Genomic DNA, 57,671 nt, shown 5'->3' with positions numbered 1-57,671 from the left:
TAATTCATCAAAATTTCTTGTAATTTTTATTGGAGAATGGTCTGAACTTTCTTCAGGGTTTATGAACTCGATAATAAAATCATTTACATCTGTGTTATTTGACACAATGCTTGAGAAAAATAAATCTTGTTTCACATTTTGCATGATTATCCCTCCAGTCATTCACATTCACTTACTCTTATTTTAAAGGAAATATAAGGGAAAAGAAGGAAGGAATTTCGACAATTTCATGAAAAGTGGCTATAAAAGAACCATCATGTAGGTTCTTTTATAGCCACTTAATTTTTGGTTCTGTTTTATTGATAATTCTTTTAATATTTGCTCGATGGCGGTAAATGACGAATGATGCCAGAAGGGTTACTGCAATTAATAGTGGGATATCCCATATGATAAGTGCATAAATCACCCCACATAGTCCAGCGATCATAGAAGAAAGGGAAACATATTTGGTTATGTACAGACCTAAGAAAAACACGAGCAGAACAGTAATGAACATAAATGGTGCACAGAGTAATAGAACTCCACCTGAAGTGGCTACAGCTTTCCCCCCTCGGAATCCAGCAAAGATTGGGTATGTGTGCCCAAGTACTGCTAGTACACCTGCGAGTAACGGGTTAATGTCGACAGAAAAAAGATGTGGTAAGGCAGCCGCTAATGTTCCTTTAAGGATATCAGCAAGAGTTACAGCAATGCCTGCTTTTACTCCAAGTGTTCGGAAAGTGTTCGTTCCCCCTAAATTGCCGCTTCCGTGACGACGAATATCGGTTTTATAAAAAACTTTACCGACAATTAAACCAGAGGGGATGGAGCCTAACAAATAGGCTAGGATCAAGACTAAAATAATTTGAACCATTAACATTTTCTCCTTCAATAAAAAGATCCAGTTCTTCTATTTTACCATGTATTGATAAAAAAACACTATTGCTTTCTTGAATTACTGAAATTATTAGTATGAAAGGATAGCTAGTGATCCTAAAAATATCTTCTAAATTGTACCGAGATACCTTAGGATAGAAATAAGGAGGAAGGGAAGATGGCACGTCTAGACTATGCAAAAAATAAAAAACGCTCAACTAAATGGATAATCGGTGGATTAATAGGTTCTTGTCTACTTATTTTTAGTTCTATTTTTTTCATGTTATATCCATTTGCATCAACAGAAAAAAAAGCTTATTTCGAGGGAAAGCATCCCATCCTTTTCAAGGGAAAACAGTTGGGAAATGCCCTGATTGAGGGAAATTCTCTGTATGTTCCACTCACATTTTTTAAGAAGAATATTGATTCTTCAATTCATTATGATGAAAAATCGAAATCCGTCATTATTACTACAACAGATAAAGTAGTACAAATGTCAACTGATTCATTAACTTATTTTGTTAATCAAAAACCAGTAAATCTACAGCTTTCTCCCATTCTAGTAAAAAAGGGTGAAATCTATGTTGCCCTTGATCCAGTTCTTTCGTTTTACTCCATTCAATATAAAACATTACCGGATAGTATGGCTATTTGGATTCAACACGATGATGAGCAATACGATAATGGTAGGTTATTAGAAAAGGACATTAATAACGAAAAGCTTAGACTTCGTACGGAACCATCTTGGCATTCACCGTATGTTGCGGAAATGAGACCAAAGGAAAAGGTTATGATTGAAGGTGTAAAGGACAATTTTTACCTTATCAGGAAAGAAAACGGTATTAGCGGCTATATAAAAAAAGAATATGTGATAAAAGGGGAGCACGTAAAGGTTAGTGTAAAGAAAGAACGAAAAACGTTTCAAATCCCGAAAATAAATGGCCCTATCCAATTAACATGGGAAGCCGTCTACACAAAGAACCCTAATATAACAAAAATTCCGGAAATGACCGGTTTAAACGTGGTTTCTCCAACCTGGTTCTCTCTAGCAAGCAATACTGGAGTTGTTAAAAACCTTGCATCACTTGACTATAGTAAATGGGCACAAGGAAAAGGGTATCAGGTTTGGGGAGTGTTTTCTAATTCATTTGATCCAAAACTCACCCATGAAGCATTCAAAGATTATGAAACGAGAACAGCGATTATCAGGCAGTTGCTTCATTTTAGCCAAATGTATCATCTTCAAGGGATGAACTTTGATATTGAGAATGTTAATCCCGAGGATGGGCCGTTAATTACACAATTTATGCGAGAGGCCGCCCCTTATCTTCACGAGGCAGGTCTGGTGATATCAATGGACATCACCTTCTCCGCTGGTGAAAACAACAATTGGTCTTCTTTTTACGAGAGACCCAAGCTTGCGAATATTGTTGATTATCTTATTGTTATGGCATACGATGAGCATACGAATGCCGCCACTGGAGCAGGAAGTGTAGCAAGTTTGCCATGGGTGGAAGATAATCTTGATAGACTTTTAACAGAGGTGCCCCATGAAAAGTTAATTCTAGGTGTGCCTTTATACGCTAGGCTCTGGAAGGAACAGACGAATGCCGATGGTACGGTTGAAATTACTTCAAAGGCACTAGCAATGGATAAAGTGAAGGCTTGGCTGTCTGAAAAAGGTGTGCAACCTAAATATGATGAGGCAAGCGGACAGAACTACGCTGAATTTTATGCAGCAGAAGAAAGTGCAACCTATAAAATTTGGATTGAAGATGAATTTTCACTAAATAAACGAGTAGAATTGGCTATCAAATATAAACTTGCTGGTATTGGAGCATGGTCCCGACTGTTTGGGGATCAAACGGCATGGACTGCCTTAAATCTACTAGCTGAGAGAACTGTGTCGCAGAAATGAGCAAAGAGGAACATTCCTCTTTGCTTTTTTATTTTCAACCTTTATAGGTAACTAAGAACAATTAGAGTCAATTTTATTACAAAAATATGGAGAATTTTCAAACCATTTGTTAACTCGTTGAAAGCCGTGCATAGAGCCCCTATAATTTAGTTAAAATCAAATAAACAAGCTAAGACCGGCCGAATCATTACTATAAAACGGGCGGTTTTCTTACATACCATTCTTAAATCAAAGAAAGAGGTGATCATTTCATGGCAAAAAATATCAAACAATATTTAAGCAATCAATATCCTGATATCCATGTGTTATTCGTAGAGGAAGAGGGATTTTCAAGGGAAAAGCTTTTCCGGATACTAAAGCGACGATTTTCAACTATTTATGTGGCAAAAGATAGCATGACAGGCTTTCAAATTTTTCAACAGCAGCATCCAGATTTAATTATTGCTGATATTAAACTGGATCAAGGAAAACAGGTAGAAATGATTCAAAAAATACGAGAAATAAATGACAAAGTACAGGTAATTCTAACAACAGTCCATGATGTTAGTAATGATCCCTCTATAAAAAATATGATGCAGAGTGCTAATCATATCATCTTAAAGCCCTTTGATTTAGATATATTATTTAATGCCATTCAATCATCTATATGCCAAATTCAACTGGAAAAAGAAATCAAAACCAGTTTAAATTCCCTTGTTCCGATAACATACAAGATGAATCATTTGAGGTTTTATGACTATTTGAGCCATGTGTTGGAACAAGCCAATCAATTTAGTCAGACACTCTCCCTTATTAAGATTGAAATCGATTTTTTCAATAAGATCTCAGATTGTTTCGGAAAGACGGCGGCTGAAAAGGTGTTAAACACGATCATAACAATTATTCAACAGCGGATAAGTGAAAAAGATATTTATGAACACTGGAAAACGGAAGAATTTCTACTCTTACTCCCTAATACCAATGAACAGGAAGCCACTGAAATTGCTGAATCTCTTCGTAATTTAGTAGAGAACTTTAATTTTGGAGTAATTGGGAAAGTGACATGCAGCATCGCTGTGACAGTTTACGAAAATGGTAAATCAAACATAGACCTGCTGAATGAAGTAGATTTAGCCCTTTCTATGTCAAAATCGAACGGAAGAAACCAAGTAACTACGTACAGCAAAGAAGAATAAGAAGGTGCGCGCATTGTTAGTAATAAATTTAATGTTATTCCTTTCCATTTGCTTTTTTATAATCACCATTTCCTACTTGATCTATAAAAACCGAGAGCTTACGACAAAGCTGAAGTCGAGTGAGGGAAAAAATCGGGACTTAGCAAATAAATATAAATTAGTTAGCCAAGAATTAGATTCACCTACTCATGATGAAGAAACTAGATACAGAAAAAAGGATCTTCTTCAACTCCATCAATCTAAATTTACAGTCTTAAATGAAATCAGTTCTAGTATGGAACAAGAGTGGATACAACATTTAAACAGTCTATCATTATTGGTTCAGGATGTAAGAGAGGCACGTGCTTTCGGAGAAATCGACGACTTGTATATTGACACATTTATCAATGAAAGTATGTCTCAAATAAAACATTTAACACAGTCAGTAAGTGACTTTCGTAAATTTCAACTGGATAATGCCATTAAAGAAGCATTTTCAGTGGGTGATTCGATTGAATACGCCTTAACATTATTTTCCTCGAGTCTTCACAATCATAATATTCATGTGAATTTTGAATATCACGGCCAACAAATGGGTTATGGTTATTTAAATGAGTTCAGTTATATGCTATTGATTATGTTTATAAAAGTCCGAGATGCATTTTTAGCAAACGGCATTCAAAACAAGAAAATATATATTCATTTGAACGAAACAGAAAGTTTTGTAACAGTCGATATTCAGGATAATGCAGGTAAAATCGAATCAGAGGATTTGCTAAGGATAATGGAAGCTGATGTTACCACTGATTTTCCAGGAGGAGAGCTAGAACTATACATGGCAAAAATAATTCTTGAGAGAATGGATGGTAGAATCTCATTTGAAAGTACTAGTGAGGGTACAAGATTCCTCCTAGAATTACCGAAGGCGTGTAAAGTAATAAATCCCGTATCTTCTACAATGTAAGTACTAAAAACTCACTACTCAACGGGTAGCTTTTTATTTTATGAAAGCGTTTTATTATGTTTTTCCCTTGTTTATCGGTAAAATAAAAGAAAACAATGTAGGAGTGAGAGTCATGACAGTTGAGATTCCTAGCCGTGAAGAATTAGGAGCTATTTTAAAAAAAGCAAAAAGAATTGCGGTTGTGGGTTTGAGTAATAACCCTGAACGTACCTCTTATCAAGTTTCAGCAGCGATGCAAAAAGCAGGATATGAGATTATCCCGGTGAATCCTACCATTAATGGAGAGGTATTAGGAGTAAAAGCTGTAGGTTCTTTAAAAGAGATCGAAGGACATGTTGATATCGTAAATGTCTTCCGTCGTTCCGAGCAATTATTTGAAGTTGCGAAAGAGTTTGCTGATATCGATGCAGAAATCTTTTGGGCCCAGCTCGGGCTAATGAATGAAGAAGCCTATGATTATCTAAAAGAAAAGGGCTATACGGTAGTCATGGACCGGTGTATTAAAGTAGAGCATGCATTAACAAGATAACTCACAAAAAACTGCTAATCATTAGCAGTTTTTTCTATTTTTGTTAACAAATAATGAGAAAAATTATATTACAAAATTATGTTGTTTCAAATTACGTATTTGCCAAATCTGAATAAATCGCTACAATTAAGCATAGACGTCACAAGAACATGTGTTAAAATAAAAGTGGCAAACATGGGTTCTCTCCATTTTTTTAAAGGAAAATGAACTCATTTGAGCGAATGATAATTTGTTAGCTATTAAGCAATTAGAAGGTTGTTTCTTTTTGTAGGGTATGAAAGGGGTATTTTAGTGGCAAGAAATCAGCAAGCTTTTGATTATAATGATGATGCCATACAGGTGCTGGAAGGTTTAGAAGCCGTTAGAAAGCGCCCTGGAATGTACATCGGCAGTACGGATGCGCGCGGATTGCACCATCTTGTATACGAGATCGTAGATAACTCTGTTGATGAAGTACTTGCAGGCTATGGTGATCACATTATTGTTAGAATTCACAAAGATAATTCCATCAGCGTTATAGATAAAGGCCGTGGAATGCCCACTGGGATGCACAAAATGGGGAAACCGACACCAGAGGTCATCTTAACCGTCCTTCACGCCGGCGGAAAATTCGGCCAAGGCGGATATAAAACCAGTGGTGGTTTACATGGTGTTGGTGCATCAGTCGTTAACGCATTATCTGAGTGGTTAACCGTTACCATTAAAAGGGACGGATTTATTTATGAGCAGAGATTTGAAAATGGCGGTAAACCAGTTACCACATTAGAAAAAATTGGTAAAACCAATCAGTCGGGAACAACAATTCACTTTAAACCAGATCCATCCATATTCTCAACTACCACATATAATTTTGAAACCTTATGTGAGAGGCTAAGAGAATCTGCATTTTTGCTAAAAGGTCTTAAAATAGAAATTAACGATGATAGAAATGGCTTACATGAAGTTTTTCACTTTGAAAACGGAATTGAAGCCTTCGTTGAATATTTAAACGAAGAAAAAGATACGCTTCACCATGTGGTTAGCTTTGAAGGCATACAAAATGGAATAGAAGTAGAATTTGCTTTCCAATTTAATGATGGATATTCCGAAAATGTTCTTTCGTTTGTAAACAATGTTCGTACGAAGGATGGCGGTACGCACGAAGCAGGCTCCAAAACAGCCATGACTCGAGTGTTTAATGACTATGCAAGAAAGGTCTCTCTTTTAAAAGAGAAAGATAAAAACCTAGATGGAGCAGATATTCGTGAGGGCTTATCAGCTATTATTTCTGTTCGTATTCCAGAAGAACTCCTTCAGTTCGAAGGACAAACAAAGGGCAAACTAGGGACCAGCGAAGCAAGGTCATCTGTGGATGCGGTCGTTTCGGAACATCTCTCTTATTTCTTAGAAGAGAATCCTGATATCAGTTCATTGCTTATTAAAAAATCAATTAAAGCGTACCAAGCGCGGGAAGCAGCAAGAAAAGCCCGTGAGGATGCCAGAAGTGGAAAGAAAAAGAAACGTTCAGAAGCTGTCTTGTCTGGAAAATTGACACCAGCACAATCTAGAAATCCGCAAAAAAATGAGCTTTATCTGGTAGAGGGAGACTCTGCAGGAGGATCTGCAAAGCAAGGACGTGACCGCCGTTTTCAGGCAGTACTTCCGCTACGTGGTAAAGTTATCAATACTGAAAAAGCAAAACTCGCTGATATCTTTAAAAATGAAGAAATCAATACCATCATCCATGCAATCGGCGGCGGTGTGGGATCGGATTTCAATGTTGAAGATATCAATTATGATAAAGTCGTTATCATGACAGATGCAGATACCGATGGAGCACATATTCAAGTACTCTTGCTTACATTCTTTTATCGCTATATGAAGCCTTTACTTGAAGCTGGAAAAGTGTTTATTGCTCTTCCTCCTCTTTATAAAGTAAGTAAAGGGACTGGAAAAAAAGAAATTATTGAATATGCTTGGAACGAAGATGAACTTCAAGATGCCATGAAAAAGGTTGGCCGAGGTTATATTATTCAGCGTTACAAAGGTCTTGGAGAAATGAATGCGGATCAACTTTGGGAAACGACAATGGATCCAGAAACCCGCACGCTAATTCGAGTGAAAATTGATGATGCGGCAAGAGCAGAACGCCGTGTTACGACACTTATGGGCGATAAGGTTGAGCCACGCCGAAAATGGATTGAAAGCAATGTGGCCTTTGGTTTAGAAGAGGATGACACGATTTTGGAAAATGAAAATATAACGGTCTCTGAGGAGGGTTCTGAAGGATGAGTGCAACAGAAAAATTCCGTGACTTACCTCTAGAAGATGTACTTGGCGATCGTTTTGGTCGATATAGTAAATATATAATTCAGGAACGTGCCCTGCCAGATGCAAGGGATGGTCTAAAACCCGTGCAGCGAAGAATTCTTTATGCCATGCATGTGGAAGGAAATACATTTGATAAAGGATTTCGTAAATCAGCTAAAACAGTTGGTAACGTAATTGGTAACTATCATCCACATGGTGATTCTTCTGTGTATGAAGCAATGGTTCGCATGAGTCAAGACTGGAAGGTAAGAAATGTACTAGTCGAAATGCATGGTAATAACGGTAGCGTTGATGGTGACCCGCCAGCGGCTATGCGTTATACTGAAGCCCGCCTATCGGCTATTGCAGCTGAATTACTTCGTGACATCGAAAAACAAACGGTGGAATTTATTCCAAACTTTGACGATACATCGAAGGAACCTACCGTATTACCAGCAATGTTTCCAAATCTCCTTGTAAATGGCTCTACAGGGATATCTGCAGGTTATGCCACAGATATTCCACCACATCACCTTGGAGAAATCATTGATGGTGTAATTATGAGATTGGAACAACCGGATGTTTCGATAGATGAGCTTATGACTATTGTAAAAGGCCCGGACTTCCCAACAGGCGGAATTATCCAAGGGATTGACGGCATTAAAAAAGCCTATGAAACTGGTAAAGGTAAAATTATTGTCCGCGGTAAGGCCGAAATTGAGGAAGTTCGCGGTGGTAAACAACAAATTGTGATCACTGAAATTCCATATGAAGTCAATAAAGCCAACCTCGTCAAAAAAATGGACGAGTTCCGGCTCGATCGAAAGGTTGAAGGAATGTCTGAGGTCCGTGACGAAACAGACCGTACTGGCCTACGCATAGTGATAGAGTTGAAAAAAGATGCTGATGCAGAGGGTGTCTTAAACTATTTATATAAAAATAGTGACCTCCAGGTAACCTACAATTTTAATATGGTTGCTATCCACAACAAGAGACCAAAATTAATGGGTCTTAGAGAATTGCTGGATGCCTATATTGAACATCAAAAAGAAGTAGTTACTAAGAGGACCAAATATGATCTAAACAAAGCAAAGGAACGCCAGCACATCGTTGAAGGTCTGATGAAAGCATTGTCCATCCTGGATGAGGTTATTGCGACCATCCGGGCATCTAAAGATAAACGAGACGCAAAGGACAATTTAATCGCAAAATATGCGTTTACTGAGCTCCAGGCAGAAGCAATTGTATCTTTACAGCTTTATCGTTTAACGAATACGGATATTACTGCACTTAGACAAGAAGCAGAAGAATTAAATAAAAAAATTGAAGAGCTTAGTAGCATTTTAGCTAGTGAGAAAAAGCTATTCTCTGTTATAAAAAAAGAGTTAAAAGATGTAAAAAAACGCTTTGCAGATGAGCGCCGATCAAAGATTGAAGCGGAAATTGAAGAGTTAAAAATTACTCTTGATGTAACCGTTCCAAGTGAAGATGTCATTGTTACGGTCACAAAGGAAGGCTACGTCAAACGGACCAGTCAGCGTTCGTACGCTGCATCTAATGGACAGGATCTGGCAATGAAGGATTCTGACAGATTGCTTGCTCAGCTTGATATGAATACAAAGGATGTTCTTCTTCTTTTCACGAACAAAGGGAATTATTTATTCCTTCCAGTTCATGAATTACCTGATATCCGTTGGAAGGATCTTGGTCAACATGTGGCTAACATTATCCCAATTGAGCGGGACGAGGATATTATTCAGACGATACCAGTCAAGGATTTTGAAACAGATGCATTCTTAATCTTTGTGACAAAAAATGGAATGGTAAAGAAGACAGAACTTAAAGCATACAAGGCACAGCGCTACTCAAAGCCGCTAGTTGCTGTAAATCTTAAAGATGATGACCAAGTAATTGACGTTCACCTCACTGACGGAACGAAGGAAATTTTCATGGTTTCCCATCTCGGATATGCGCTATGGTTCCATGAGGAAGAAATAAGTATTGTCGGACAACGCGCAGCCGGCGTGAAAGGTATTAACTTGAAGGATGGAGACTTTGTTGTTGGCGGTAAAGTCCTTAACCCTGACAGTACTGAATCCATTGTAATTTCTACACAGCGTGGATCTGTAAAAAGGATGAAGTTAAAAGAGTTTGAAAAATCCTCTCGTGCAAAGCGCGGTGTAGTAATATTAAGAGAGTTAAAATCAAACCCACATCGAATCATGGGCTTTGTTGTTGCAAATAATCAGGAATTGATTTTCATTGAAACAGAAAAGGGCTTTGTCGAAACACTTAAAACGGAAGATATCCGCTTTAGTGATCGTTACTCAAACGGTTCGTTTATCCTTGATGAAGGGGAAAACGGAAAGGTTACTACTGTTTGGAAAGAGGATAACCCTCAAAATCCAAGTGAATAGAAAATTTTTAGACTCTCTATAAATTAGAGAGTCTTTTTTCATCATTTTTCCAATTTTGGACATACTAGCTATTATTAAGCTTTGATGGAGGGGAAATGAATGAGAAAAGAGATGTTGCTAGCTATTGTTGCTTGCTTTTTTATATCCCTTACTGCCATTACCGGTGTTTATGCAATTGAAAAAAGTAAGGAAACCGTTACGTTATCAAATGAAGTGCTGGATATAACAGGAGATGGAAAAGATGACGTGATTGAATTAAAGGGTATGCCTAATCAGGAAGAGAATTCTTTTTTGAAGAAAATCTATGTTGAAGTAGCTGCTTCGAACGGAAAAACCTATACGATTTCATTAGAAAGCGGCTCAAAAGCATCCCTTCAACTCATCGATTTAAACAATGATGGGGTAAAGGATCTGTTGTCCAGTGTGTTAGCGGAGGAAAATGAGGGAACTGTGTACAACTTTCTGTACACATTAAAGGATTCAATGGTCACCAAATTAGAGGTACCTGAACCACTTGAAATGGAAAGCCATTTTTTAAACAATTATAAAGCGGAAATTAAGATTGCTCAAACTGGGAAGTCATATTTATTCGATTTAAAAGATCGGAAGGACTATTATAAAAAACTTGGCGTTTATTACAAGGGAAAATTGAATGAACCAACCGAATTAACTGTAAATACATTTAACAGTCTTCAGCCTATTGATTTAGCAGGGGGTAAAAACGGGTTAAAGGGAATTCAGCGTATAACTGGTATTGCGAATGGCGACGGTATTGCTGTTGTAGAATCTACTTGGATGTTTGCCAATGGCAAGTGGAGTCTACTTACTAGTGATGTAAAGAAAGACAAGTCCATATAACAAAGATAGGCATTTGTCACGAAAACGGTGGAATTTCATATACTAAGGTAGCACTTTTTGAGAGGAGGAAGCTTAAGATGAGCGTCTTCATTCCTTCAAAACTATCTGTTACCTATCTAGCTCCCGCTACGCCTTTTCGGCCTGTAGAGGGTAGGAAATACACTCTCACCCATTCAGATACCACAGGACAGCTTTTTCTTTCTATAGGCTGCAATTATAATTATAGTGCGATTAACTACAGTATGCGCGATGAGGTATTAGCTGAATGGGTACCCCAATTAGGGGAATTTTCATTGTGTGCTCGTGTTTATGTAAGTGGTGGAGAATATGATGAAAATTACACAAAAGTTCGTTTTTTGATTTTTCAAAAGGAGTTAAATTTAGCTTTAAAAGCAATAATTAATGGGGATCAAGCGTTATACTCAAACTTCCCATGGTTGTTAGATGCCCCAATCTACGTTCACTTTGAATCAGTTTATCCTCAATATAATCAAGTAGTATATTACGGAACACCGAGGAACTATTTAGTTTGAGCGCAGCGTAAAAATCAACATCAAAGCACAGGAGTACCTGTGTTTTTTTTTGATGTAGCTGATAAATTGGGTTAAATTTGACGTGATTTTTTAAGGGGAATATACTTAATTCACTATATACCAGAAAAACATGGAGGGGAAACAGCTTGTTAAAATTAACAAAATATCTAAAACCGTTTCAATTGCCAATCTACTTAGTTCTTGTACTTGTCCTCCTACAGTCATTGGCTGAGCTTTATCTTCCCACATTAATGTCTGACATTGTTGATAAGGGGGTAATTACAGGGGATACGGACTACATATGGAAAATTGGCGGTTTCATGATGCTTGTGGCAGCTGGCGGAATGATATGTTCCATTGCGGCTAGTTTTTTTTCAGCTAAGGCTGCTTCAGGCTTCGGTAAGTCATTACGTTCGAAATTATTTTCTCACGTGAGTAATTTTTCCTTACATGAATTTGATCAACTAGGAACCGCTTCATTAATTACAAGAACGACTAATGATATTACCCAAATTCAGCAGGTACTCGTAATGATGTTAAGAATGATGGCTATGGCTCCAATGATGTGCATTGGAGGTATCATCATGGCTTATTCAAAGGATTCAAAATTAACATTAGTACTTGCAGTATCATTGCCTGTACTTGTATTGGCTATTGTATTCATAGCCAGTAAAGGTATGCCACTTTTTAAAGCCATGCAGGTTAAGCTCGATAAACTTAACCGTGTATTGCGAGAAAATTTAACAGGAATCCGAGTAATCCGCTCGTTTAATCGAATAGATTACGAGAAGAATCGCTTTAATGAAGCTAACTGGGACTTAACACAGACTGCGATTCAAGTAAATAAACTTATGGCTGCCATGATGCCTATTATGATGCTTGTCCTTAATCTTTCTACTGTGGCTATTATATGGTTCGGTGGTCTTCGTATAAGCAGCGGTCATATGCAAGTCGGAGATATGATGGCATTTATTCAATATGCCATGCAAATTATGTTCTCGTTTATTATGCTTTCCATGATGTTTGTCATGATTCCGCGAGCCTCCGTTTCTGCCGTTAGAATTAACGAGGTTCTTCAAACGGTTGCAGATATTAGCGACCCTCCTGTCACTTCTTTAGAGGAAGGTATACAAGGACAGGTGGAATTTAAAGATGTTACATTTAGCTATCCTGGTGCAGAAATGCCAGCTATTGAGAATATCTCCTTTAAAATGAAACCAGGTGAGGTAACTGCGATCATAGGTGGAACAGGTTCAGGTAAATCAACGCTTATTAATTTAATTCCTCGTTTTTATGACGTGGATAGCGGTGCTGTTTTGATAAATGGTGTGGATGTTCGACAACTGACACAGGAGAAACTACGAAAAAAAATCGGCTTTGTCCCTCAGCAGGCTGTATTGTTTACGGGTTCTATATCTGAAAATATCCGTTATGGAAAAGAAGATGCAACAGATGATGAAGTGCAACATGCAGCCACTATTGCACAAGCGTCTGAATTTATTACAACGATGGAAGACGGGTATAATGCGATGATTGCCCAAGGGGGAACAAATGTTTCGGGAGGTCAAAAACAGCGATTATCCATTGCACGTGCACTAGTTCGTAAACCGGAAATATATATTTTTGATGACAGCTTTTCTGCATTGGACTTTAAAACAGATGCTAAACTTCGTGCTGCATTAAAAGAGGAGACTGGTGATTCAACCTTATTAATTGTTGCTCAGCGTGTTAGTACAATTATGGATGCAGACCAAATTATTGTTCTTGATCATGGACGTATAGCTGGAATAGGTGCACATAAAGAATTATTAGAGACTTGTCCAGTATATCGTGAAATTGTGTTGTCGCAGCTTTCAGAGGAGGAAATCGCATGAGTAATGAATCCAAACAACATGATAAATTACCCGCTGGTGGCCCACGAAGACCAGGTCCTGGCGGAGGATTCGGTCCAATGGGCATGGCAATGCCTGTCCAGAAAGCAAAAGATTTTAAAGGCACATTAAAGAGATTAATAGGATATTTAAAACCATATAAAATGCAGCTATTAGCTGTATTACTTACTGCGATGATCAGTACAGTATTCGCTATCGTTAGTCCTAAAATTATGGGTAAAGCTACTACAAAGCTGTTTGAAGGACTGATGATGAAGCTGAGAGGTGCACCAGGGGCAAAAATAGATTTTGATTATATCGGGCAGATAATTATTTTATTAATTGGCCTTTATTTATTGAGTTCCATATTCGCCTATATTCAGCAGTATATTATGGCCGGTGTGGCCCAAAAAACAGTTTATCATCTCCGCAATGAAGTAGAGGAAAAGCTAAACCGGCTGCCACTTAAATACTTTGATTCCAGGACACATGGCGAGATTCTCAGCCGGGCTGTGAACGATGTAGATAATATTAGTACCACTCTCCAGCAAAGCTTAACCCAATTAATAACTTCCGTTGTTACGCTAATAGGTGTCATTGTGATGATGCTATCTATCAGTCCGTTGATGACACTTATTGTTGTTATAACCTTGCCATTAAGCTTTATTGCAACCGCAAAAATTGCGAAAAAGTCGCAACAGTATTTCAAACGGCAGCAGCAATCCCTTGGCCAGCTCAATGGTCATGTAGAAGAGATGTATACTGGGCATAAAGTAATTAAGGTTTTTGGACATGAAAAAAAGTCGATTGAGACATTTGAAACTGTAAATGACAAACTCTACCAAGCGGGTTGGAAGGCACAATTTGTGTCTGGAATGATAATGCCATTAATGTCATTTATAAATAATATTGGGTATGTTTTAGTATCTGTAGCTGGAGGGATTCTTGTTACAAAAAAAGCAATTGAAATTGGTGATATTCAAGCGTTCATCCAATACGCAAGGCAATTTTCTCAACCAATCGCTCAAACTGCCTCCATTGCAAATGTTTTGCAGTCGACAGTGGCTAGCGCGGAGCGGGTATTCGAGATATTAGATGAAACCGAAGAAGTACCTGAAGCCGCTGATGCTAAAGTGATTGTGGCACCTAAGGGTGACGTTGTGTTTGAACATGTTTCCTTTGGATACAAAGAAACTGAACTATTAATTGAGGACATGAACATCGAAGTGGACCGAGGTCAAAAAGTAGCCATTGTTGGACCAACAGGTGCTGGTAAAACCACTCTTATTAATCTATTGATGCGTTTTTACGAAATTAACGGAGGTAGGATTTTAATAGATGGCATTGATATTAGAGAACTTAAACGAGAGCACCTAAGAAGCTTATTTGGTATGGTGCTGCAGGACACTTGGCTGTTCAATAGCACGATTCGCGATAATATTGCTTACGGTCGAGAGGGGGCAACTGAGGAGGAAATCATTGCAGCAGCTCAAGCGGCAAATGCTGACCATTTTATCAGGACGCTACCTGAGGGGTACGATACGATTTTAAACGAGGAAGCCTCCAACATATCTCAAGGGCAAAAGCAGTTATTAACGATTGCTAGGGCGATTCTAGCTAACCCTTCTATATTAATATTAGATGAAGCGACCAGCAGTGTCGATACTCGCACAGAAGTACAGATTCAAAGGGCCATGGATCATTTGATGAAGGGACGCACCAGCTTTATCATTGCCCATCGGTTATCAACCATTCGGGATGCTGATCTGATTTTGGTGATGAATAATGGTAGTGTCATAGAAAAAGGAACCCATGCTGAGCTACTAGAGCGTGGCGAGTTCTATGCGGACTTATATAATAGTCAGTTTACAGGTAATAGCGGAATCAAGAATGTTGGATAGTGGGGTTTGTGACGTTTAGGGGGTCTAGAGGACTTTCTAGACGTTTTTTTGTAACTTATTGGGTTTTTGGTTCGTAGATTTAATGTGGAGCTACGATATGGAATCATTAGTTATTGAATATCTTGTTAATTTGTAGATAAATAGCAATGTTGTGTAGATATCCTTTGATTTTGTGTAGATAAATCACAAAACTGTGTAGAAAAGTTGCGATTTTGTGTAGATATCACTTCATTTTATGTAGATAAAGGAGAGGAGGTCCTCATTATGGATGAAAAAATCGAAAATACGATAGAAAAACTGGACTATATAGCCGAGGGAGGTCTAAAGATATGCGATTTTACTCAAAAAAGGGAATTATTACAGGGTTTCTCCTATGGGGAACCGTACTTTTTTTAATTGGTTCGTTCCTATTTCTCCCAGGAGGACCAGAGGGGATGGGGGAGACGATAACAGCTATAGTCATTACTACTATGATTAGTGCTTTTATTATTTGGATTTGGTTTGGAACCTATTATGAGATTAAACGAGAACAATTAATCGTAGCCGGCGGACCATTTAGGTGGAAAATTGATATTATGTCAATGAGCAGCATCAGAAAAACGCGCAATCCATTATCAAGCCCAGCATTATCATTAAAACGACTGGAAATACGATATGGTAAATGGAATATAATTTTCATTTCACCACAACATGAAGTGCAATTTTGTCAGTTGATCCAGAAAATTAATCCCAAGGTGATCATTGATATAAATTGAAAAATTTCAATTCCGTCTCAATATCTTAAGTATACTTAGGTACTGAGACGGAATTTTATTATTTTTTATTAGTACCTAGAATATATATTATGTTCGGGGCGTTGATTGAAATATTTTTATTCTTACTCTATCCGATGTTTATAATTACTCTTTTTAGCCTTTTCCACGTTAATATAATTTACACTATATTCAATAACATCATTAATAAATAAATTATGTTGTTTGGCGAAATCTTTTACACATTCTAATAGCTCTATATCATAAGTAGTTTTATATTGAATTCTATCAGAAGGTCTTAAATCTTTATTAAATGTTATAACACCCTTAGATAAAACGCTTTTTAGACCACTTTCAATCAAGTAGTTTATATGAGTATTATTTTTTTCTGCTAATTCATTTAAATTATTAATAATTGATTTACTAATGTTAGTTCTGAATTTCACTCGTGTATGATCTGTTTTTTGTATCAACTTTCCATTTACTGATACCCACATGTAAATCACTCCTAATGGACCAATATTTTATTTAAAGATGTATCATGTATTCCTTTATATAAGATACATAATTATAAACAGTTAAACAAATAAAAAGCCTTTAAATGTCTAACTAGGTAACATATAAAGGCTTAAGATAAAAGTTTATATTTCTTTAATCCTTCGGCATATCCATCTTATCAACCGCGGTTTTCAGATCATCATTCCTGATATGCGTATAAATCATCGTAGTTTGGATTGATGAATGACCCAATTGCCGTCTTAATTTCGGTACATCGTTGATTTCCGCATGGTATCTAGTTGCAAATGAGTGTCTTAGTTTATGTACTGATAACGAAGGTTTACCGAATGCTGCCGCATATTTCTCTATTAGTTTTTCTACTGCGCGTGCTGTAAGTCTTCTAGATTTGCCTTTAGGGCCCATTGGAGCTGAAATAAACAATGCTTTATTGTTCTTATCCACCTGGTACTTAGCAACTCTTACATTTAAATATTCCTGTAAATCAGCCATCGCTACCTGACTGAAATAAACAAATTGCTCTTTATTTCCTTTACGAAGGACTCTTGCTGTGAACTTACTAAAATCAATATCATCCACATCTAAGCCAACAAGCTCGGATAAACGGAGGCCAGAACCTAAAATTAACGATATAATGGCCGTATCACGCTGTTGATTCATTTTGTAAAAGTTATAGATTCTCTTGTTATCCTTGTTTAATTCTCCGAAATCATGTGCAATAAAGGCTCTAAATTTCTCATATTCATCCCCGAGAAGAATTTTGCCTTCCATTTTGTTTGCGATCGTTTCCATAGTCTCTTTAATCTCATTAAATTCAATTTTTGCCATAACATTACGTTGGATATATGGCTGTAAATCGCGTGTTTCAGCGATATTTTGTAGATAATTAAATAAGGATTTTAATGCAGATAACTTCCGATTTACCGTAATTTCTTTATTATTTAATTGATAATGGAGGAAGTTTAGGAAAGAATCCACCTGAATCACGGTCATTTTTTCTAGTTGATCCAATGGAATGTCCTTAACATCGCCAGACCATAAATGTTCGCTGACCATCCAGTTAAAAAAGATCTTAAAATCATGACAGTAATTTAATAGTGATGCTGCCGAAAGCTTACGCTGTTTATGGTTGATATATTCAGCCACGTACCATGGCAATTCATCTAGTAATTGCTGCAGTTTTTTGTAATTTAATTGTTTTGACTGATTACTCATAAATTCACCTCATAATATAGGTATTCGATCTCCCCCATTTAAAATCCTTCTTTTATTACGTCAAATTTATATTTTACGTAATAATAATAAAGTTTGAATTGAAGTAAAGAAAGCCACCCCTTTAGAAATGCGGCTGGCTTTTTCCCTCTTTTAACATCAGAGTTCTTAAGGTATTCCATTATCTTAAGTATTTTTCCTTTAATAGTATTACTCTCTCCACACTTTCATTTATCCTTTCTTCTGAAATAGTACCATCTTTTACAGCTGATTTAATTGAATTGATTACCTTTATAACATTATTAAAATCGTGAGCGACGAGTATAATATCACTACCTGCTTGAAGTGATAGTACTGAAGCCTCTCCTATTCCATAATTATTTATGATGGCTCCCATGGTCATGTCATCTGTTATGATCACACCATTATAATTCATCTGTTTTCTTAAGATAGTGCTGATAATTTCTTTAGACATTGATGAGGGATATCTTCCGTCAAGATTCGGTAGTAATATATGAGCAACCATTACAACGTCTGCCCCATTATTTATGGCTTGTTGAAACGGAATTAGTTCAAGCTGTTGTAGTTGATTAAGGGTTTTATTTACAATAGGTAATTGTAAATGCGAATCAACAGATGTGTCTCCATGCCCAGGAAAATGTTTGATTACCGAAATAATTTGTTTTGATTGAATGCCTTTCATGACTTGAATCCCCATACCAGCCACTATATTTGCATTACTGCCAAAGGACCTATCTCCAATAACAGGATTATTGGGATTACTATTCACATCAAGGACAGGTGCAAAGTCAAGATTGAATCCTAATTTTTTTAACTCTTCTGCTAAGGTCTCTCCAATAGAATAAGCACTTTCCCTGTCATTTTTTATACCGATATCAGCACTTGAAGGTGTCCTGGAAGCCTCTGGAAGTCTAGAAATACGTCCTCCTTCTTGATCTACACTCATAAATAAAGGGAATTTATTTATTTTGTTTGTATTTATAAGAGAATCAACAAATTTAAGTGTTTGTTGTTTTGATAGTAAGTTATTTGAATAGAAAATTAATCCACCGATATGATATTCAGTAATCAATTTTTTATCCGTTGGTAGCAGCGTTGTCCCATCGATTCCTGATATAATCAATTGACCTATTTTCTCGTCTAAACTCATATTTGCAATTAGTTCCCTAATTCGATCTTGAGGATCTTCTACTATAGAAGATGTAAATAATGCCACAATTGAAATATGGTCTACAGATGGATTCTCGTTGGCCTCATTTGGCTTTTTCAAAATCCACTTTAGCCGAAACTGAGAACTAACGTCGTATCCAAGAATTATTTGATTATGATCTGCATCTTTATAGTAACTTACATTATCTGGTTCCCCAAGACTCTTCAATATATCATCGTAACGAACTTTTTGAACGTAGCTATCCTTTGATCTTAAATCAGCAATGATATCATTCTTATAACCAATTGTAGTGTCTTTATTTGGGTAATCATCATATAGTAATTGATTTACCTCTGTCTCTTTTTCAGGCTTCCCCCATACATTAATAACTTCTCTTTGCTTGGTTTTACCGATTACAAATGATGATCCCTTTGCTATTTCACCCTGTTTAGCAAAAAATACAATGTTCTTCACGATTTCTGATGGGGTTTCTAATTCTGTATTATTTGAAGAATTTAATGGGGGGGTTTCTGTTTGTTTTTCTTTCATAAGGGTTCTTTCTTTTAAATAATATCCATAAAAAGCTATTATTGAAGCTATTAATAAAAATATTAGTATTGAAGAGAATACTTTTCTTCTTTTTTTGTTTTTAGTCACATCAAAACCCTCTTTTATGAGCTATTTTTACAAACCTATTTCTCTATAGATCCTCGAAAATCCTTTCAACTATTCTAAATAATAAATGTTTACGTTCAAAATTCGTATGCAATGGAAAAAATTATCTATCCTCTTAGCTTACTTTATGTAAAAATAAAAGAATATACACTTACAAATTATCATTAGAATTATTGAGGTGACTGCTAAGATGATCTTAACAAAAAGAAGACGCGAATTTTTGGATCAAATTTGCCGTCAATATCAAACAACCAAAATTCCTGTCCATTATTCTGAAGTGGCAGAAGCGATTGGTGTAAGTAAATGGACAGCGTACGATGTACTAAAAACCTTAGAAAGCCAAGGTCTTGTAAAAAGAAATTATTCCGCCAATGAAAATGAAACTGGACGTTCAGTTGTCGTATTCTCTCCTACAGAGATGGCAGAATCAATGTTTCAAAGAGAAAGAAGAGAAACATCTGATACTGAGGAATGGGAGACCATTCTTAACCATATGACCGAATTAATTGAAAGTCAGCAAAACCTCCCTCTTATGGAAGCTATTAATCATATTATCATTCGTATGAAGGCAGTCGATGTTAAGCTGGAATTTTGTGCGTACTTCCTAAGTGTTTTAATTTTATATTTAAATAGCTTAGGAAAATCGGTGAAGGGTCTAACGGTCAATATGGTAAATGCCTCACCAGAAGCTAAAGTGCAGCTAACAGTATTTGTTGGCGCAGTTATTGGCATGATTATCCAATCAGTTGGTGATGAATTAAGTCCAGAAATGGTCACATTAGTTCAACAATTCTTCGATAATGTGAATCAATTAAATAGTGTAGAATTACAGTTACTTATTGAATTTATCAAACAAAGTTAACCTGCCCTCCCTCCTCCTTTCTATTCTTTAGTCAGCCAGTACGCTTATGGCTGGCTGACTAATCTATTTATGCCCCTTTCGTTTATTGTAAAAATAATTTTCTTATTCTACTTTATTTATTTTCTGAATATTAATTATATTCATAAGACTCTCTTGACATTTACTTAATAATCACGTTATATATGTTATATACTCGTGTTTTTGGGTTTTTTGGGTGTAGAACCGCTCTCTTTTTGGGTCTTTTGTGTATTCGTGTAATTGCATTTACTTCGTAGATTACTATAAATAGCAAGTCCATTTTTTTGAAAAGCGAGGTAATGCTATGTTTAAAGCTTATTGTAGAGCCTATCAAGGTGTGATGAGAACCACCTCCTACTTTTTACCTTGGAGAGAACCTGAATTGTTAGAGGGAGAAAATAGTATAAAAGAATTACCAAAAAGAATAAAAACACAAAACATTGAAAGCGTTATAATCGTAACCGACCAAGGGATTGTGTCTGTTGGAATAATGAAAGATTTTCTGTTAGGCCTCCGTAATGAAAATATCAATTATGTCGTGTATGACAAAACTGTTCCCAACCCAACAATAGATAATATAGAGGAAGCATTGCAGCTCTACCACTCTAACAATTGTAATGGAATCGTAGCATTTGGCGGTGGTTCTCCAATCGATTGTGCAAAAGGTCTTGCTGCACGGGTGGCAAAACCTAATAAAAGCATCCAGCAGATGAAGGGTGTATTAAAAATTTTGAAAAAGATACCTCCCCTTTTTGCTATTCCTACAACGGCAGGAACTGGCAGTGAAGCTACAATTGCAGCAGTTGTATCAAACAGTGAAACACATGAGAAATATGCCTTAATGGACCCATCACTTCTCCCACATGTAGCCGTGTTAGATCCTATTCTAACTATTAACCTCCCGCCACATATTACTGCAGCAACAGGCATTGATGCTTTGACACATGCGGTTGAAGCTTATATAGGGATAGGGAACACGAAGGAAACAAAGCAGCAGAGTATTAAGGCTGTAAAATTGATTTTTGATAATTTATTTGAAGCCTATTCTAATGGAACAAATATTACAGCACGAAAAAATATGCAAAAAGCCGCCTACTTGGCCGGTTTGGCATTTACAAGAGCATATGTAGGATATGTACATGCAATTGCACATACACTCGGGGGCTTTTATTCTGTCCCACACGGACTAGCAAATGCCATTATTTTGCCTTATGTATTAGAGTATTATGGAGATTCAATCTATCAGCCGCTCTCAGAGCTAGCTGATTTAGTCGGAATTAGCGAACAGGAAGACACCATTGAACAAAAAGCACGTAAATTTATTGATGCCATCAAGGAACTAAACGAGAAATTGGCCATTCCTAAAAAAGTGAGTGGGATTATCGAAAATGACATTTCTGTTATGGTGGAAAGAGCTTTTAAAGAAGCCAATCCCCTCTACCCTGTTCCAAAAATACTTTTCAAAGAAGATTTAAACACACTTTATCGACAAATTAAGGCATAACGTGATCTCGAGGGCTCCTAAAATGTCAATTAAAGCAAGGTGGTTAACGAAATGGAAAACTATAGCACTCTAGTTGCAAAGCAGCAATCTTACTTTCGGTCGGAAATAACAAAAGATCTCGCTTTCCGTCTTGAAGCACTTCAAAAGTTACGAACAGCAATAAAAAACAACGAACAAAACCTAATGGATGCTTTAAAGGCAGACTTAAACAAATCAGAATTCGACGCTTATTCTTCTGAAATCGGATTTGTTCTTGAAGAATTACGTTTTACAATCAAACACTTACGATCATGGATGAAGCCTAAAAGAGTGAAAACACCGCTGACCCATATTGGTTCTGCCAGCTATATATATTCCGAACCATACGGAGTTACGTTAATTATTGCTCCATGGAATTATCCGTTTCAATTAGCGGTTGCACCATTAATCGGCGCAATCGCAGCGGGAAACTGTGCTGTCATTAAACCTTCAGAATTAACACCTAAAACCTCTGAGCTGCTTGGAAAAATAATTAGTGAATTATTCTCAGAAGAATATATTACTGTAGTTCAAGGTGGTGTTCAAACCAGCCATGCATTGCTAGGTGAATCGTTCGATTATATCTTTTTCACCGGCAGTGTCCCAGTTGGTAAGGTGATCATGGAAGCAGCAGCAAAGAATCTGACCCCTGTTACATTAGAACTTGGTGGAAAAAGTCCATGTATCGTACATGAAGATGCAAATATCAAACTGGCTGCAAAACGAATAGCATGGGGAAAATTCACAAATGCAGGCCAGACATGTATTGCACCTGATTACTTGTATATTCATAAAAACATAAAAGATCAATTCCTGCAGCAATTCAGAGAGTCAACTATAGAATTGTATGGGCAGCAGGCGCTAAACAATCCGAATTTTACCCGTATTGTTAGCCAACGGCATTTTGATCGTTTAACCAAATTTTTAAATGATGGAAAACTATTTATGGGTGGAAAAACAAATGAGAATAAACTTACAATTGAACCCACTGTTCTTACGAATATTACTTGGGAAGACCCAATCATGCAAGACGAAATATTTGGACCAATCCTTCCCGTTCTTGAGTACAACAACTTAGATGACGTAATAGAAGGAATACATCGACATCCGAAACCGCTCGCCCTTTATATCTTTACTGAGAATAATAACATTCAACAAGAGGTATTAAACAGTGTTTCTTTCGGAGGCGGATGTGTGAACGATACCGTTTACCACTTTGCTTCTCCTTACCTTCCATTTGGCGGTGTTGGAAATAGCGGAATAGGCGCCTATCACGGGAAAGGTAATTTTGATACGTTTTCCCATAATAAGAGTGTTCTTAAGCAAACGACCCTATTTGATATCCCTTTCCGATATCCAAATGTCAAAAATGGACTTAAAAAAATCAAGTTATTTATGAAATAAAACAACTCGGCCTCTACTAGAGTGCCGAGTTGTTTTATTATTATGATTCACTTACTACCTGCTTCTTCCCTTTTCTCTTTAACTTCATCAAGGTTTCATAAACAATTGGAACGATTAACAGGGTAAGAAGTGTCGAACTTGTTAGGCCTCCGATTACAGTGACTCCAAGACCTTTCGTGATTAATCCACTTCCCTCAATACCAACAGCAAGAGGAATTAGGGCACCGATTGTAGCAATTGCCGTCATCAGGATCGGACGAACACGCGTTCCAGCAGCTTCTATAAGTGCATCTCTTGTGCTCATACCTTCGTTTTCTTTATGAATGACACGGTCAATGAGAACAATTGCATTTGTTACTACGATACCTATTAACATCAATGCGCCAATTAATGCGGACACGCTTAAGGTCTCCCCAGCAATCAGTAATCCTAGCAATCCACCGATAATTGTGAATGGTAAGGAGAACAAAATAGCAAATGGAGCTAATCCGCCACCGAACGTAATGACAAGAACTAAGTAAACAATGGCAATGGCAGCAAGCATTGCAAGACCAAGTTGTTTGAAGGAATCATTAATATCTTCCGTTACACCGCCCATGGATACATCTACATTTGCAGGAATAGTAAGCTTATCAACTTCTTTTTGAACTGCCGATGATACTTTTGCTACGTCTTTTGTTTTAATTTCTGCTGTTACGTTTGTATAAATACGACCATCTCTTCTTTTAATAGTATCTGATGTATTTCCTTCTTTAATTTCAACAACATCTTTTATTGGTACGGTAACTCCAAGTGGTGACGTAAGTGTTTTATCAGTAAGTTCATGAATATCGGAGTAACCCTTCTGTTCTACATCAACATAGACATTCATTTCCTTACCATCTTTTTTAATAGTTGTTAGGACTTGACGTTGCCCATTCCCAGAAAGCTCCATGCCAATTTGGGCTGCAGTCAGACCAAGTTTGCTAAGCTTTTCTTGATTTGCGACTAACGTATATTCATCATACGTAGCAGAAATACCTGTTTTTACGTTGTTAAGTGAGTTATTGTCCTTCATGATCTTTTCAATTCTCTTAACAATTGGCTTAATGTCATCGATCGTATCACCATAAACATTGAGTGCCAGTTGATTACTCGAGCCCATACCAGAAAAGTCCTGTTTACCCCATTCACCTTTATCGTTTCTATCCTTTAGTGCCTTAATAACATTTTCTGTCTCTTTATCAAAATTCTTTGTGTCTTTATCGTAACCAACGAAAAACATAGCAGAATTACTTTCCCCTGGATTCATGGGATTCTCTCCGCCAACTGAAAACTGAATATCTTTTACGTTCTTTCTTTTACTTAGAAATTCATTTGCTTCAGTGGCAATTCGCTCTACTTCCTCGATTGTTTGTCCTGGAGCTGGCTTGTATGTCGCCACAATCATTTTCTGTTCATCTGAAGGTAAAAAGCTCACTCCAATGACAGGAACAAGAAATAAACTTCCCACTAACATCAATATTGCCAAACCAGAAGTGATTAGTTTATGATTTAACGCCCATTTCAAGACCTTTCTATAACTAGATGCTAATTTATTGGGCTTCTCTTCATCGTGTATATGTTTTGAGGTCACACCCTTCTTAAAGAGAGAATGAGCCATCATAGGAACGACGGTTATCGCTACTAATAAGGAAGCGAGTAATGAGAAAACGATTGTTAACGCAAATGGCAAAAACATTTCCCCGATTGGTCCCTTCACTAACCCTAGTGGAAGGAAAACTGCAATGGTAACAATAGTAGAAGACATAATTGGCATAAACATTTCTCTTGTCGCTTCTACAATCAGTTCTTTACCTGTTAACTTTTCATTTTGTAATGACATTCTTCTAAAAATATTTTCAATAACAACGATGGAGTCGTCAATTACGCGACCAATTGCAACGGTCATGGCACCAAGCGTCATCATATTAAGTGTGATGTCCATTTGTTTTAATAGTAATACAGCAATAAGTAGGGATAGCGGAATAGATACTACTGAGATAATTGTAGTTCGGAAGTTTCTTAAGAAAAGCAAAATGATAATCATGGCAAAAATAGCACCAAATATAGCTTTATCCAACATCGTTGAAACAGATTCCTCGATTGGTTTCCCCTGATCAAATATTGGGGTGACCTTTAAACCATCAATCTTTTTCTCTAACTCACTTAGCTGGTCTTTTACCGCGTTAACGACATCGACTGTATTGGCATCCTGCGCACTTACAATTTGTAAGCCAATGGATTCCCTGCCGTTGGTTTTAGATATGGATTCTGCTTTACCCACCACTTCAACCGAAGCGATATCCTTTAATTCAATTGTTGGAATACCAGCCTGTATTGGGGTATTTTGGCCCTGCGTGGATGGTGCCCCAGTTGAGTTTTGCTGTTTCCCTTGTGTAGGGGAGGTATTTCCCGTCATCCCTTGCTGTTGTCCAGCTGAAGATGGAATCACCGGTATTTTTAATGACTTTAACTCTTCAAGAGTCTGGATATTTCCATCAACTACTACTGACTTTTGCGTATCCTTGAAAGTGTACAAGCCGAGTGGAAAAGTAATATCAGAGGCTTTAATTAAATTGCGAATAGTATCTTCCTGTAATCCATATTGTTTTAATTTATCTTGGTCAAATTTTAATTGAACTTCATCGATTTGCTGGCCAGAGATTTGAACCGAACCAACGCCATCAATTCCCTTCAGTTCAGGAACGATCTTCTTTTCTACCGTGTCAGTTAATTCCGCTAATGTTTGCTTTTTATTTGAAATACTTAACGACATGACCGGTATGGATGAAAAGCTTAAACGTGATACTTTTGGTGCTTGCACACCATCTGGTAAAGTAAGATCATTTAGTGCTTCTTTTACTTCATTTTGGGCTTTTTCCATATCTTTATCGAAATTGTATTCAATTTGAATGGAAGAAGCATTTTGAAAAGAAGAAGAACTTACTACTGAAACTCCATCTAAATTCTTCACTCTACTTTCAATAGGTTCTGTTACTTTCTCAGCTACCTGCTGCGGGGTAGCACCTGGATAGACGGTCAGTACAGTAACAAGGGGTGTATTAATATTCGGGATGGTTTCTAGTTTCATGTTCATACCTGAATATAAACCGGCTACAGTCACAATAATGGTCAATAGCCATACAGCAAACTTATTTTTTAATGAAAATTGGATGACTTTCTTCATATGTATCTCCTTTTTGTTTAGTTATTGACAAGTAAAATAATTTCAACTAGCATTTGACTATATCAAACAAAATCAATCTTACTGACCAGACAGTCATAAGTCAAGGAATTAGTACTGCTTCTATATTTATTATGTGGTTTTTATGGAGGGTTTATAGTGAGCGAAAAAGAAAAAATAATCATTGAATCGGGAATGAAACTTTTTGCTTCCAAAGGATACTCCTCTACATCGATTCAGGAGATATCAACAGATAGCGGCATTTCTAAAGGAGCCTTTTATCTACACTTTAAGTCAAAGGATGAGTTATTATTGGCCATCCTAGAATATATTTTTGAGACAGTCCATTCTAACATTCTGAAATTCGAACACTCTGATTTGTCACCACGGGAAAAGTTTTGCAATCAGCTATCCTCCATTTTAGGTACTTTCATGGGGCATAAGGAATTTTTTATCATGCTTTCAAAAGAACAAGCTATCCCAAGAAATGATGAAATTAAAAAGCTGTTATTTAAAAAACATTTCGAGACACATCATCTTTATCGAAATGGATTAGTAAAGGTCTATGGGAAAAATATTGAACCATATTCAACGGATCTTACCATGATATTAGAGGGATTGTTCCATTCGTATATGAGGTTAGTTATTTTTGAACCTGCGGAAATAGAAATAGAAGGTCTTACACAATTCTTAATGCGACGAATGGATAGCATTGTAAAGGACATTACTTACGAAAAACCATTTATATCAGAGGAAAAATTAGAAAAGGTAATGCAAAAGTCCATGGATCTCTTTGGAAGTACAGATATAAGTGAAATCGTACAAAAAATGAGAAATGAATTAAATGAAGTGGAAAATAAGGAGTCACTAGAAATCTCACTTGATGTATTGGAAGAGGAGATGAAGAAAGAGAATCCAAGAAAACCAGTAATAAAAGGTATGCTATCAAACTTTAATGATACAGAAGAATTTAAAGTTTATGTGAAAGTAATCTCCTCGTTTTACAACCTTTAATCAGGTGGGACAAAACCATAAAAATATATGTTATTGACCGATCAGACATTCGCAGTTATAATTTCTGACTGAGAGGTCAGTCTTTTTTCGAATAAAAAAATATAGCTAGAATGGAGAAATTTGATGGAAATACAACAAAAAACGATTAATACTCGGTTAGTCTTAACGGGTCTTATAATTGGTATGTTCTTTAGTGCACTCGAACAAACGATCGTAGGGACGGCTATGCCTACAATTATTGCAGAACTAAATGGATTTAAAATCTTTGCCTGGGTTACCACAGCTTACATGATTACTTCGACAACCATTGTCCCTGTTGTCGGTAAATTATCAGATCTTTATGGCAGACGTTTCCTCTATTTATTAGGTACTATTATCTTCATTATTGGTTCTGGTTTATGTGCGACAGCCACATCTATGGAACAATTAGTCCTTTATAGAGGACTTCAAGGTATTGGCGGCGGGATGATTATGCCTCTTTCACAAACCATTATTGGTGATATTTTCACAGCGGAACAACGTGCTAAATGGCAAGGGATCTTTGGTGGCCTTTTTGGATTAAGTTCTGTTATTGGACCATTTCTAGGGGGACTAATTGTCGACCATATCAGCTGGCACTGGATTTTTCTTATCAATGTTCCGTTTGGATTAATGTCAGCTTTATTCATTTTTGCTGGTCTAAAGCATGAAATGGTTGATAAGAAAGATAAAGTAAGTATTGATTACTTAGGTATCATTACCTTAATACCTGCTATCGTTTTATTACTGCTTGGTCTTACCTTTGGCGGTGATAAATTTGAATGGATCTCTACGAAATCCTACTTAATCTTTGGTGGAAGCCTTGTCCTGTTTATTCTCTTCGGCTTCATTGAGAATAAGGCAGAGGAACCAATTCTTGACCTATCTTTATTTAAAAATCGGATTTTCGCCACAATGAATGGTCTTGGATTCTTGTTAGGTCTAGGTATGTTTGGCGCTATCATGTTCGTCCCAATGTTTATGCAGGGGATTTTAGGCGTTTCTCCAACACAAGCAGGTTCCACTATGACACCTATGATGATTGCAATGATTGCTGCAAGTATTGTCGGTGGACAATTGTTGCTAAGATTCACGTTCCGTACAGTACTAACAGCAGGTATGTTACTAGCTTCTGCAGGCTTCTTTCTAATGAGTACAATGGGACTTAATTCAAGCGAGTTCACAGCCTATGCGTATATGGTAGTTTTAGGCTTAGGTATGGGTCTCGTTATGCCAACATTAATGATTGCTATTCAGAATGAATTTCCTAAGTCACAGCTTGGAACGGTTACCTCAGCCTCCACCTTCTTCCGTTCTATAGGTGGTACAATTGGTATTACCATCTTGAATTCTGTCATGAACCATTCACTAGGAACAAAGATGGTTGAATCAGCCGAACACGCCAATAATCCAATCGCACAGGCTGCTTTAAATAAGCTTTCTGAAAAAACAGATGTACTGTTCGGATTACTAATTAATCCAAGTCTTTTACAATTACCAAGTGATATTCAAAAAATTGTTATTCATGGAATTGAAACTGCATGGTCAGAATCCTTTACCACTGTATTCTTAACAGGTCTCATTTTTATTGCCCTTGGTATACTCGTTGCATTATCTGTAGGTAAGGGTCGGATAAAAAAAGATAAAGAATTGTTAAGTGAAAAGGAAAAGCAAGCAGGATTTCAAGGCAATGGAGCAACTGAATCTTAAATAAAAAAAGAAAAAGAAAACTTCAGCAATCTTGCTGAGGTTTTCTTTTTCTTTACATTTCAAATTCCCACTCCTCTTTAAGGATAAGATAAAGTGAGAGAATTATATTCTCTAATTCCTCCTCAGATTTCTCTTCGGTTTCAAATTTGATTTTACCTGATAAAATTTCTACTATCTTTTTGGTAAACTCACGTCTATCCTCTAATGATAATTGCGGGAAACGTTGGGCATATGTTTTGACTAGTTTCCATTCCTTCATCCCTAGAGATTTCAATGTCCAATCATCCATGAAGAGATCATTTACTGTTATACCTCTGGCTCGTATTTCTCTCTCAATGGCTGAAAGCTTTTTATTTCGTTTTGATTTCCTCTCATGAACAACCATGGTTCCAGCTACAAGATCTCCAAGTCTTTTATGAGCGGGATGAAAAAAGATCATGATAATCCCTAGAAAATAACTGGCAGGCAATGAGTCAACTATCCGCATGAGGTTACGAATAAAGCTTGAGAGCAAGGTAATACTGTGGCCATTATCTTGAATCACTCGTATTCCTACAATTTTCTTACCAATCGTTCTTCCACCAGAAAAAAATTCAAAAGCAAAAAAATAGCCCCAATTGAGGATAAACAAAAGTAGGATCGCAATCGCAATAGGAAGTGTATTCTCAAGCATAAAAAGCGGCGTGGAATCTAATCCTCTCATGACCAAAAAGAGAATAACTAAAATAATGGCATTACCAATCATTAATAACAATTGATCAATAATAAAGGCGGCTGCCCTGCTTCCTAACCCAGCAAGCTGAAACTGAAGTGATACGTATTCGGGTGTTTTTATATCTAAATGATCTTGATTCAACGGAGTCCCTCATCTCAGTGTAGAATTTCTTAATATCTGTTTCAATTTACTAACAAAATTACTATAATTAGGAGAATAAGAAAGAATAATATAACTATTTTTTAAAGCCAAACCAAGAAGGTGTCAAAATTATGAATGTTAAGCAGTTTGTTAAAAAGCATCGTGAGGAATGGAATCAGCTTGAGCAATTGGTCACCACGATCAATAAAAGCAGAAACAGAATAACGGGTGATATGATTACCCAATTTTATAGACTACACCAAAAAGCAGCCCAAAATCTTTCCTATAGCCAAACATACTTTCCAAATGATGAAGTAACCTTTTACCTAAATGGACTCGTAGCAAAATCTCATAATCTTATGTATAAGGACCAAGTATCGAGCTTTAAGCAAATTCGATATTTTTTCGGCACCAAGTTTATTGGTCTATTAGTAGAACAATGGAAGTTTGTTCTTGCTGCTATGATTCTGTTTATGATAGGCGCCATTGGTAGTTTTCTATCAGTTATCAATGATCCATTACATATTTATTCGATTCTTCCTCCTGAAATTGCCCAAGGAGTTGATCCAGAACAGCTTGGAAAGGGACATAGTGCGGTCGATTCCTCGCTTATGTCAGCAAGTATTATGACGAATAATATTAAGGTAGCCATTTTAGCTTTCGCAGGGGGAATCACATTTGGACTGTTGACTGTTTATTTACTTGTCTATAATGGTATTATCATCGGATCGCTAGCTGCCCTGTTTTGGCATCACAATAAATCTTATGATTTTTGGGCTTACATTGTCCCACATGGAATGATCGAGCTTACAGCCATATTTATTGCTGGTGGGGCAGGACTGTTAATGGGCTATAAGCTCTTTGTTCCAGGACATTTTTCTAGAGCCTTTCAACTTAAGCAACAAGCGAAACGTTCCGTTCAACTACTGTTAGGGACAATTCCTTTATTTGTGATTGCAGGAATCATCGAAGGTTTTATCACGCCTGCAGCTATTTCATTAGAAGCAAAGTATATCGTAGCTTTCTTAACAGTAATCGGCTTACTTCTTTATGTTCTTATTGGTAATCTATTGCATGTCAAAAATCAGCCTACAAAAGGTTTTGATTCATAATATCAATATAATGAGATACAGCTGTAATCGCTAATTTTTCTTCAGGGGCCTCAATCATTTGCAGGCCCTGTTTTTCCCACTTGATTTTCTCACGTTTTTTAAAAAGTAACTGCTGCTGTGCGATACTCTTTACCATTGCAGACCTAACATCACTTGGTTCCTCACTCCTTCTTTTTAAAAGAGTTTCATCCTCAATACCAATCATCAAAAACAAGTGGCGTTGTCTAAGACGCTTTAAGTACGTGAGAGCTCCCTCTTCATGAAGAAAGGTTCGAACATCACTAAAAAGAAGAAGGAGACTCCTTTTCTTTTGTACAGACTCTAAGTACTGAAGGACTGCGCCGTAGTTCGATTCAGACGCATCGACTTTCACATCATAAATGGCCTTTAGAATGGCCTGTAAATGAGCCATTCCCTTAGCAGGAGGAACAAATACCTTTATTTCCTTTGAAAAAGCTAAAACAGAAACATAATCCCCTTTTTGTAAGGCTGCAGCTATAACTGTTATTGCTGCTTCTAATGATTTTTCCAGTCGATTCCCTTTCTTTAGTTCTGCACCCATCATGCGTCCACAATCAATTAAAATAGTAATGTATTTACCATGCTCAGGTTCATACTCATTGGTCATGACTTCTTGAAGTTTCGCAGTTTGACGCCAATTAATTTTTCGAGGGTCATCACCAACTACATAATTTCTAATTTTCGAAAAGTCCCCCACACCACTTCTATGTTTTCGTATATGTAAGCCTTCATTTACCAAATACCTTTGAGCATTGGCTAAATATTGCTTTGTCTCCGTTAAATCAGGAATCACTTTTACGGAATCTTCAATCACTAGCGTAACTTGTTTTTCCCATAATCCTAGAAAGCTTGTATAGCGGAAATAAAGTTTAGTGATGTCGTATTTCCCTCTGATTTTAGGAATTGTTTCATATGTTATCTTTACTGTCGTATTGCTTGGAATGTCACCAAAGATTGGAAAAGACGTGGAAAAAGACTGTGGCAATCCATCAATCATTCGATAAGATAATAAGCGGTTTGATAGATTGGTTACTCCCACGTCTACATGACAGTTTAAACCTCTTTCCATTTCACTAGGAATGGATCGTTTGATGCTAATTTGATTATTTTTCGGAGATAAAAGCAAATCCACCAAACTTGCTAAAAATAATACAACATCGATTAAAACGAGATACATCCACGATACTCCCCATATTGTTCCAATTACAAAAAGAATTGATAGAGTCAAGAAAACTAACATTAATCGTTTTGTAGGCAGAATCCCTCTATCTAGGAACAGAAACCGACCCCACAAGCTCTTCAATGATTTGGTCAACGGTTGCTCCCTCCAATTCCACATGAGGAGATAACTGAATTCGGTGTCTTAAAGCTGGTTTAGCAACCATTTTAATATCATCCGGGGTTACATAATTACGACCATGGATGTATGCCCATGCTTGTGCTGCTTTCCCGATGGAGATTCCCGCTCTAGTACTTGCTCCAAAGCGGATTGCTTCTGATTCACGCGATCTCCGAACAATCTGCATAATATAATCCAAAACACCTTCTCCCAGTTTGACACGTTCAATTTCCTGTCTAATTGTTAAAAACGAATTTAAATCTAGGATGGAAGTCGCATTTTGCTGCATAAACTGGTTTTCAATTACTTGTAGCAATACCTTCTTTTCCTCCTCGAATGAAGGGAAATTTATTTGCAATTTAAAAAGGAATCGGTCTTGCTGTGCTTCAGGAAGTGGATATGTACCTTCAAATTCTATTGGGTTTTGTGTCGCTACAACAAAAAATACGTCTGGAAGCAGGTAGGTCTCTCCTTGGATTGTAACCTGTTTTTCCTCCATCGCCTCTAAAAGAGCAGCTTGTGTCTTAGCTGGAGTCCGATTAATTTCATCTGCTAGGAGTATGTTTGTGAAAATAGGCCCCTTTAGTGTTTGAAAGGAACTCTCCTTCATATTGTATATGGTGCTTCCAGTAATATCGCTTGGTAATAGATCAGGCGTAAATTGGATCCGACTAAAGTCTCCTCCAAGAAGGGTAGCCAGTGTTCTCACCATTTGCGTTTTTCCGGTACCCGGAACACCCTCAAGCAAGACATGTCCTCCAGCTAAAACTGCTGATAATAAGAGCCTAAGATTTAGGCTTTGTCCTAATATACGATCCTCATATTTTTCTAAGAAGGAAGTTAATTCTGTTTTCATCCTTCATCCACCTCTTTCCTTAATCGCTCAAGCTTTCTAGACCATAGCAAGTATTCCTGCTTACTAATCTTTTCTTTTACAAGTAAACTCTCTAAACCATTTAAGAAAGAATGAATCTCACTCCTGCTCATTTGCTTCCATTTCTTCTCCAAGACACCCATGGAATCCTTCCATTCCTTACTATAAGGAATGTGCCAATGTTCCTGTAGCATTTGTTTCACGTAGTCCGCCTGAATTTTAATAGAATCTTGGTATCTTTTTCCACGGATATACCAAGCTGTTAACGCCAGGATTCCTTCGTCACTAAAACGAATCGATTCTTCTCTCGGGCTAAATAATGGTCCAAATCGTTTCCCTTTATACCAAAGCCATAAAAGGATTAAAAGAAGCCCCTGGAAAAGAAGCAGTAAAAACCACTTCGGGTATACCATGAACTGAGCAAAATTACTCTTCCCCGTATGAAGAAATTCATCAATTATAATGCTTTCTGGTTTAGCTTCATTTACGAGTTTTAAAATTAGTGGCAAATGATCATGGACTAAAAGCTTGTCGTTTGTGATCCAATCAGGAGAAATAGCCACTATAAGCTGTCCTTTCCCATAATTTCGTTTTATGGCTACAGTACCAGCGGCATCCTTCAATAATATTTGATCATTATCTGTGGGAATAAAACGGATAGCAGAGTTAATCTCAGCCCTATAGGAGACTTGATTTTGGTCCTTAACTTCCATAACATCCTTATCGGTGGCAGGGGAGTCTTCATATGGACCTGTTTTTAAATCAAACATTCCCATAGGATTGTTTTTTAATAGCAATATGGTATTACCAGCCTTCATAAAATCAATAAAAGCTTGCGTTTCCTTTTGATCAGGAGTAAAAAAAGGTTCCACAATGACAAGGAGTTGATTTTGGTCTTCTTTTGTAAGTATGTCAGGAGAATAGGACCACACTTTCCCATCCAATTCATGTTTCATATATGTATAAAATGCTTTAACTCCAGAAGGGGCAGGAGAGTCAGTAACATAACTTGGATAGCTCTTCGGCTTTTGCGAATAGATGAAAAAACTTATGAGAATAAATACGAAGAGTAAAACAAGTAGCCAAATCCATGAACGAGTTGAAGATTGAAGTTTTTTCAAGTGATCTCTACCCCCCTCTCACCAAGGTGAATAACTTCCTGGTCTGCCAGCCATTGGTTCACTTCTATCGAAAACTTTTTATATTCCTCGCTATTCACATGTCTCTCTCCATAGCTAACCTCATCAAAAAAAGCCGCAAGATGAAAAAATTGTTCCGCTCGTTGTTGATGAACTCTACGGAGTTCTTCATAATACTCCCAATTTGTTTTCCATATCCTTGCCTCTAGCCATTCTTTTTCATGAAGAAATAAAAGTAAGGCTAAAAATACATGACGGGTTGCTAGCGAATATTCTCCAGCTTCTTCCAGTTTTTTTGCCTCTAATAAATGTTTTGGATACGTCCAATTCATTTCCTTTCGTGATTGTAACGGCTTTTTTCCCCTAAACAGTCGGCTACGTCTGCTGGTTCGTACCATAAGAAAAGCAAAAATGAAAAAAAATAAGACTACCAAAGTGATTATAGCAATAAGAACTGGCCCTGAGGCGTTGCTAGCTGATTCCATGGAAGGAAAAAGCTTAGACAATTGGTTTGCAACCCATTCCTTTGCTTTTTCCCACCATGTTTCAAGAAACCCTTTAGAACCGTTTTCGTAGACTTTATATTCTTTATGATTTAGTATTTCTTCCAGTGTATGTCGTGCTTTGCTTGGATCAAGCATTTTCATCACCTAGCTTACTTAAGTATTTACTTTACCAGGTCATAATTATCTATCATGTCTCTTAAATCATCCGCATCATTTCTAAGCTTCAAATCTAAATACATAACACCATAACCAACTGAAAAAATCATTGTTGTAAATAAGGTAGCTATGTTTGAAATAATAGACAAAAGAACACTGTTACCTAAAAAGATTCCAAACGTCATTTGAACAGCGAAACTTATACTTGAAATAATTAAATAAAATACAAGGTATAGTCCCACTAATACCCATGTCCTCTTTCTAGTAAGTCTCCAGCTTCTTCCCATACCAGGTGATTTTTTATCTAAAACTACTGAACCAAAATAAAAACTCCATCGTGTCAGTAAAAGGCCTACAACAACTGCAAATCCCAAGAATAATAGGATGGCTCCTAGGATAGCCAATACCGGATGATTATCAATGCCAAAAACCACTGTTAAAGTAATTAATAATATAGGTATTAAAATAATCGCAAACACGATTAAACCAAATAAAAAACTGCTTCCTATCATTGGCCAAAATCTTGAAAAGGCTTGTTTAATGACTGAACCAACAGTATATTCTTCCTTTCTACGTACATGGTCGATAGCTAGTAGGATCGCTGCTTCAGCAACAGGACCTAAGATGAGACTAAAGAGGCCTACTAATACCACTCCGATGTCTGCCCCTAGGCTACTAGAGTCAAATGTACCTGATTCTTCAAAACTAGAAAGCATTTGTTCATACCATACATTACCCGTTCCAACCTCTCTAAAAAAACTGGTACCGGAAACGAGCTGAATAATAGCTTGCAGCAAATATACAGGGCCCATCAGGAATAATAAAATACGGAAAAAATCTTTAAAATGACTTTTACTTAAGATGAAAGTATGGTCAAGAATTTCACCAAATCCTTTTGGCTTACTAAACTTCGTATCCATGTATAACCTCCTTTTTTAATTGGTAAATATGGATTTATTTACCGTTCTATTTTAACATTATTCTAATAAACTATAAGTCTTTTTTATTTATTTTTTGCCACCTGGTCTTTATTCTCGTAGACTAACCAATCTGAACCATTAATTTTATTTGAAGCATCGATGATTTTGTTCTTAACTCGGTCATGCTCTGCCCCTGTTAAGAGCGTAGGCTGATAGTTATTCCTTGAAGAAACTGATGAAATGGAAAACGGCACGACGTTAATTTCCTTTTGATCAGTTAGTACTCCATTTTTCAAATGAAATGTTTGTTGGAAAACAAATGTATCTTTATCTCTTGGATTTCTATTCCCTCCAAACATGAAATTACCAAGACTATAGACAATAAACTTCCCTTTGTATTCTTCTATCCCTTGGACAACATGTGGGTGATGCCCCAATACTAAATCGGCTCCACTATCAATTGTAAAATGAGCTAATGTTTTTTGAGAACCTTCTGGTACGTAATGCCCCTCATTGCCCCAGTGATAATGGACAAGAATAATCTGTGCCCCTTGACTTCTAAGATTTTTAATATCCTGAGCTGTTCGATTACGGACTTCAGCTGTATCATTCCATCCTTCATACCCTAAGGCACCAATTTTCACACCTTTCACTGTGGTGATAAACTGATGGTCATAGCCAAAATATCCAATTTGTTGATTTTCCAGTGTACTTATAGTATCAGCATACCCTTTCTCTAGATAATCATGGATATGATTGTTTGCGAGGTTGACAGCCTCAATACCCCCGAGCTTTAAAATTTGAGCGTAGGTTGGATCTCCTTTAAATCGGAAGGTCTTTTGTGCCTTTTGGGTAGCATTTGTTAAGGTTGTTTCCAAGTTAACAGTCGTGAAATCATCGTTCTTAAAAATATCATTTAATCCTTTGACAAAATAGGGAAGGCCGTTAGCTGTAGCTGTTTTAACAAAGGAATCGCTGTACTTAAAGGTTTCATCCGTTCCAAGCGTAAAATCACCGGCTGCGCTAATTTTTATGCTTGTTTCTGTAACAGGTTCCGGAACGGTAGTTTGTGTTTCTCCCTTCCTAACATCCTGTTTGGTTTCTTGTTTTGTTGTAGTTTTTATGACCTGCTCCTTATGTAATCCATCATTTTTTTCTGCTTTAGTTGAGGCTTTTTCTGATTTTAACCCGAAGGTTAAATATATGCCTCCCGCTATAAGTAGAATTAATACAATCAGTGTAAGAATGTTGCGGCTGCTTCTTGTCCTTGGCATCCGATGCCGCTGAAATCTGCTTTGTGGCACTTTTCTATCTGTTTTTTTGTCCATAAATGCAATTAACCCCTTTTATTTTTTCTAACATTCTTAATTCTATAACAAATTCTTACAATACACTATTAAAAAAAAACCGTGAACCCATCCATTAGGATAAATTCCGGTTTTTTTAGTGAGTTCCTAGAGTTTGGAAAACTCCTCCACTAACTCTTCGAATTTCTTTAGTGTATTTTCAATTGGATTAGGTGTCGTTAAATCAACACCTGTCTTCTTTAATAACTCTAATGGATAATCGGAACTACCACTCTTTAAGAATTCTAAATAGGCATGGAGTGTATCTTGATCACCTTCAAGAATCTTCGTTGCCAAATGAATGGCAGATGCGAACCCGGTTGCATATTTGTAAACATAAAACGGTCGATAAAAATGCGGAATTCTAGACCAGCCAAATTTCACTTCGTCATCAAAGACTATTTCGTCACCATTGTATTCTCTAAACAATTTTTCGTAGGTTTGATTAAATACTTCTACATTTAATGGAATCCCTTTTTCTGACAGCTCATGAGTTATTAATTCAAATTCCGCAAACATCACTTGAGTAAAAAAAGTACCCTTGAATTGATCGATAAAATGATTGAGCAAATGGTTGCGAACGTCATTATCCTTCTCTTGATTTAGTAAATAATTGATTAAAAGTACTTCATTAACTGTTGATGCAACCTCAGCAACAAAAATACTATACCTAGCTGTTATTTGGGGCTGATGCTCGGAACTTAGTCTGCTGTGTACACCGTGACCACATTCATGAACTAAGGTAAATAAACTGTCCAAATCATCCTGATGATTTAAAAGAATGAACGGATGCACCCCATAAACTCCTAAATTGTAAGCTCCTGAACGTTTACCTGGAGTTTCCCTTACATCAATATAACAATGATCCTTAAACTCCTTAAGAATTTCGATGTATTCCTGCCCCAATGGAGCCAGTGCTTTACACATGGTTTCATAAGCTTCCTCGTATGAAATCTCTTGCTTTACACCACTTACGAGGGGCACACTCATATCATATTGCCGAATTTCCTGTAACTTCAACTTATCCTTTCGAATGCAAGTATATCGATGAAGTGGAGCAATATTCTTTTTCGTCGTTTGAATTAGATTCTCATATACTTCCCTCGGAACTTTGTCTCCAAAAAGGGCTTTTTCAAGTGCAGATGGATACTGACGAATTTTAGCTAAAGTAACATTATTTTTAATGGCTCCAGATAACGTGGAAGCAATAGAGTTTCTTAATTGCAAGTAGGGCCTGTAATAGGCTTTATAAGCTTCTTTACGTTTGTCACGATTTTCATCCTCTATCAGCTTCGCATACATCCCTCTGGTTAACTCCACCCCTTCCCCTTGGTCATTTGTCACTTCACCAAACTTAATATCAGCGTTGTTAATCATGCCGAAAGTATGACTAGGAACAGACAAGGCTTCACCTAATTGCGATATGAGTTCTTCCTTCTCCTTACTAAGGACATGTTTTTTATAGCGAAAGGACTCCCATAAATCCTCAGCAAAATAATCGAGTTTCTCTTCTTCATCGATGAACCTTTTTAAAGTTGGCTCATCTAAACTTAACAAATAAGGCATAAAGAAAGAGGTGGAGGAACTAACCTTAACACTTAGCTGTTTTGCACGCTCTAATAGAGATTGGGCATGTGTTTCTCTAGTGTTTTCATCCACTAATAACATGGCATAGGCATATACCTTATTTAAATGAAACGATAAGACTTCTCTTTGCTGAAGATACTGATACAAACTGGAGCCATTTTGAATCTTTTCGTCGTATCCTTTTAATTGTACCGCTAGTTTTTCAATTAATTGATAATCATCTTCCCATTTACTTATACTTGTATAAATATCGGCTAAATTCCATTTTTCATATACAGGTACTTCGTTGCGGTTTGTATAAGTTGGCAACTAAAACTCCCCCTCGAAAATCATTTTCACAATTATATACCATATCTATCTAATTATCCCATTTTTTGCTGAACTTTTCGAAAACAAAAAGCAGGCCAAATATTTGACCTGCTTCCAAAATTTATTTACGACTTAAGTGCCATTAATCTTTCATTTACTTCTTCTTCGCTTAATCCATGCTGAGCAACATAACGGTTCCTTGGGTGCACTCTGCATTCATGTGAACAGCTACGTAAATGTTTGTGCTCGTTTTCTTCAGAACATAAAATCTTTCTGTTACACTCTGGATTTGCACAGTTAACATAGCGTTCACACGGCTCTCCAGTGTAGTAATCTTTCCCTACCACTACATGTTCTTTTTGATTAACTGGGACACTAATCCGCTCATCAAACACATATAGTTGTCCATCCCATAGGTCACCTTGTACCTCAGGGTCTTTACCATAAGTTACGATCCCGCCATCAAGCTGTGACACGTCTTCAAATCCTTCTTGTAGCATCCATCCTGAGAATTTTTCACAACGAATCCCGCCAGTACAATAAGTAAGGATTTTTTTTCCTTCAAACAGATCCTTATTCTCTCGAATCCATTGTGGTAAATCACGGAAGTTTAAGATATCTGGTCTTACCGCACCACGGAAATGCCCTAGATCATATTCGTAGTCATTTCTGGCATCGATAACCACTGTATCTTCTTTTTGCATTTGTTCAAAAAATTCCTTTGGCTTCAAATGCTTGCCAGTTAGTACATTGGGATTGATATCATCCTCTAAACGTAATGTTACTAATTCAGATCTATAACGGACTTTCATCTTTTTGAATGCATGTTCCGATGCTTCGTCAATTTTGAAAATTGTCCCAGAGAACAGAGGGTGCGCCTCCATGTATTGCATATAGGCATCGGTCTGTTCAATCGTTCCTGAAACCGTTCCGTTTATTCCTTCTGCAGCAATAATAATCCGGCCTTTTAAGCCTAAATCATTACAGAATTGACGATGTTCATTCGCCGTTTCTTCAGCATTCTCTATTTGAACATATTTATAATATAATAACACTCTATATTCCTGACTCATGTTTACCACCTTGCACTTTCTTATAAATAAACGTATCTCAAAATACGTATAGATAACATTAACCTTATTACTATATCAAAAAATCAAAGTGATTTTCAAATTTTTTATCCCCAGTAATGGTCCTTCAGTGTGAAAGGTGGATATTACCAACAGTTTGACTGTCATTTTTCTGATACAATTTTCTTGGAAGAAAAACTGAGGAGGAAACTATTTAATGAAAAAAAATTATCTCCTCCTTGTGCTGGTAATAGCAATTACCTTCATCGGAGGAATTATAACAGGGCATTATTTCTCTACTAACAATGAACATTCAAAATCTATGAATATACAAAAAGTAACAAAATCTACTCTTAAACCACAGACAAAGAAATTACCAAATGTGAAAAAAACATCATCAAAAGTACTGATTGGTTATGTTCAGGATTATCGTGATCCAAACATCGTAGATTATTCCAAGTTAACACATGTAATATTCTCATTTGCCCATCCTACAAAGGATGGAGGGTTATTGCTTAATGGCGACACTGCACTTAGTAATCTCCGAGCAACTGTGACGAATGCAAAAAAACATGATACCAAAGTGATGTTAGCCATAGGTGGGTGGTTTCACATTAAAGGCGGCGAATCCTATGATTACTTTAAACCAGCCATTTCTAACCCAACAAGCCGAACAAGGTTAGTTAATGAGCTTACACGAATAGCAGACCGAGAAAAGCTTGATGGGATCGATATCGATTTTGAACATCCTCGCTCAAAAGCAGATGCCCAAAATCTTGCTGCATTTACAAAGGAATTAAGTACTCAGTTACATGCAAAAAATAAGGAACTTTCAATTGCAGTTTATTCCAAAATACATGCACAGACTCTTACAGAAATTGGTTTTGTAGAGTATGAGCCGTCTATGTTTGTAGATGTGGACCACGTCAATATTATGGCTTATGACGGTCAATGGGATGGAGGTTATCATGCAGAAAATCTTTCTCCATTTCCGTTTACTGAAAAGATCGTAACCTATTGGACTCATTTATTCGAAACTTACAAAATACCAACTGAAAAGCTTGTATTAGGTGTACCCCTTTATGCACAGCCTGCAGATCCAAAAATTAAACAGGTTTCATATGGAGCTATAATTAACCAAAACCCAGCAAATGCAAATGGGGATACAGTAAATATGAACGGAACTACCTATTATTATAATGGAGAAGCAACAATGAAAAAGAAAACCAAATTAGCACTAGATTGTAATATGGGTGGCATGATGCTCTGGGAAGCTGGTTTAGATGCACAAGGTGCTCGTAGTGTAACTTCGACCATTTATGATGTGCTAGAGGCTTCCGCTAAGGAACCAGTTAAATATTATTCCGTTAAGAAGAACTAAGATATATAAGCTGAACTCCCTTTTATAGGTGGTTCAGCTTTTTTTATTCATGTAATGAAGGTTTGACACGATTTCGTCATAAAAAATGACATTTGTCGAATAATTTTCCATGTTTTTTGAAGGAATATGTCGGAAAAAGAAGAATGAAATAAAGAGTTAAAAAAGGAGGTAGGAAGATGAAGAAATTATTAACATTATTATTTGGTGGCTTAATCGCATTATCCCTCTTTGTTACTACAGGGAATACGGCAAAAGCGGCGGAAAATGATTGTGGATGTACACCAGTTGTAGGCGCGGAAAAGAATATTATTGTGGCTGACTTAATAAGCAGTCAAAATTTTAAAACAGCAAAAGCAATGCTTACAACCGCTGGGTATTCTTTCAAAGGAGTATCTCTCATCGAGGTAGCTAAAAACAAGGATAAAGAAGATCCTGAGAAAACTGTTACAATTGTTGTTGTTCCTTTTTATACTAGCGATGGACAAGTTATTATTGCCGGATTTGTTAAAGGTGAATTTCAAGGAGCTGTTAATCCAGCAACAAGAGAACCTGTATTATTGCCTCAAGGAAAAGTAATACAAATACAATCAATACTTTCATTCTTTTAAGGTAAAGGGTTCCATTAGTAATGGGACCCTTTATTATTGTTCTAAGAATCTAGACAAAAACTCCTTCATCACTCTAATCAATTCTTGAGGATTTTCATACATACTCATATGCCCAGCGTCTTTTATTATCGTATGGGTAATTTTTGGTTTTGTAACTGAAAAAGTTTTTTCAGCGGGTATAATTTGATCCTGTTCTCCTGCAAGTAAGAGGACAGGTAACTCAGTTTCTTTTAACACATAATTTCTGTCCGGTCTGTCCTTCATGGCTTGCAATGCATGAATGGCACCATTTGATGTAGTTTCATATCCAATCTTTTTTGCCGTTTCAACATAGTTTTTATCATTATGTTCTGGGGCAAAAAGCTTTGGTACTAATCCGTCTATAAGAGAGTGAATTCCCTGTTGCTCCACTTTTTCTACATTGGCAGTCCTGCCCTTTTTTGCCTCATCTGAATCGGGAAATGCCGTAGAATGTACTAAAGAAAATCCATTTAATTGGTTAGCATACTTATCAGCAAAAGCAAGAGTGATATACCCACCTAAGGAATGACCGAACATCGTTACCTTCCCTAATTTTAATTCATCAATCACGGCCTTAATCGATTCTGCGATTTTTTCTATTGTCGTTCCATTTGAAATGCTATCAGATTGCCCGTGGCCGGGTAAATCTGGAGCAATTACTCGATATGTTTTTGACAATTCTGGTAGTACTTCTTCCCAGTAGCGAGAGCTTCCGCAAAATCCGTGAAGAAGAACGATCGGTTGTCCTTCTCCTTCATCGATATATGTAATTGGTGAACCTTCTATCTTTTGATATTTACTTTCCATATCACAGTACCCATCCTTTCCACTAATCATGACTTATATATACCCAATGTTACCATAAAGAAAGCATTGCCATTTTCAAGCAACGCTTCCTTTACAACTAAATAAAACTTATCCAATTTGTTCCTCTGTTTGATCTGTATTCAATAAGGCCCTTTTGCTTGGGATTTGTGTTAAATTTGACCTTTTCAATAAATATTTCATATGTTCAACAGGCATGGATCCATGACCCTTACTATCACCGAGAATGAATTGAATGGTAATTCCGTTATTACTTTTCACGGTCAATGATTCAGCAGAATTAAAGAAACCCTTAATATTTTGCGATATTTGATACTTAGAACCTTCTTCTATATACATGAGTTGTCCCCTTTGTAGAATATTCTCCGTGTTAGTATGCCAAGTAAAAATTTATACATACATAATTTTTCCACAAAATTGTTGAAAAAAAAGAGAGGGACACTCACCCTCTCCATTACATCTATTCTTCTTCATCCATCATTTCATCAAAAGCAGCTGAAACTTTGTCAAATTCTTCATCACTTTCAATCGCAGTAAAATCGCCGTCTTCGTCGACCTTTAAAAAGAAGATATCAATATCCTCTTCCGTTTCTTGACTCACTTCATCTGCAAATGCGACGGCCACATACTCTGAACCTTCTATGGTCATTACTCCTAGAACTTCTACTTCCTGTTCGTCGTTATTCTCATCACTAATCGTAAAAATTTCACCAATTTCGATTTTACTCATAACTGAATTACCCCCTAATATTAAATTTCTACCTTCAAACAGTATTGCATAAAACAATAGAAATTACTCTATGAAAACCTCTGCAACTTTAAAAAATATCCTTTATAATTGACTTATTAAGTTATTTGTTAGGAGAATTAGAATGGATCAAAAAGAATTAGAAGAAAAAATCATAGAAAATTACCGCGGGGAAGAGAAAATGATGATTCTCGTTTTCGCCCAATGGTGTATTAATAACGATCTTAATCCAGAAGAGTTATACATTAAAGCTTATCCAAATCAAGCGGCCAATCCAGCTCTGAGAGAAGCCATTGAATTAACTGTACCAAAGGAAGAAGCAGGTGAAGTGCCTGTCCAAACACTACTAGGTGTATTATCCTTATTTGGTAATGATGACCTGGCTTTCATTGTTACGGAAGAAATCGCAAAAAGAAAATAGAAAACAGCGAAAAAGACACCGGAATATTTAATTCCGGTGTCTCCTTACTTTTTATAGAATCCCTAACATTTTTACCGTCTGAGTAATAATGAATGGCACTAAAATGGCAATTACAGTTGGAATAAGAAATGCCAAGAAGGTCCACTTTTTACTTTTTGTTTCTTTATAAATATTAAGCAAGGTCGTTCCACACGGATAGTGTAAAAGTGAAAATAACATCATATTTAAAGCGGTAAGCCATGTCCACCCATGGTCAAGGAAAATATTTTTTAAATCTGTAAGATTATCAACCTCAGTTAAAGACCCTGTTGATAAATACCCCATTAAAAGGATAGGCAAGACAATCTCATTTGCTGGTAACCCTAGTATAAATGCCATCATAATATACCCGTCAAGCCCAAGCAATTTTCCAAACGGATCTAAAAATTCCACAGCATACATTAAGATACTAGTATCACCAATATAAATATTGGCAAACACCCATGTAAGAATTGCAGCTGGAGCTGCTACTTTTACCGCACGAACCAAAACCGACCACGATTTGGTAAGGGAAGAACGGATGACCGTATCAAATATCTTTGGCCTTCTGTATGGTGGTAGTTCCAACGTATAATGAGTGGGTACTCCCTTTAGTGCAGTTTTTGACAAGACCCATGAGACAAAAAAAGTAACGATGATTCCAAATAATACAATTCCCACGATAACTCCCGTAGTTACTAGAGATTTTAATCCGCCTGTAAAATTAGCAGCCATAAACAAGGAAGCTAAAACAATTAATGTTCCCCAGCGCCCATTACACGGGACGAAATTATTCGTCAAAATGGCAAGCATTCTCTCCCTAGGAGATTCTATAATTCTTGTAGATAATACAGCTGCTGCGTTACAACCAAAACCCATGGCCATTGTTAATGATTGTTTTCCATGTGCTCCAACCCTTTTAAACAATCGATCCATATTAAAGGCAACTCGTGGCAGGTACCCATAATTCTCAAGCAGGGCAAAGGTTGGAAAGAAAATTGCCATTGGCGGCAGCATCACACTGATGACCCATGTGGTTCCTCGATATAATCCGAGGACCAAAATTCCGTGCAGCCATTCGGGAGCATTCATAAACTGAAAGAATGAGGTTAAATATCCCTCAATTGTACCAAACAGCTCTGCTAACATGGATGAAGGGATATTTGCTCCAGCAATTGTTAAATAAAACAGTACTCCTAACATCGTAATCATTATTGGGAATCCGAATATAGGAGAGGTGAAAATCGCATCTAATTTTTCAGTACGGGAATCCTGCTTTGATTTGGTATAGGTAATCCCTTCATTACACAATTTATGGCTGCGATCATAAAGATGTTGGACTATTTCATCTCTTATTTCTGATGTGGACAAACTACGTGCTTCTGCAAATAGCTCTTGAAGACTCATATCCTAAACCCCCTCAGCTACTAATCGTTCACTAATTTCATGGAGCAAGGTCTCATCACCATCTAGTAATCTTAGAGAAACCCAACGCGCAGAAAGTTGGTTTCCAACTAATCCCCGAACTTTTGGCTCAATTTGTTTAATCTTTTCTTCAATCTCATCCGGATAGGTTATTTGTAGAGGATTACATTCAATTACTCCTGTCACAATCCGATCAATAGTATCTAATAGCATCGGGAAGCCTTTTTTATTTCTAGCGGAAATTTTAATCACAGGAACACCGAGCCGGTTCGTCAACAAGCGCTCATTAATATGAATACCTCTCTCCTCCGCGACATCAATCAAATTAATGCAAATGACCACGTTTTTTGTCATCTCTAATACTTGTAATGCCAAATTGAAATTTCGTTCTAATGAGGTCGCGTCTAGGACAACAAGCGTAACATCAGGTTTTTCAAAAACAATATAATTTCGTGCTACCTCTTCATCTGTCGAGTTTGAAAAAAGCGAATACGTACCTGGTAGGTCAATTAGATGAAACGTTTTGTCTTTATGCTGAACACTGCCTTGTGCAAGTGATACTGTTTTGCCTGCCCAGTTCCCCGTATGCTGCCGAAGTCCTGTCAGTGCATTAAATAATGTGCTTTTGCCAGTGTTCGGATTACCTGCTAAAGCTATTCGATATTCATTCCCCATAGGATATCAGCTCCCCCTCAATTTTGGAACTTTCCTCTTTCCTTAACGCAATAGTTGTTTGACTTACACGAAAAGCAATAGGGTCTCCTAAAGGACTTTTACGAACAACTTCTACCAAGGCCCCTGTTACGAAACCTAAATCTAACAATCTTCTTCTCATCACACCATCTAAATTTAAAGAAGTAATTTTTATTAGATTTCCTTTTTCACCGTGAACTAATTTTATTGATTTAGGTTTGCCCATCTCTCTTTCCCCTCACTTAAAGTTTTTACCTCGTGCAACTTTTGTTTAATTATATGAGATAACTCCCCCATTTGTCACCTATTTTACAAAAAATAAGCTGCCCATTTTTAGGCAGCTTATCAATCCAGCTAATTTATATGATAGTAAATTCTTTCCAATCCTGTGGCAGGAGATTCTGATATTTGCTTTCTAAGAATCGATCATCGATTAGAACAATAGTCCCCTGGTCCTTTTCCGAACGAATTAATCTCCCGCCTGCTTGCAATACTTTATTCATTCCGGGATATACGTAGGCATAATCATATCCATTCTTTTTCGTCATATTAAAGTGTTCCTTAATTAGATTTCGTTCCAAACATAATTGTGGTAGTCCCACTCCAACGATAACTACACCGTGTAATCGTTCGCCGATTAAATCGACTCCCTCTGAAAAAACACCTCCAAGGACAGCAAAACCTAGCAGTGTTTTTTCTGATTGCGGTTGAAACATCGCTAATAAGGACTCTCTCTCTGCTTCAGACATCCCTGGATCCTGAAGAATTGTTTCCGTCTCACTGTTAACTTCCATAAAGCCTTCATAAATAGTTCGTAAATATTCATATGAGGGTAAAAAACACAAATAGTTACCAGGGCTCTTTTTTACCAATGCATGTAAAACCTTAACAATTGATTCTTTTGTACGTTCTCTGTCGCGATAGCGAGTGGACAATGGTTTTATAAAAATGTCCAGTTGTTCCTTTGAAAAAGGAGAGGGAATAGTAAGGTTATAATCTTCCCCATTCCCTCCCAAGACTTCTTTATAATAAGGTAACGGGGATAAGGTGGCAGAAAAAAATACCTTTGCACGAAACCCCTTTCCCATATGCGAAAGAACCTTAGAGGGATCTATGCAAAATAGTTTAATGGATAGATCATTTCTATTTTTCTCAGCAAAAATAAGATAATGGTCATCAATCAGTTCAATCACCTTCATGAATTGATTAACTTTGAAATAGGCTTCCAAAAGATTAAAAGTATCATTCTTTAACAAAAAAACTTCTGCCTTATGTAAAAAATCATGGAGCAGATTTGTAAATGTTTCATCTAAACCCTGCAAGATCTCTTCATTTTTCTTTGCCATTTTCTTTTTCTGTGATAGAAACCAGGAATTTAGCCTGCTTGCAGCATCTGAAACTTCATTGTCGATTCCCTTTAATTCTTTTTTAAGTTGAAGAAAAATATCTTTGTTTATTGATGCTGAAAACATTTCCCTTCCACGTTCAACCAAATTATGTGCCTCATCAATCAGTAACACAGAAGTTTTCTTTTGGTCCTCTATTAAACGTTTTAAGGAAACCCGTGGGTCAAAGATATAATTGTAATCACAAATAACTGCATCCACCGCATACGAAAGGTCTAAAGAAAATTCGAAGGGACAAATGGTATGCTTACGGGCATAGGATTCGATCACCTCACGTGTTAAACTGTTTTCATTTCCTAATATATCAACTATGGCTCCGTTAATCCGGTCATAGTAGCCGTTAGCGAATTCACAGTAATCCTTTTGGCATTTAGTCTCTTCTTTAAAACAAACTTTTTCCTTAGCTGTTATCGTGACCGTTTTCATACATAGGCCAGCGGAGGCCATTTTTTCAAATGCTTCTTCCGCCGTTGTTCGAGTAATGGTTTTGGCTGTAAGATAAAAAATACGCGTTAGATGTTCTTCTCCAATCGCTTTCACTGCTGGAAAGAGGGTGGAAATCGTCTTCCCAATTCCAGTAGGAGCCTTAGCAAATAGATTTTTCTCATCTACGATTGTTTTATAAACTGCACCTGCTAATTTTCTTTGTCCCTCGCGGTAGGTTTCAAAGGGGAAAGAAAGATCTAATATACTTTTATTTCGCTTCCTTTGGTGATCGCACAACCATTTTGCAAAAGGAGCATAGCTTTCAAACATAGTTAAAACAAATGCTTCAAGGTCTGCAAAATGACAAGTTGTTTTAAGCTGTTTTTTTGCAAGTGTTTCTACATGAACATAGGTAAGCTGGACCGAAATTTCAGATAGTTGATGGTCACACATATATATATAAGCATACATTTTTGCCTGCGCCCAGTGGACAGGATACCCATCATTTCTTATTTGTTCCAGCGGTTGATTTGTAGACTTAATTTCATCAATCGTCACTTTGTCATCCTGAAAAAGAAGTCCATCACAGCGGCCATCAATAAGGAAGGTTAAGTCTTTATAGTGAATTTCCGAACGGAGGTATACTTCTTTTTGATCTCCCTTCTGATAGGTTTTTTGAATTTTTTGATGAATTCTTGTCCCATCTATAAGGGACGATTGGGAGCGGAATCTGTTATCAATGCTACCAGAACGATATACATGTTCAACAAGGGATCTAACGGATATTTGAATAAGGTTGGTCACTTAATCACCAGCTAACTGTAATAAGAATGTATGTTTGTATTTTTAGTATAACAAAATTGAATAAAAACAAAAACAAGTAAGGGCAACTTGACCCTTACTTTGTTTGTATTTATAGCGTTCTGACAATTATATTCGAATTTGCCCTGTCCCGCGCACGATAGATTTTGTTGTTGTGATTGCCTTTAACCCCATTGGTCCTCTGGCATGAAGCTTTTGGGTACTGATACCAATTTCCGCTCCATAGCCGAATTGCTCACCATCTGTAAAACGGGTTGAAGCATTGTGGTATAACACAGCAGCATCTACTGCTTTAAAAAACAGGCTTACATTTTCATGATTATCACTAATGATAGCTTCTGAATGCTTTGTACCATACCGATCAATATGTTCGATCGCATCTACTATATCGCTCACCACTTTAATCGATAAAATCGGTGCTAAAAATTCAGTATGCCAATCCTCTTCAGAAGCCTCTTGAACAAACGGATATTGGGAGGATAACGTTTCATCTCCTCTGAGTTCAACTCCTCGATCATACAGCGCTCTTAAAAGGTCCGATTTATATGGCCAGTCTTTGTGTATTAGCACTGTTTCTGCAGCATTACATACAGAAGGCCGATGTAATTTAGCATTCATAACGATTTCAATAGCCATGTTTTCATCTGCGGATTCATCAATGAACACATGGCAATTGCCCACTCCAGTTTCAAGTACTGGAACCGTTGCATTTTGGATAACGGATTGAATCAATCCTGCACCACCACGTGGAATAAGAACATCCAAGTATTGGTTTAGCTTAAACATTTCAGAAGCTGTTTCACGGCTTGTATCTTCTAAAAGTTGAACCACGTCCTTTGAAATGGTCGTTCCTTCAAGAGCATCTTGCATAACATGTACAAGTGCTTTATTGGAATGGATGGCGGTAGAGCTACCTCTTAATAAAACTGCATTTCCAGCTTTTAAACAAAGACTTGCCGCATCGACTGTAACATTTGGTCTTGCTTCATAAACCATCCCAATAACCCCAAGTGGAACTCGAATGGTTTCAATACGAATGCCATTTGGACGTTCCCACGACTCTATTGTCTCACCAACTGGGTCCTCCAAATGAATTAATTGAAGAACTCCGTCGACGATCTGTTCCAATCTCTCATTTGTTAATAAGAGTCGATCTAACAAAGAGTCGGATAGTCCTTTTTCCTTTCCTTCGATAATGTCTTTTGCATTTTCACTGAGAATCCATTCTTTGTGTGATTGTAAATGACTTGCCATTTTGGCTAATGCTTCATTCTTTTCTAAAGATGAAAGCATCCCTAATTTTTTCGAAGCTGCTTTTAATAGACGGGCTTTTTCTACTAACTCACTCATTCTCCAACTCACTCCTTTGGTATAATAACCCAATTATCTCGATGGATCACTTCTACTTTTTTATTAATGGAATACCCTTTAGATTGTTCACCTGATAAACCTTTTACCTTTAAAAGATTTTGAGAGGAATAGAAAATTTGACCCTTACCGATGACGTTACCTTTTTGGTTTCTAACCATGACTACATCTAAGGCATTAAATTCACCGATAACATTGGTAACGCCAACAGGCAATAAGCTCTTCCCATGAAAAACAATGGCCCTTTCTGCCCCTTCATCAATCTCAATCACACCGCCAACTTGAGAATGATACGCAATCCATTGCTTTTTCATTTGCATTTGGGTTTGGAAGGGTCCGCCAATATACGTCCCGTCTCCTTTACCTGCTAAAATATCGACCAATTTCTCCTCTCCGTTACCAGTGCCAACAAAAACGCTAACTCCAAGGGATAATGCTTTTTTTGCAGCTTGTAGTTTGGACTTCATTCCACCAGTGCCAACGGTAGAACCACTTTCTCCTGCTACTGATAAAAGTTGTTCTGAGATTTCTGGAATAAAATGATATTTTTTTGCCTCTTTAGTTACTTTTGGATTGCCATCATAGAGACCGTTAATATCCGTTAAAATAATTAATGCATTTGCATGGAGAAAACCACTTACGAGTGCTGACAATAAGTCGTTGTCACCGAAGGTTAATTCCTCAATCGACACGGAATCATTTTCATTAATGATTGGTAAGACTCCTCTTTGTAGAAGTTCTGACATAGTTGAATATAAGTTCTGAAAGCGTACCTGACTGTAAAAATCTTCACGAGTTAATAATATTTGTGCAGGAATGATACGAAACTCTTTAAATAGTTGAATATAATGCTGCATTAAAAGACCTTGCCCAACAGCAGCGGCAGCTTGTTTCCCAGCTGTGCTCTTAGGACGTGTGGGATATCCAAGTGACCCAAATCCTGCAGCCACAGCACCGGAAGAAATGAGAATGACCTCATGTCCCTGCTCTTTAAGAAAGGCCAGTGCCTTCACGTGATCGCGCATTTTCTCTTCAGAAATATGACCAGAGGCACTTGTTAGTGAGCTACTCCCGATCTTCACTACCACCAGTTGTTTTCTCATCTGTCTTCGGACCTTTCTCTTTTAAAATAAAATAAAAAAACGACTCTGCTGTCCCTCATAAAAGGACGGAAGAATCGTTTCCGCGGTACCACCTTTATTGATGCATAGTATGTAACCTGCATCCACTTGAACCTGTAACGTAGGAGTACGACTTATGTTTACATAAGCAGCAACTATCGGGCAGGTTCAAACATTTTTCCGTGAGAAACCTTTCAGCCAGTGGGTTTCACTCTCTACCACATTCCAATGATTTACTAGTCCCTAACCATTTTTCGATTTTTCAATTTATTTGATTATCCATAGAAATTAGTAAATTGTCAAGAAACAATTTTCTAAGTTTAAGAAGGATATAGAGGATGGGATTGTTTATATCTTAATATTCACATAGAAATTTAGGGGCCCGAATAAGATAATAAGAAAAAAGGTTGAATCAGTATTCAGAAAAGGAGGTTGTTCGATGGAAAATCACAGCCGCAAACGTTTATGGGGATATGCTGCAATTGGTATGTTAACAACAGTCGTAGTTCTGGCTTTTGCAAGACTATCTTATGGAGTGATTCTTCCCTTTATGCGTCAGGGGCTTCATTTAACATATAAGGAAGCGGGTTATCTTGGTACAACCACTTCTTTAGGATACTTAAGCACGATCATCTTTGCTGGGATTCTTGCTTCAAGATGGGGCGGTAAACGGACGATTTTACTTGGAATTTCGCTTGTTACACTTGGATTGGCAGGACTAACGTTTACTTCCTCATATCTTACAACCTTTTTATTTATGCTTTTATTAGGTATTGGAACGTCCTTCACCTATACCCCTTTCATATCTTTACTTGTTGCGTGGTTTCCCCAAAAGAAGGGATTTGTCATTGGTTTGACAACAAGTGGAGCAGGAATTGGCATTCTTTTTGCAGGTATAATTGTTCCATACCTAAGCAGTGTCCATTCAGCAGTAGGTTGGAGGATCGCATGGGGTGTATTTGCTTTTATTGGGTTAGTTGTTATCTTACTTACTTTACTATTTATAAAAAATCCTCCTGTAGAATTTCTTTCAGAACAAAGCAACAAAACAGAATCACCAAGAGAAATCTATAAAAATCCAAAAGTGATCAACGTTGGTTTAATTTATGGAATTGTAGGAATTACCTATATTGTTCAGATGATTTTTATTATGAGCTTTATGATTGAATCAGGCATTAATATCAAATTTGCAGGGCAACTAATGGCGATTAATGGCATTTTATCCATTTTTAGCGGACCAATATGGGGATTTATTTCTGATAAAATCGGAAGGAGAACGTCTCTCATTTTGACTATGGCACTAACCTTATTTTCTATGGTCCTGCCTATTTTCTTTCCCACAGTCCTAGGCTTTACCATCCATATCATTATTTTAAGCAGTACGTCTACTGGATTATTTACGTTAACGCAGGCTTCAAGTATGGATCATGTACGACCAGAAGCTATGCCTTTAGCTTTTAGTTACGTTACATTTTATTTTGCGGTTGGTCAATTTATTGGTCCTACCATCGCAGGTTGGTTGATCGAGGATTTGGGAGGCTTCAAAAGTGCTTTTTTATTTTCTTCTCTGTGTTTGGTTATCGGGCTATTTCTAACGTTTAAGGTAAGAAATTCTGATCAACATGTTTTTCGGAACTCAAATATTCCGGGTGAATTATCTGAACGAGTGACACAGTAAAATTGTATTCGCGAATAAACTTATTATATTCGCGAATACCCATTAAGATTTCGCGAATATAAAGCAATAATTCGCGAATTAACTGTCAAAATTCGATAATATGTTTACTCTTTTATTAAAAACTGCCCTAAAAAATACTCAGATACTCTCTCGGAGTCTAGTCTTACCGCAATATAAGGCGGTTGTACTCCCTGCAATCCTTCTAATGGCATTCCTAACCATAAAAATCGGTTATCAATAATAACAAACGGAAACGTCAAACTCTCTTCCACTCTTTCAGTAGGTAAAAGCTCCGGCCAATCTTCACTGGAAAGTACTGTTAGACCTACATACTGAGGACGATTATTTAGTTTTTCCTTCCATTCATTTGTAAGCGCCGTTTGTGATGGTAAAGAGATGACGATCGATGACCGAGCGTTGTCTATATCCTGAAAAATCCGGTCAAGCTTTCTCCCATGCATCCAATGTAATTGTGGGTGTTGATTTCGAATCCATTTTCCGATATTCATCGTACCAACCCGTTGCTTCTGCGATTCCTGATGTTCCACTAACTGCCTCAGTGTTTTTCCTTTATATATATGTTTACGAATAAATGAACGATTGCTTACATGGATAAACTTTCCCTTTGTTCTAGTGATGGCTACGTTTATCAATCGTTCACTATCTTTTCCTGTAAGAAGCATACCTGCACGTGTTTGCGGTTCGCTGTCAACAGTGTCAAAGATCATAACATCACGCTCACTGCCTTGAAATCGATGGACGGTAGCTGCAATTAGATCCGCAGTTAGCCGCTCTTTTTCATAAATATCAGCTAATAACAAATCCATCAGTTGAGCTTGTGCTCGGTATGGAGTTACATAACCTATAGAATGTATACCAGCCTGATAGGATTCATGAATTATTTGAAAAGACAATAACACTTGCCAAGGATTCATCCGAGAATGCGAAGTCCGCTCCATCATACAATGACCGCCTGTATAGCTGGTATCAATGAGAATAGCTGCACGACCTGGAAATGGGGCTGACTCAACAATATTTTTCCTGCTAACGTAAACACTCTCATGGTCGCCAACGAGTGAATTGTAAATACACTGATTTGTAAAAGCTGATATGTCTGGATGCATTCTCCTCTGTTCTTTTAATAAAAATAGATGGGGATGCATTTTCCCCTCATTTACCCATTCGACGACACCAGCACGATGAAAGATGTCCTCCTTCAGCCACTTAGTTACTAAAGAATCCCGAGAAGAGGCAATCGGAGGTAATTGTTTAAAATCACCGCAAATAATAACTCGTTTCCCTAATGAAGCTGCAAAGGCAGCCTGTGGTACATAAGACATACTGGCTTCGTCTAAGATAACAACGTCAAATTCTTTTTCATAAATCGCTGCATCGGAAGCAGCTTTTGCTAGTGTAGAGCCGACTATAAATGCCTCTTTTAAGAATTCGATTTCTTTTTGCCGAATTTTTTCTAGTACTCGGGCAATCTTTGTCTCTAACTCTAACAGCTGATTAGTGTCTCTCAGACTAAAAGAGCGAGCCAAATCCTGCTTTAACTTCCTTCTTTCCTCTAGCAGTATGTCCTTATCTTCCACTAGCTGAGGATCCTGATGCTGAAGTAGCTTACTTGTAGTGATTGCTTCTTCTGAGGCAAGGAGTTCTCCGGTATTTAATCCATAGCGGAGTAATTCTCCCTCACGGAAACGGTTTTTCCTTTTTAAAAAAGCAGTAACTTCACTTATTAGGACATCTACCGCTTGGTTACTATGTGACAAAATCAATACCCGTTTATCCTGAAAATATTTATTGGCTGCTACACGTGCTAAAGTATAGGTTTTCCCTGTTCCTGGAGGTCCCCATACAAAGGTTACGGGATTATATTTTGATCTTAGTACTAACTCGTGTACATTACTTTTAATCTTTTCTAAAGGATGCTTCGCTGGCATAGACGGTTCCATCAATTTTTTGACACGAAGACGTTTCTGTTTACTTTTTTTTATCTCATCCAATCGTTGAATGAGATGTTCAAGTAACTCCCACGGATCATGGAATAGTGAAGCTTCTGGTATTAAATCACCAAATGTTTGCTCTAAGGATAGCATTACGCCTCTTCCTTCTGAAGAAAGCACACGTCCACTTTGTTTCATACTCCCCCATTCGATTCTAATAGATGAACCTACTGGGATACGTAATACACTTTGTGTATCAAAGTAATATGTATACATACCTTCAGTTGATAAGAGTCTCCCATTTGTCACGAGAAATTTATTACTCCCGTATTTTTTTAAGTAATTTATTTCATTTTGCAGTGCCTGCTGCCATTCCTTAATAATTGTTACTGTATTTTTCATTTATCTCTTCCTTTAACATTTACCTACTATAAAGAATAGTCTATATATGACTTTAATACAAAAGAAGAAATTTTTTGTTTTTTTAAAGGAGGAGAACCCCATGAGTAAATTAGATTATTTAGAGATTACTCGCAATTTTAAGAGCTATTATCAGACTCTTCGTGATGCTAATTATTATCTTCATAGTGATTCAGATGTAGATAATGATAAATTAAAAACAACCTCTATCGTACTATCTAAATTAATCCTTGGATTTATTCGGACAGATGGAACAAGCTTCAGAGAAATGCAAAGCGACCAATATGAAAAAGACTTTCAAATTTTTTATAATGATTTCCTTAGTGTAATTCAGAATAGTGGTGAAAATAATGTTGATTTTGATCATTTCACTTCATTAATCGATGAAATAATTGGGATTGCAATAAAGAGAAGGAATGCATTAGAGAAAATCCAAAAAGAAAAGCTTGGTATTTCTGAAGAAAACGAAGACGAATTAGAAGAGTTTGAAAATCAGCTTCCTGACAGTACTGAACAAGCCATTAAAGCTGAGGTTGAAGAAGCTATGATTGGGGATGAAAAAGTCAATACTATTAATAAAAGTAATAGTGTTACAGTTGAAGAAGAGATAAATCTTACAGAAGATGTACTAGGTTCTGATGATGTTGAGGATATAATAGACCCTTTTAGTAATCAAGATTCTGATGATAGTTATGGAAAGTATGACGGCTTAAATGGAAATATAGATGAAAGTGATGATAATTACCGCTTTAGACCAAAAAGGAAAAGATTTAGATAATACATGAAAAAAAGACCAATATTGGTCTTTTTTTTTGAATTAGATTGAGACATCTCCAATGGAGAATGAGCAATTCAAAACATCAGATATTTTGGCTAAAGTAGAAATTTGTACATCCAGCTCGCCATCTTCAATTGCAGTTATAAGATCAACATCTAGACCAGATAAAGAGGCAAGTGTTTCTATTTCAAGTTCTCGGTTTACTCTAATTTTCTTTAGTTGATGTCCAATATTGTTCATGATAAACACCCCTCATATTATGTAAGCGATTACATTTTGTATTTATTATTATAGTGAACTATCTAAAAATTTTCAATACTTTTTAGGTAATAGAGGAATAAAAAGTTGAGAGACAAAGAGTCGCCTCTCAACTTTATTTTTGAACATGACAACGTTCATATATCAATACGGAATTAGTAACCAGTGCCCTGCCCGCCAGTTATAATTGCGATACTTGAGCTTGCACCAATTCTAGTAGCTCCAGCTTGAATTAGTTTTCTAGCTGTATCTAAATCTCTAACACACGCAGATGCTTTCACACCCAGGTCAGGACCTACAGCCTCACGCATGAGTTTGATGTCTTCAGCTGTAGCACATCCAGGACCAAAACCAGTTGATGTTTTAACGAAATCCGCACCAGCCATTTTTGCAAGAATACATGCTTTTTTCTTTTCTTCAATTTCAAGAAGACCTGTTTCAATAATTACCTTAACAGGTGCATGACCCTTTGCAGCTAGAACCACACCTTCAATGTCCTTTTTCACTGTTTCAAAATCACCAGATTTAAGCGCACCAATATTGATGACCATGTCAATTTCAGTAGCTCCATTTGCGATCGCGTCACGAGTTTCTGCAATTTTCACAAATGTACTGGTTGCTCCTAATGGAAAGCCAACCACTGTTGTAATCCCAACAGTAGAGCCTTTAAGCTCTTGTGCCGCAGTTGAAACCCAATACGGA

The 57,671-nt window shown here is 37.0% G+C and carries 49 protein-coding genes and 1 other annotated feature (2 of these 50 running past the window's edge); of the genes, 22 read left to right on the top strand and 27 right to left on the bottom strand.

The features are described 5' to 3' along the window. Positions 1-162: the 5' portion of a hypothetical protein gene (locus QE429_RS13775; RefSeq protein WP_307287676.1), read on the bottom strand. It extends 33 nt beyond the left edge of the window; the window shows 162 of its 195 coding nt (coding positions 1-162); it begins with the start codon at positions 160-162; its stop codon lies beyond the left edge, outside the window. Between the two features lie 106 nt (positions 163-268). Continuing rightward, positions 269-853, bottom strand: coding sequence for a glycerol-3-phosphate 1-O-acyltransferase PlsY (gene plsY / locus QE429_RS13770; protein WP_307287675.1), 585 nt, complete (start codon positions 851-853; stop codon positions 269-271). A gap of 180 nt (positions 854-1,033) precedes the next feature. Here plsY and QE429_RS13765 point away from each other — a divergent pair, with 180 nt between their 5' ends. The 11 genes from QE429_RS13765 (at position 1,034) to QE429_RS13715 (ending at position 16,044) form a co-directional block, all read left to right on the top strand. Continuing rightward, positions 1,034-2,773 (top strand): glycosyl hydrolase family 18 protein, encoded by a 1,740-nt coding sequence (locus tag QE429_RS13765; RefSeq protein ID WP_307287674.1) that lies wholly within the window; start codon positions 1,034-1,036, stop codon positions 2,771-2,773. 251 nt (positions 2,774-3,024) lie between these two features. Continuing rightward, on the top strand, positions 3,025-3,948 hold the full coding sequence (locus tag QE429_RS13760; protein ID WP_307287673.1) for a GGDEF domain-containing response regulator: 924 nt from the start codon (positions 3,025-3,027) through the stop codon (positions 3,946-3,948). A 13-nt stretch (positions 3,949-3,961) separates the two neighbouring features. Then, entirely contained in the window at positions 3,962-4,891 is a 930-nt protein-coding gene (locus tag QE429_RS13755; RefSeq protein WP_307287672.1) for an ATP-binding protein, read from the top strand. A 112-nt stretch (positions 4,892-5,003) separates the two neighbouring features. Further along, positions 5,004-5,420 carry a CoA-binding protein gene (locus QE429_RS13750; RefSeq protein ID WP_307287671.1) on the top strand — a complete coding sequence of 139 codons (417 nt, stop codon included), beginning with the start codon at positions 5,004-5,006 and terminating at the stop codon, positions 5,418-5,420. Positions 5,421-5,711: 291 nt separating this feature from the next. Beyond that, the gene (gene parE / locus QE429_RS13745) at positions 5,712-7,691 is read left to right on the top strand and encodes a DNA topoisomerase IV subunit B (protein ID WP_307287670.1); all 1,980 of its coding nucleotides are present in this window, start codon (positions 5,712-5,714) and stop codon (positions 7,689-7,691) included. After that, entirely contained in the window at positions 7,688-10,126 is a 2,439-nt protein-coding gene (parC, locus tag QE429_RS13740) for a DNA topoisomerase IV subunit A (RefSeq protein WP_307287669.1), read from the top strand. The genes parE and parC overlap by 4 nt, the downstream gene beginning before the upstream one ends. Before the next feature lie 99 nt (positions 10,127-10,225). After that, the gene (locus QE429_RS13735) at positions 10,226-10,984 is read left to right on the top strand and encodes a hypothetical protein (protein ID WP_307287667.1); all 759 of its coding nucleotides are present in this window, start codon (positions 10,226-10,228) and stop codon (positions 10,982-10,984) included. A gap of 77 nt (positions 10,985-11,061) precedes the next feature. Further along, entirely contained in the window at positions 11,062-11,517 is a 456-nt protein-coding gene (locus QE429_RS13730) for a staygreen family protein (RefSeq protein WP_307287666.1), read from the top strand. A gap of 146 nt (positions 11,518-11,663) precedes the next feature. Next, positions 11,664-13,391, top strand: coding sequence for an ABC transporter ATP-binding protein (locus QE429_RS13725; protein WP_307287664.1), 1,728 nt, complete (start codon positions 11,664-11,666; stop codon positions 13,389-13,391). Next, a complete protein-coding gene (locus QE429_RS13720) occupies positions 13,388-15,289 on the top strand; it encodes an ABC transporter ATP-binding protein (RefSeq protein ID WP_307287662.1) in 1,902 nt (633 codons plus the stop codon). The genes QE429_RS13725 and QE429_RS13720 overlap by 4 nt, the downstream gene beginning before the upstream one ends. Before the next feature lie 329 nt (positions 15,290-15,618). Then, on the top strand, positions 15,619-16,044 hold the full coding sequence (locus QE429_RS13715; RefSeq protein WP_307287660.1) for a PH domain-containing protein: 426 nt from the start codon (positions 15,619-15,621) through the stop codon (positions 16,042-16,044). A 122-nt stretch (positions 16,045-16,166) separates the two neighbouring features. Here the strand turns inward: QE429_RS13715 and QE429_RS13710 are convergent, their stop codons facing one another. The 3 genes from QE429_RS13710 to nagZ all read right to left on the bottom strand — a co-directional run bounded on the left by QE429_RS13710 (position 16,167) and on the right by nagZ (position 19,597). Further along, entirely contained in the window at positions 16,167-16,538 is a 372-nt protein-coding gene (locus QE429_RS13710; RefSeq protein WP_307287658.1) for an rRNA methyltransferase, read from the bottom strand. A gap of 154 nt (positions 16,539-16,692) precedes the next feature. Continuing rightward, entirely contained in the window at positions 16,693-17,772 is a 1,080-nt protein-coding gene (xerS, locus tag QE429_RS13705; RefSeq protein WP_307287657.1) for a tyrosine recombinase XerS, read from the bottom strand. Positions 17,773-17,950: 178 nt separating this feature from the next. After that, on the bottom strand, positions 17,951-19,597 hold the full coding sequence (gene nagZ, locus QE429_RS13700) for a beta-N-acetylhexosaminidase (protein ID WP_307287655.1): 1,647 nt from the start codon (positions 19,595-19,597) through the stop codon (positions 17,951-17,953). Between the two features lie 208 nt (positions 19,598-19,805). On the opposite strand from nagZ, the gene QE429_RS13695 reads away from it, so the two are divergent. The 3 genes from QE429_RS13695 to QE429_RS13685 all read left to right on the top strand — a co-directional run bounded on the left by QE429_RS13695 (position 19,806) and on the right by QE429_RS13685 (position 23,421). Next, positions 19,806-20,477 carry a helix-turn-helix domain-containing protein gene (locus QE429_RS13695; RefSeq protein ID WP_307287653.1) on the top strand — a complete coding sequence of 224 codons (672 nt, stop codon included), beginning with the start codon at positions 19,806-19,808 and terminating at the stop codon, positions 20,475-20,477. Positions 20,478-20,799: 322 nt separating this feature from the next. Further along, a complete protein-coding gene (locus QE429_RS13690) occupies positions 20,800-21,999 on the top strand; it encodes an iron-containing alcohol dehydrogenase (RefSeq protein WP_307287651.1) in 1,200 nt (399 codons plus the stop codon). 51 nt (positions 22,000-22,050) lie between these two features. Further along, positions 22,051-23,421, top strand: a complete 1,371-nt coding sequence (locus tag QE429_RS13685; protein ID WP_307287649.1) for an aldehyde dehydrogenase — start codon at positions 22,051-22,053, stop codon at positions 23,419-23,421. Positions 23,422-23,461: 40 nt separating this feature from the next. On the opposite strand, the gene QE429_RS13680 is transcribed toward QE429_RS13685, so the two are convergent. Further along, the gene (locus QE429_RS13680; protein ID WP_307287647.1) at positions 23,462-26,629 is read right to left on the bottom strand and encodes an efflux RND transporter permease subunit; all 3,168 of its coding nucleotides are present in this window, start codon (positions 26,627-26,629) and stop codon (positions 23,462-23,464) included. Between the two features lie 156 nt (positions 26,630-26,785). Between QE429_RS13680 and QE429_RS13675 the strand changes: the two genes are divergently transcribed. Both QE429_RS13675 and QE429_RS13670 read left to right on the top strand, forming a co-directional pair. Beyond that, positions 26,786-27,640 (top strand): TetR/AcrR family transcriptional regulator, encoded by an 855-nt coding sequence (locus tag QE429_RS13675; RefSeq protein ID WP_307287644.1) that lies wholly within the window; start codon positions 26,786-26,788, stop codon positions 27,638-27,640. A gap of 123 nt (positions 27,641-27,763) precedes the next feature. Continuing rightward, positions 27,764-29,368 (top strand): MDR family MFS transporter, encoded by a 1,605-nt coding sequence (locus QE429_RS13670; protein WP_307287643.1) that lies wholly within the window; start codon positions 27,764-27,766, stop codon positions 29,366-29,368. A 52-nt stretch (positions 29,369-29,420) separates the two neighbouring features. Here QE429_RS13670 and QE429_RS13665 read toward each other — a convergent pair whose 3' ends face one another. Beyond that, the gene (locus QE429_RS13665) at positions 29,421-30,224 is read right to left on the bottom strand and encodes an RDD family protein (RefSeq protein WP_307287641.1); all 804 of its coding nucleotides are present in this window, start codon (positions 30,222-30,224) and stop codon (positions 29,421-29,423) included. Positions 30,225-30,355: 131 nt separating this feature from the next. Here QE429_RS13665 and QE429_RS13660 point away from each other — a divergent pair, with 131 nt between their 5' ends. Continuing rightward, positions 30,356-31,336 carry a stage II sporulation protein M gene (locus tag QE429_RS13660; protein ID WP_307287639.1) on the top strand — a complete coding sequence of 327 codons (981 nt, stop codon included), beginning with the start codon at positions 30,356-30,358 and terminating at the stop codon, positions 31,334-31,336. Here QE429_RS13660 and QE429_RS13655 read toward each other — a convergent pair. The 8 genes from QE429_RS13655 to trhO all read right to left on the bottom strand — a co-directional run bounded on the left by QE429_RS13655 (position 31,314) and on the right by trhO (position 40,606). Continuing rightward, the gene (locus tag QE429_RS13655) at positions 31,314-32,534 is read right to left on the bottom strand and encodes a DUF58 domain-containing protein (RefSeq protein ID WP_307287637.1); all 1,221 of its coding nucleotides are present in this window, start codon (positions 32,532-32,534) and stop codon (positions 31,314-31,316) included. The genes QE429_RS13660 and QE429_RS13655 overlap by 23 nt on opposite strands. Before the next feature lie 88 nt (positions 32,535-32,622). Continuing rightward, complete coding sequence (locus QE429_RS13650; RefSeq protein ID WP_307287635.1) at positions 32,623-33,552, bottom strand: AAA family ATPase; 930 nt, start codon at positions 33,550-33,552, stop codon at positions 32,623-32,625. Then, entirely contained in the window at positions 33,549-34,691 is a 1,143-nt protein-coding gene (locus QE429_RS13645; RefSeq protein WP_307287634.1) for a DUF4350 domain-containing protein, read from the bottom strand. Before QE429_RS13645 ends, QE429_RS13650 begins: the two co-directional genes overlap by 4 nt. Then, positions 34,688-35,350: a DUF4129 domain-containing protein gene (locus QE429_RS13640; RefSeq protein ID WP_307287632.1), complete on the bottom strand. Its 663-nt coding sequence runs from the start codon at positions 35,348-35,350 to the stop codon at positions 34,688-34,690. Before QE429_RS13640 ends, QE429_RS13645 begins: the two co-directional genes overlap by 4 nt. Positions 35,351-35,376: 26 nt before the next feature. Then, positions 35,377-36,291 (bottom strand): hypothetical protein, encoded by a 915-nt coding sequence (locus QE429_RS13635; protein ID WP_307287631.1) that lies wholly within the window; start codon positions 36,289-36,291, stop codon positions 35,377-35,379. Between the two features lie 83 nt (positions 36,292-36,374). Further along, positions 36,375-37,619 (bottom strand): CapA family protein, encoded by a 1,245-nt coding sequence (locus QE429_RS13630; RefSeq protein ID WP_307287630.1) that lies wholly within the window; start codon positions 37,617-37,619, stop codon positions 36,375-36,377. A 126-nt stretch (positions 37,620-37,745) separates the two neighbouring features. Then, positions 37,746-39,533, bottom strand: coding sequence for an oligoendopeptidase F (pepF, locus tag QE429_RS13625; RefSeq protein ID WP_307287628.1), 1,788 nt, complete (start codon positions 39,531-39,533; stop codon positions 37,746-37,748). A 125-nt stretch (positions 39,534-39,658) separates the two neighbouring features. Next, positions 39,659-40,606, bottom strand: a complete 948-nt coding sequence (gene trhO / locus QE429_RS13620) for an oxygen-dependent tRNA uridine(34) hydroxylase TrhO (RefSeq protein WP_307287626.1) — start codon at positions 40,604-40,606, stop codon at positions 39,659-39,661. 214 nt (positions 40,607-40,820) lie between these two features. Between trhO and QE429_RS13615 the strand changes: the two genes are divergently transcribed. Both QE429_RS13615 and QE429_RS13610 read left to right on the top strand, forming a co-directional pair. Beyond that, on the top strand, positions 40,821-41,984 hold the full coding sequence (locus QE429_RS13615) for a glycosyl hydrolase family 18 protein (RefSeq protein WP_307287624.1): 1,164 nt from the start codon (positions 40,821-40,823) through the stop codon (positions 41,982-41,984). Between the two features lie 176 nt (positions 41,985-42,160). Beyond that, positions 42,161-42,592 (top strand): hypothetical protein, encoded by a 432-nt coding sequence (locus tag QE429_RS13610; protein ID WP_307287623.1) that lies wholly within the window; start codon positions 42,161-42,163, stop codon positions 42,590-42,592. A 33-nt stretch (positions 42,593-42,625) separates the two neighbouring features. Here QE429_RS13610 and QE429_RS13605 read toward each other — a convergent pair whose 3' ends face one another. From QE429_RS13605 to QE429_RS13595, 3 genes are all read right to left on the bottom strand, one after another. Next, positions 42,626-43,420, bottom strand: coding sequence for an alpha/beta fold hydrolase (locus tag QE429_RS13605; RefSeq protein ID WP_307287622.1), 795 nt, complete (start codon positions 43,418-43,420; stop codon positions 42,626-42,628). 108 nt (positions 43,421-43,528) lie between these two features. Further along, positions 43,529-43,777: a hypothetical protein gene (locus QE429_RS13600; RefSeq protein ID WP_307287620.1), complete on the bottom strand. Its 249-nt coding sequence runs from the start codon at positions 43,775-43,777 to the stop codon at positions 43,529-43,531. Positions 43,778-43,898: 121 nt separating this feature from the next. Further along, positions 43,899-44,168, bottom strand: coding sequence for a DUF1292 domain-containing protein (locus QE429_RS13595; protein ID WP_307287619.1), 270 nt, complete (start codon positions 44,166-44,168; stop codon positions 43,899-43,901). A 142-nt stretch (positions 44,169-44,310) separates the two neighbouring features. Here QE429_RS13595 and QE429_RS13590 point away from each other — a divergent pair, with 142 nt between their 5' ends. Further along, positions 44,311-44,607: a hypothetical protein gene (locus QE429_RS13590; RefSeq protein WP_307287618.1), complete on the top strand. Its 297-nt coding sequence runs from the start codon at positions 44,311-44,313 to the stop codon at positions 44,605-44,607. Between the two features lie 51 nt (positions 44,608-44,658). On the opposite strand, the gene QE429_RS13585 is transcribed toward QE429_RS13590, so the two are convergent. The 6 genes from QE429_RS13585 to proB form a co-directional block, all read right to left on the bottom strand. Beyond that, the gene (locus QE429_RS13585) at positions 44,659-46,032 is read right to left on the bottom strand and encodes a nucleoside recognition domain-containing protein (protein WP_307287616.1); all 1,374 of its coding nucleotides are present in this window, start codon (positions 46,030-46,032) and stop codon (positions 44,659-44,661) included. A gap of 3 nt (positions 46,033-46,035) precedes the next feature. Next, positions 46,036-46,725: a FeoB small GTPase domain-containing protein gene (locus QE429_RS13580; protein ID WP_307287614.1), complete on the bottom strand. Its 690-nt coding sequence runs from the start codon at positions 46,723-46,725 to the stop codon at positions 46,036-46,038. Beyond that, positions 46,715-46,969: a FeoA family protein gene (locus QE429_RS13575; protein ID WP_307287611.1), complete on the bottom strand. Its 255-nt coding sequence runs from the start codon at positions 46,967-46,969 to the stop codon at positions 46,715-46,717. Before QE429_RS13575 ends, QE429_RS13580 begins: the two co-directional genes overlap by 11 nt. A gap of 133 nt (positions 46,970-47,102) precedes the next feature. Further along, positions 47,103-49,379, bottom strand: a complete 2,277-nt coding sequence (locus QE429_RS13570; protein WP_307287610.1) for an ATP-dependent DNA helicase — start codon at positions 49,377-49,379, stop codon at positions 47,103-47,105. 126 nt (positions 49,380-49,505) lie between these two features. Then, a complete protein-coding gene (locus tag QE429_RS13565) occupies positions 49,506-50,747 on the bottom strand; it encodes a glutamate-5-semialdehyde dehydrogenase (RefSeq protein WP_307287608.1) in 1,242 nt (413 codons plus the stop codon). Positions 50,748-50,755: 8 nt separating this feature from the next. After that, positions 50,756-51,868 carry a glutamate 5-kinase gene (gene proB / locus QE429_RS13560; protein WP_307287606.1) on the bottom strand — a complete coding sequence of 371 codons (1,113 nt, stop codon included), beginning with the start codon at positions 51,866-51,868 and terminating at the stop codon, positions 50,756-50,758. 58 nt (positions 51,869-51,926) lie between these two features. Continuing rightward, positions 51,927-52,143: a binding site (T-box leader), on the bottom strand. Positions 52,144-52,325: 182 nt separating this feature from the next. On the opposite strand from proB, the gene QE429_RS13555 reads away from it, so the two are divergent. Continuing rightward, positions 52,326-53,564 carry an MFS transporter gene (locus QE429_RS13555; protein ID WP_307287605.1) on the top strand — a complete coding sequence of 413 codons (1,239 nt, stop codon included), beginning with the start codon at positions 52,326-52,328 and terminating at the stop codon, positions 53,562-53,564. Positions 53,565-53,668: 104 nt separating this feature from the next. On the opposite strand, the gene QE429_RS13550 is transcribed toward QE429_RS13555, so the two are convergent. Next, positions 53,669-55,915: an AAA domain-containing protein gene (locus QE429_RS13550; RefSeq protein WP_307287603.1), complete on the bottom strand. Its 2,247-nt coding sequence runs from the start codon at positions 55,913-55,915 to the stop codon at positions 53,669-53,671. A 100-nt stretch (positions 55,916-56,015) separates the two neighbouring features. Between QE429_RS13550 and QE429_RS13545 the strand changes: the two genes are divergently transcribed. Next, positions 56,016-56,711 carry a hypothetical protein gene (locus tag QE429_RS13545; protein ID WP_307287602.1) on the top strand — a complete coding sequence of 232 codons (696 nt, stop codon included), beginning with the start codon at positions 56,016-56,018 and terminating at the stop codon, positions 56,709-56,711. A 39-nt stretch (positions 56,712-56,750) separates the two neighbouring features. On the opposite strand, the gene QE429_RS13540 is transcribed toward QE429_RS13545, so the two are convergent. Together QE429_RS13540 and deoC are read right to left on the bottom strand one after the other, a co-directional pair. Next, entirely contained in the window at positions 56,751-56,951 is a 201-nt protein-coding gene (locus tag QE429_RS13540) for a helix-turn-helix domain-containing protein (protein WP_307287601.1), read from the bottom strand. 173 nt (positions 56,952-57,124) lie between these two features. Further along, positions 57,125-57,671, bottom strand: the 3' portion of a protein-coding gene (gene deoC, locus QE429_RS13535; RefSeq protein WP_307290812.1) for a deoxyribose-phosphate aldolase. It continues 101 nt past the right edge of the window; only the last 547 of its 648 coding nucleotides appear in the window; its start codon lies beyond the right edge, outside the window; its stop codon occupies positions 57,125-57,127.

Origin of the sequence: Bacillus sp. SORGH_AS_0510, from assembly GCF_030818775.1 — a bacterium.
GTDB lineage: Bacteria > Bacillota > Bacilli > Bacillales > Cytobacillaceae > Neobacillus.
This window is presented reverse-complemented; position numbering and strand designations above follow the sequence as displayed.

Coding starts and splice junctions, on each gene's coding strand:
- plsY (WP_307287675.1), bottom strand. CDS start 853: ATGGTTCAAATTATTTTAGTCTTGATCCTAGCCTATTTGTTAGGCTCC.
- QE429_RS13765 (WP_307287674.1), top strand. CDS start 1,034: ATGGCACGTCTAGACTATGCAAAAAATAAAAAACGCTCAACTAAATGG.
- QE429_RS13760 (WP_307287673.1), top strand. CDS start 3,025: ATGGCAAAAAATATCAAACAATATTTAAGCAATCAATATCCTGATATC.
- QE429_RS13750 (WP_307287671.1), top strand. CDS start 5,004: ATGACAGTTGAGATTCCTAGCCGTGAAGAATTAGGAGCTATTTTAAAA.
- parC (WP_307287669.1), top strand. CDS start 7,688: ATGAGTGCAACAGAAAAATTCCGTGACTTACCTCTAGAAGATGTACTT.
- QE429_RS13735 (WP_307287667.1), top strand. CDS start 10,226: ATGAGAAAAGAGATGTTGCTAGCTATTGTTGCTTGCTTTTTTATATCC.
- QE429_RS13730 (WP_307287666.1), top strand. CDS start 11,062: ATGAGCGTCTTCATTCCTTCAAAACTATCTGTTACCTATCTAGCTCCC.
- QE429_RS13720 (WP_307287662.1), top strand. CDS start 13,388: ATGAGTAATGAATCCAAACAACATGATAAATTACCCGCTGGTGGCCCA.
- QE429_RS13715 (WP_307287660.1), top strand. CDS start 15,619: ATGCGATTTTACTCAAAAAAGGGAATTATTACAGGGTTTCTCCTATGG.
- QE429_RS13710 (WP_307287658.1), bottom strand. CDS start 16,538: ATGTGGGTATCAGTAAATGGAAAGTTGATACAAAAAACAGATCATACA.
- xerS (WP_307287657.1), bottom strand. CDS start 17,772: ATGAGTAATCAGTCAAAACAATTAAATTACAAAAAACTGCAGCAATTA.
- QE429_RS13695 (WP_307287653.1), top strand. CDS start 19,806: ATGATCTTAACAAAAAGAAGACGCGAATTTTTGGATCAAATTTGCCGT.
- QE429_RS13690 (WP_307287651.1), top strand. CDS start 20,800: ATGTTTAAAGCTTATTGTAGAGCCTATCAAGGTGTGATGAGAACCACC.
- QE429_RS13685 (WP_307287649.1), top strand. CDS start 22,051: ATGGAAAACTATAGCACTCTAGTTGCAAAGCAGCAATCTTACTTTCGG.
- QE429_RS13680 (WP_307287647.1), bottom strand. CDS start 26,629: ATGAAGAAAGTCATCCAATTTTCATTAAAAAATAAGTTTGCTGTATGG.
- QE429_RS13670 (WP_307287643.1), top strand. CDS start 27,764: ATGGAAATACAACAAAAAACGATTAATACTCGGTTAGTCTTAACGGGT.
- QE429_RS13660 (WP_307287639.1), top strand. CDS start 30,356: ATGAATGTTAAGCAGTTTGTTAAAAAGCATCGTGAGGAATGGAATCAG.
- QE429_RS13655 (WP_307287637.1), bottom strand. CDS start 32,534: ATGTATCTCGTTTTAATCGATGTTGTATTATTTTTAGCAAGTTTGGTG.
- QE429_RS13650 (WP_307287635.1), bottom strand. CDS start 33,552: ATGAAAACAGAATTAACTTCCTTCTTAGAAAAATATGAGGATCGTATA.
- QE429_RS13640 (WP_307287632.1), bottom strand. CDS start 35,350: ATGCTTGATCCAAGCAAAGCACGACATACACTGGAAGAAATACTAAAT.
- QE429_RS13635 (WP_307287631.1), bottom strand. CDS start 36,291: ATGGATACGAAGTTTAGTAAGCCAAAAGGATTTGGTGAAATTCTTGAC.
- QE429_RS13630 (WP_307287630.1), bottom strand. CDS start 37,619: ATGGACAAAAAAACAGATAGAAAAGTGCCACAAAGCAGATTTCAGCGG.
- trhO (WP_307287626.1), bottom strand. CDS start 40,606: ATGAGTCAGGAATATAGAGTGTTATTATATTATAAATATGTTCAAATA.
- QE429_RS13615 (WP_307287624.1), top strand. CDS start 40,821: ATGAAAAAAAATTATCTCCTCCTTGTGCTGGTAATAGCAATTACCTTC.
- QE429_RS13610 (WP_307287623.1), top strand. CDS start 42,161: ATGAAGAAATTATTAACATTATTATTTGGTGGCTTAATCGCATTATCC.
- QE429_RS13605 (WP_307287622.1), bottom strand. CDS start 43,420: ATGGAAAGTAAATATCAAAAGATAGAAGGTTCACCAATTACATATATC.
- QE429_RS13600 (WP_307287620.1), bottom strand. CDS start 43,777: ATGTATATAGAAGAAGGTTCTAAGTATCAAATATCGCAAAATATTAAG.
- QE429_RS13595 (WP_307287619.1), bottom strand. CDS start 44,168: ATGAGTAAAATCGAAATTGGTGAAATTTTTACGATTAGTGATGAGAAT.
- QE429_RS13590 (WP_307287618.1), top strand. CDS start 44,311: ATGGATCAAAAAGAATTAGAAGAAAAAATCATAGAAAATTACCGCGGG.
- QE429_RS13585 (WP_307287616.1), bottom strand. CDS start 46,032: ATGAGTCTTCAAGAGCTATTTGCAGAAGCACGTAGTTTGTCCACATCA.
- QE429_RS13580 (WP_307287614.1), bottom strand. CDS start 46,725: ATGGGGAATGAATATCGAATAGCTTTAGCAGGTAATCCGAACACTGGC.
- QE429_RS13575 (WP_307287611.1), bottom strand. CDS start 46,969: ATGGGCAAACCTAAATCAATAAAATTAGTTCACGGTGAAAAAGGAAAT.
- QE429_RS13565 (WP_307287608.1), bottom strand. CDS start 50,747: ATGAGTGAGTTAGTAGAAAAAGCCCGTCTATTAAAAGCAGCTTCGAAA.
- proB (WP_307287606.1), bottom strand. CDS start 51,868: ATGAGAAAACAACTGGTGGTAGTGAAGATCGGGAGTAGCTCACTAACA.
- QE429_RS13555 (WP_307287605.1), top strand. CDS start 52,326: ATGGAAAATCACAGCCGCAAACGTTTATGGGGATATGCTGCAATTGGT.
- QE429_RS13550 (WP_307287603.1), bottom strand. CDS start 55,915: ATGAAAAATACAGTAACAATTATTAAGGAATGGCAGCAGGCACTGCAA.
- QE429_RS13545 (WP_307287602.1), top strand. CDS start 56,016: ATGAGTAAATTAGATTATTTAGAGATTACTCGCAATTTTAAGAGCTAT.
- QE429_RS13540 (WP_307287601.1), bottom strand. CDS start 56,951: ATGAACAATATTGGACATCAACTAAAGAAAATTAGAGTAAACCGAGAA.